The 55,592-nt window shown below is 66.0% G+C and carries 52 protein-coding genes and 2 tRNA genes (1 of these 54 running past the window's edge); 21 read left to right on the top strand and 33 right to left on the bottom strand.

Annotated features, from left to right (window positions below):
- Positions 1-210: 210 nt before the first annotated feature.
- Positions 211-1,299 carry a chorismate synthase gene (gene aroC, locus CJZ86_RS10015; protein ID WP_094585813.1) on the top strand — a complete coding sequence of 363 codons (1,089 nt, stop codon included), beginning with the start codon at positions 211-213 and terminating at the stop codon, positions 1,297-1,299.
- A gap of 9 nt (positions 1,300-1,308) precedes the next feature.
- On the opposite strand, the gene CJZ86_RS10020 is transcribed toward aroC, so the two are convergent.
- From CJZ86_RS10020 to psbO, 4 genes are all read right to left on the bottom strand, one after another.
- A complete protein-coding gene (locus tag CJZ86_RS10020) occupies positions 1,309-1,911 on the bottom strand; it encodes a bifunctional 4-hydroxy-2-oxoglutarate aldolase/2-dehydro-3-deoxy-phosphogluconate aldolase (RefSeq protein WP_198960117.1) in 603 nt (200 codons plus the stop codon).
- Between the two features lie 16 nt (positions 1,912-1,927).
- A complete protein-coding gene (gene ftsH3, locus CJZ86_RS10025; protein ID WP_094585815.1) occupies positions 1,928-3,772 on the bottom strand; it encodes an ATP-dependent zinc metalloprotease FtsH3 in 1,845 nt (614 codons plus the stop codon).
- Between the two features lie 66 nt (positions 3,773-3,838).
- A complete protein-coding gene (gene sat / locus CJZ86_RS10030) occupies positions 3,839-5,008 on the bottom strand; it encodes a sulfate adenylyltransferase (protein ID WP_094585816.1) in 1,170 nt (389 codons plus the stop codon).
- Between the two features lie 151 nt (positions 5,009-5,159).
- Complete coding sequence (psbO, locus tag CJZ86_RS10035) at positions 5,160-5,972, bottom strand: photosystem II manganese-stabilizing polypeptide (RefSeq protein ID WP_094585817.1); 813 nt, start codon at positions 5,970-5,972, stop codon at positions 5,160-5,162.
- Between the two features lie 112 nt (positions 5,973-6,084).
- Between psbO and CJZ86_RS17630 the strand changes: the two genes are divergently transcribed.
- Positions 6,085-6,486, top strand: a complete 402-nt coding sequence (locus tag CJZ86_RS17630; protein ID WP_094585818.1) for a hypothetical protein — start codon at positions 6,085-6,087, stop codon at positions 6,484-6,486.
- Here CJZ86_RS17630 and coaBC read toward each other — a convergent pair.
- Together coaBC and isiD are read right to left on the bottom strand one after the other, a co-directional pair.
- On the bottom strand, positions 6,452-7,723 hold the full coding sequence (gene coaBC, locus CJZ86_RS10045; protein WP_094585819.1) for a bifunctional phosphopantothenoylcysteine decarboxylase/phosphopantothenate--cysteine ligase CoaBC: 1,272 nt from the start codon (positions 7,721-7,723) through the stop codon (positions 6,452-6,454). The genes CJZ86_RS17630 and coaBC overlap by 35 nt on opposite strands.
- Positions 7,713-7,931, bottom strand: coding sequence for a protein IsiD (isiD, locus tag CJZ86_RS10050; protein WP_094585820.1), 219 nt, complete (start codon positions 7,929-7,931; stop codon positions 7,713-7,715). The genes coaBC and isiD overlap by 11 nt, the downstream gene beginning before the upstream one ends.
- A 46-nt stretch (positions 7,932-7,977) precedes the next feature.
- Between isiD and CJZ86_RS10055 the strand changes: the two genes are divergently transcribed.
- The 4 genes from CJZ86_RS10055 to CJZ86_RS10070 all read left to right on the top strand — a co-directional run bounded on the left by CJZ86_RS10055 (position 7,978) and on the right by CJZ86_RS10070 (position 9,202).
- A tRNA-Ala gene (locus CJZ86_RS10055) sits at positions 7,978-8,050 on the top strand.
- A 91-nt stretch (positions 8,051-8,141) separates the two neighbouring features.
- Positions 8,142-8,303: a PCP reductase family protein gene (locus CJZ86_RS10060; RefSeq protein WP_094585821.1), complete on the top strand. Its 162-nt coding sequence runs from the start codon at positions 8,142-8,144 to the stop codon at positions 8,301-8,303.
- A gap of 44 nt (positions 8,304-8,347) precedes the next feature.
- The gene (locus tag CJZ86_RS10065) at positions 8,348-8,545 is read left to right on the top strand and encodes a DUF8635 family protein (RefSeq protein ID WP_015109473.1); all 198 of its coding nucleotides are present in this window, start codon (positions 8,348-8,350) and stop codon (positions 8,543-8,545) included.
- Between the two features lie 318 nt (positions 8,546-8,863).
- Complete coding sequence (locus tag CJZ86_RS10070) at positions 8,864-9,202, top strand: DUF565 domain-containing protein (protein ID WP_233133959.1); 339 nt, start codon at positions 8,864-8,866, stop codon at positions 9,200-9,202.
- A 4-nt stretch (positions 9,203-9,206) separates the two neighbouring features.
- On the opposite strand, the gene CJZ86_RS10075 is transcribed toward CJZ86_RS10070, so the two are convergent.
- The gene (locus tag CJZ86_RS10075) at positions 9,207-10,217 is read right to left on the bottom strand and encodes an aspartate carbamoyltransferase catalytic subunit (RefSeq protein WP_094585823.1); all 1,011 of its coding nucleotides are present in this window, start codon (positions 10,215-10,217) and stop codon (positions 9,207-9,209) included.
- Positions 10,214-10,903 (bottom strand): DNA-3-methyladenine glycosylase, encoded by a 690-nt coding sequence (locus CJZ86_RS10080; RefSeq protein ID WP_094585824.1) that lies wholly within the window; start codon positions 10,901-10,903, stop codon positions 10,214-10,216. Before CJZ86_RS10080 ends, CJZ86_RS10075 begins: the two co-directional genes overlap by 4 nt.
- A 90-nt stretch (positions 10,904-10,993) precedes the next feature.
- Here CJZ86_RS10080 and CJZ86_RS10085 point away from each other — a divergent pair, with 90 nt between their 5' ends.
- Positions 10,994-11,713, top strand: a complete 720-nt coding sequence (locus CJZ86_RS10085) for a hypothetical protein (RefSeq protein ID WP_094585825.1) — start codon at positions 10,994-10,996, stop codon at positions 11,711-11,713.
- 65 nt (positions 11,714-11,778) lie between these two features.
- Positions 11,779-11,916, top strand: a complete 138-nt coding sequence (locus tag CJZ86_RS16980) for a DUF8629 family protein (protein WP_015109478.1) — start codon at positions 11,779-11,781, stop codon at positions 11,914-11,916.
- 43 nt (positions 11,917-11,959) lie between these two features.
- On the opposite strand, the gene CJZ86_RS10090 is transcribed toward CJZ86_RS16980, so the two are convergent.
- Positions 11,960-12,256 (bottom strand): DUF6679 family protein, encoded by a 297-nt coding sequence (locus CJZ86_RS10090; protein WP_015109479.1) that lies wholly within the window; start codon positions 12,254-12,256, stop codon positions 11,960-11,962.
- A gap of 70 nt (positions 12,257-12,326) precedes the next feature.
- On the opposite strand from CJZ86_RS10090, the gene CJZ86_RS10095 reads away from it, so the two are divergent.
- Positions 12,327-13,145 carry a creatininase family protein gene (locus tag CJZ86_RS10095; RefSeq protein ID WP_094585885.1) on the top strand — a complete coding sequence of 273 codons (819 nt, stop codon included), beginning with the start codon at positions 12,327-12,329 and terminating at the stop codon, positions 13,143-13,145.
- A 48-nt stretch (positions 13,146-13,193) separates the two neighbouring features.
- Positions 13,194-13,487, top strand: a complete 294-nt coding sequence (gene gatC, locus CJZ86_RS10100) for an Asp-tRNA(Asn)/Glu-tRNA(Gln) amidotransferase subunit GatC (RefSeq protein ID WP_094585826.1) — start codon at positions 13,194-13,196, stop codon at positions 13,485-13,487.
- Here the strand turns inward: gatC and crtR are convergent.
- From crtR to CJZ86_RS10115, 3 genes are all read right to left on the bottom strand, one after another.
- Positions 13,484-14,503, bottom strand: a complete 1,020-nt coding sequence (crtR, locus tag CJZ86_RS10105) for a beta-carotene hydroxylase (protein WP_094585827.1) — start codon at positions 14,501-14,503, stop codon at positions 13,484-13,486. The two genes, gatC and crtR, sit on opposite strands and share 4 nt — an antisense overlap.
- An 85-nt stretch (positions 14,504-14,588) precedes the next feature.
- Positions 14,589-16,142, bottom strand: a complete 1,554-nt coding sequence (locus CJZ86_RS10110) for an alpha/beta hydrolase family protein (protein WP_094585828.1) — start codon at positions 16,140-16,142, stop codon at positions 14,589-14,591.
- A gap of 70 nt (positions 16,143-16,212) precedes the next feature.
- Positions 16,213-16,294, bottom strand: a tRNA-Leu gene (locus tag CJZ86_RS10115).
- Positions 16,295-16,389: 95 nt separating this feature from the next.
- Here CJZ86_RS10115 and CJZ86_RS10120 point away from each other — a divergent pair.
- Entirely contained in the window at positions 16,390-17,001 is a 612-nt protein-coding gene (locus tag CJZ86_RS10120) for a Ycf66 family protein (RefSeq protein ID WP_094585829.1), read from the top strand.
- A 25-nt stretch (positions 17,002-17,026) separates the two neighbouring features.
- Positions 17,027-19,954, top strand: coding sequence for an isoleucine--tRNA ligase (gene ileS / locus CJZ86_RS10125; RefSeq protein ID WP_094585830.1), 2,928 nt, complete (start codon positions 17,027-17,029; stop codon positions 19,952-19,954).
- Positions 19,955-19,969: 15 nt separating this feature from the next.
- Here the strand turns inward: ileS and CJZ86_RS10130 are convergent, their stop codons facing one another.
- On the bottom strand, positions 19,970-21,757 hold the full coding sequence (locus CJZ86_RS10130) for a glycosyltransferase family 2 protein (RefSeq protein ID WP_158219545.1): 1,788 nt from the start codon (positions 21,755-21,757) through the stop codon (positions 19,970-19,972).
- A 98-nt stretch (positions 21,758-21,855) separates the two neighbouring features.
- On the opposite strand from CJZ86_RS10130, the gene CJZ86_RS10135 reads away from it, so the two are divergent.
- On the top strand, positions 21,856-22,695 hold the full coding sequence (locus CJZ86_RS10135) for a glycosyltransferase family 25 protein (protein ID WP_094585832.1): 840 nt from the start codon (positions 21,856-21,858) through the stop codon (positions 22,693-22,695).
- On the opposite strand, the gene CJZ86_RS10140 is transcribed toward CJZ86_RS10135, so the two are convergent.
- The 3 genes from CJZ86_RS10140 to CJZ86_RS10150 form a co-directional block, all read right to left on the bottom strand.
- Entirely contained in the window at positions 22,665-23,405 is a 741-nt protein-coding gene (locus tag CJZ86_RS10140; protein ID WP_198960113.1) for a hypothetical protein, read from the bottom strand. The two genes, CJZ86_RS10135 and CJZ86_RS10140, sit on opposite strands and share 31 nt — an antisense overlap.
- 87 nt (positions 23,406-23,492) lie before the next feature.
- Entirely contained in the window at positions 23,493-23,987 is a 495-nt protein-coding gene (locus CJZ86_RS10145) for a nuclear transport factor 2 family protein (RefSeq protein ID WP_286145714.1), read from the bottom strand.
- Positions 23,988-24,003: 16 nt separating this feature from the next.
- Positions 24,004-24,372: a hypothetical protein gene (locus CJZ86_RS10150; protein ID WP_094585834.1), complete on the bottom strand. Its 369-nt coding sequence runs from the start codon at positions 24,370-24,372 to the stop codon at positions 24,004-24,006.
- A gap of 307 nt (positions 24,373-24,679) precedes the next feature.
- Here CJZ86_RS10150 and CJZ86_RS10155 point away from each other — a divergent pair, with 307 nt between their 5' ends.
- The 4 genes from CJZ86_RS10155 (at position 24,680) to CJZ86_RS10170 (ending at position 28,750) form a co-directional block, all read left to right on the top strand.
- Positions 24,680-25,855: a glycosyltransferase family 4 protein gene (locus tag CJZ86_RS10155; RefSeq protein WP_094585835.1), complete on the top strand. Its 1,176-nt coding sequence runs from the start codon at positions 24,680-24,682 to the stop codon at positions 25,853-25,855.
- Positions 25,856-25,859: 4 nt separating this feature from the next.
- Positions 25,860-26,639 (top strand): alpha/beta fold hydrolase, encoded by a 780-nt coding sequence (locus tag CJZ86_RS10160; RefSeq protein WP_158219546.1) that lies wholly within the window; start codon positions 25,860-25,862, stop codon positions 26,637-26,639.
- A complete protein-coding gene (locus CJZ86_RS10165) occupies positions 26,636-27,799 on the top strand; it encodes an LLM class flavin-dependent oxidoreductase (protein WP_094585837.1) in 1,164 nt (387 codons plus the stop codon). The genes CJZ86_RS10160 and CJZ86_RS10165 overlap by 4 nt, the downstream gene beginning before the upstream one ends.
- Before the next feature lie 186 nt (positions 27,800-27,985).
- Positions 27,986-28,750: a DUF3598 family protein gene (locus CJZ86_RS10170; RefSeq protein WP_094585838.1), complete on the top strand. Its 765-nt coding sequence runs from the start codon at positions 27,986-27,988 to the stop codon at positions 28,748-28,750.
- Between the two features lie 130 nt (positions 28,751-28,880).
- Here the strand turns inward: CJZ86_RS10170 and CJZ86_RS10175 are convergent, their stop codons facing one another.
- The 9 genes from CJZ86_RS10175 to CJZ86_RS10195 all read right to left on the bottom strand — a co-directional run bounded on the left by CJZ86_RS10175 (position 28,881) and on the right by CJZ86_RS10195 (position 41,141).
- On the bottom strand, positions 28,881-29,966 hold the full coding sequence (locus CJZ86_RS10175; protein WP_094585839.1) for a M14 family metallopeptidase: 1,086 nt from the start codon (positions 29,964-29,966) through the stop codon (positions 28,881-28,883).
- A 768-nt stretch (positions 29,967-30,734) separates the two neighbouring features.
- Positions 30,735-32,324, bottom strand: coding sequence for a hypothetical protein (locus CJZ86_RS16750; RefSeq protein ID WP_143594124.1), 1,590 nt, complete (start codon positions 32,322-32,324; stop codon positions 30,735-30,737).
- Between the two features lie 1,405 nt (positions 32,325-33,729).
- Entirely contained in the window at positions 33,730-34,875 is a 1,146-nt protein-coding gene (locus tag CJZ86_RS16760; protein ID WP_143594126.1) for a hypothetical protein, read from the bottom strand.
- A 163-nt stretch (positions 34,876-35,038) separates the two neighbouring features.
- Positions 35,039-35,551: a superinfection exclusion B family protein gene (locus CJZ86_RS17635; RefSeq protein ID WP_094585840.1), complete on the bottom strand. Its 513-nt coding sequence runs from the start codon at positions 35,549-35,551 to the stop codon at positions 35,039-35,041.
- A gap of 109 nt (positions 35,552-35,660) precedes the next feature.
- Positions 35,661-36,491 carry a hypothetical protein gene (locus CJZ86_RS16765; RefSeq protein ID WP_143594127.1) on the bottom strand — a complete coding sequence of 277 codons (831 nt, stop codon included), beginning with the start codon at positions 36,489-36,491 and terminating at the stop codon, positions 35,661-35,663.
- Positions 36,492-36,590: 99 nt separating this feature from the next.
- On the bottom strand, positions 36,591-37,463 hold the full coding sequence (locus tag CJZ86_RS16770) for a hypothetical protein (RefSeq protein WP_143594128.1): 873 nt from the start codon (positions 37,461-37,463) through the stop codon (positions 36,591-36,593).
- A 109-nt stretch (positions 37,464-37,572) separates the two neighbouring features.
- The gene (locus tag CJZ86_RS10185; RefSeq protein WP_198960114.1) at positions 37,573-38,913 is read right to left on the bottom strand and encodes a GmrSD restriction endonuclease domain-containing protein; all 1,341 of its coding nucleotides are present in this window, start codon (positions 38,911-38,913) and stop codon (positions 37,573-37,575) included.
- Between the two features lie 291 nt (positions 38,914-39,204).
- Positions 39,205-40,395 (bottom strand): MFS transporter, encoded by a 1,191-nt coding sequence (locus tag CJZ86_RS10190; RefSeq protein WP_233133960.1) that lies wholly within the window; start codon positions 40,393-40,395, stop codon positions 39,205-39,207.
- A 26-nt stretch (positions 40,396-40,421) separates the two neighbouring features.
- Positions 40,422-41,141, bottom strand: a complete 720-nt coding sequence (locus CJZ86_RS10195) for a Coq4 family protein (protein WP_094585843.1) — start codon at positions 41,139-41,141, stop codon at positions 40,422-40,424.
- Between the two features lie 117 nt (positions 41,142-41,258).
- Here CJZ86_RS10195 and CJZ86_RS10200 point away from each other — a divergent pair, with 117 nt between their 5' ends.
- On the top strand, positions 41,259-41,942 hold the full coding sequence (locus tag CJZ86_RS10200) for a TetR/AcrR family transcriptional regulator (protein WP_094585844.1): 684 nt from the start codon (positions 41,259-41,261) through the stop codon (positions 41,940-41,942).
- Here the strand turns inward: CJZ86_RS10200 and CJZ86_RS10205 are convergent.
- The 3 genes from CJZ86_RS10205 to CJZ86_RS10215 are packed head-to-tail and all read right to left on the bottom strand — an operon-like array spanning position 41,915 to position 43,923.
- Positions 41,915-42,865 carry an aldo/keto reductase gene (locus CJZ86_RS10205; protein ID WP_094585845.1) on the bottom strand — a complete coding sequence of 317 codons (951 nt, stop codon included), beginning with the start codon at positions 42,863-42,865 and terminating at the stop codon, positions 41,915-41,917. The two genes, CJZ86_RS10200 and CJZ86_RS10205, sit on opposite strands and share 28 nt — an antisense overlap.
- 22 nt (positions 42,866-42,887) lie before the next feature.
- Positions 42,888-43,475, bottom strand: a complete 588-nt coding sequence (locus tag CJZ86_RS10210) for a hypothetical protein (protein ID WP_143594129.1) — start codon at positions 43,473-43,475, stop codon at positions 42,888-42,890.
- Positions 43,423-43,923: a hypothetical protein gene (locus tag CJZ86_RS10215; protein WP_094585847.1), complete on the bottom strand. Its 501-nt coding sequence runs from the start codon at positions 43,921-43,923 to the stop codon at positions 43,423-43,425. The genes CJZ86_RS10210 and CJZ86_RS10215 overlap by 53 nt, the downstream gene beginning before the upstream one ends.
- A 129-nt stretch (positions 43,924-44,052) precedes the next feature.
- On the opposite strand from CJZ86_RS10215, the gene CJZ86_RS10220 reads away from it, so the two are divergent.
- The 3 genes from CJZ86_RS10220 to CJZ86_RS10230 all read left to right on the top strand — a co-directional run bounded on the left by CJZ86_RS10220 (position 44,053) and on the right by CJZ86_RS10230 (position 49,137).
- Positions 44,053-45,177, top strand: coding sequence for a zinc-dependent alcohol dehydrogenase (locus CJZ86_RS10220; protein WP_094585848.1), 1,125 nt, complete (start codon positions 44,053-44,055; stop codon positions 45,175-45,177).
- A gap of 63 nt (positions 45,178-45,240) precedes the next feature.
- Positions 45,241-46,437 (top strand): radical SAM protein, encoded by a 1,197-nt coding sequence (locus CJZ86_RS10225; RefSeq protein WP_094585849.1) that lies wholly within the window; start codon positions 45,241-45,243, stop codon positions 46,435-46,437.
- A gap of 3 nt (positions 46,438-46,440) precedes the next feature.
- Complete coding sequence (locus CJZ86_RS10230) at positions 46,441-49,137, top strand: sugar porter family MFS transporter (RefSeq protein ID WP_094585850.1); 2,697 nt, start codon at positions 46,441-46,443, stop codon at positions 49,135-49,137.
- A gap of 24 nt (positions 49,138-49,161) precedes the next feature.
- On the opposite strand, the gene CJZ86_RS10235 is transcribed toward CJZ86_RS10230, so the two are convergent.
- The 5 genes from CJZ86_RS10235 to CJZ86_RS10255 form a co-directional block, all read right to left on the bottom strand.
- Entirely contained in the window at positions 49,162-52,443 is a 3,282-nt protein-coding gene (locus tag CJZ86_RS10235; RefSeq protein ID WP_158219547.1) for an SDR family oxidoreductase, read from the bottom strand.
- Positions 52,444-52,771: 328 nt separating this feature from the next.
- On the bottom strand, positions 52,772-54,097 hold the full coding sequence (locus CJZ86_RS10240) for a glycosyltransferase (RefSeq protein ID WP_094585852.1): 1,326 nt from the start codon (positions 54,095-54,097) through the stop codon (positions 52,772-52,774).
- A gap of 15 nt (positions 54,098-54,112) precedes the next feature.
- Positions 54,113-54,904 (bottom strand): hypothetical protein, encoded by a 792-nt coding sequence (locus tag CJZ86_RS10245; RefSeq protein WP_353615224.1) that lies wholly within the window; start codon positions 54,902-54,904, stop codon positions 54,113-54,115.
- Positions 54,799-55,344 (bottom strand): VOC family protein, encoded by a 546-nt coding sequence (locus CJZ86_RS17640; protein ID WP_353615223.1) that lies wholly within the window; start codon positions 55,342-55,344, stop codon positions 54,799-54,801. The genes CJZ86_RS10245 and CJZ86_RS17640 overlap by 106 nt, the downstream gene beginning before the upstream one ends.
- 10 nt (positions 55,345-55,354) lie before the next feature.
- Positions 55,355-55,592, bottom strand: the end of a protein-coding gene (locus CJZ86_RS10255; protein ID WP_198960115.1) for a hypothetical protein. The gene runs 650 nt beyond the window's last position; only the last 238 of its 888 coding nucleotides appear in the window; the start codon falls outside the window, past its right edge; the stop codon is at positions 55,355-55,357.

Raw genomic sequence — 55,592 nt, forward strand, 5'->3', positions numbered from 1 at the left:
CGAGCGCAACGCTCACAACTTCCCCCTCGACCTGGCTGCTGCCAGCGCCACCCCCGTGGCCCTGACCGCCCCGGCGATCGGCTGATCCAGCCCCTCCAGATTTCCTGGAACCTGCCAACCCCCTGCGCGAGCAGGGGGTTTTTTCATGGCGACGGGTTCCGGCTGGGTAGGCTCCCTGCTTCGGGAAACCCGGTTGGTCAGGGCGGTGTGATGGGCAGCAGTTTCGGTGATCTCTTCCGGATCAGCACGTTCGGCGAATCCCACGGCGGTGGCGTCGGGGTGATCATCGATGGCTGTCCCCCCAGGCTGCCGCTGGACCTGGAGCAGATCCAGGCCGATCTCGACCGACGCCGGCCCGGCCAGAGCCGCATCACCACCCCCCGCAAGGAGGAGGACCGGGTCGAGATCCTCAGCGGCCTGCTCGATGGGGTCACGCTCGGGACACCGATCGCCATGGTGGTCCGCAACAAGGACCAGCGCCCCGGGGACTACCAGGAGATGCAGGTGGCCTTCCGGCCCTCCCATGCCGACGCCACCTACCAGGCCAAGTACGGCATCCAGGCCCGCAGCGGCGGTGGCCGCGCCTCGGCCCGCGAAACGATCGGCCGGGTGGCCGCCGGAGCGGTGGCCAAACAGCTGCTGGCCCGCACCCACGGCACCGAGGTGATCGCCTGGGTGCGCCGGATTCACACCATCGAGGCCGTGATCGATCCCGCCAGCGTGAGCCTGGAGGCGGTGGAGGCCAACATCGTGCGTTGCCCCGACGCCGCCACCGCTGAGCGGATGATCGAGCGGATCGAGGCGATCGGTCGGGAAGGGGATTCCTGCGGCGGGGTGATCGAATGCCTGGTGCGGCGGCCGCCGGTGGGTCTGGGCATGCCGGTGTTCGACAAACTGGAGGCGGATCTGGCCAAGGCGGTGATGTCGCTGCCGGCCACCAAGGGGTTCGAGATCGGCTCCGGCTTCGGCGGCACCCTGCTGCGCGGCAGTGAGCACAACGACGCCTTCCTGCCCAGCGACGACGGCCGCCTGCGGACCGCCACCAACAACTCGGGCGGCATCCAGGGGGGCATCAGTAACGGGGAGGAGATCCAGCTGCGGGTGGCCTTCAAACCCACGGCCACGATCCGCAAGGAGCAGCAGACCATCGATGCCACCGGCGCCGCCACCACCCTGGCGGCGAAGGGACGCCACGACCCCTGCGTGCTGCCCCGGGCCGTGCCGATGGTGGAGGCGATGGTGGCCCTGGTGCTGGCCGATCACCTGCTTCGTCAGCAGGGCCAGTGCAGCCTCTGGTGATCCGCCCGCTCAGGGCCGCTGCTGCAGTGCCTCCAGCACAAGGCGCAGCGGCTCCGGCCCCTGGGCGACCAGGGACGAGCCCAGGGCGACGGCATCGACCCCGGCCTCGAGCCAGGGACGCACATCGCCGGGCTGGAGACCGCCGGCGGCGATGCAGAAGGGGAGCGGTGGACCGAGGGGATCCCGCAGGCGCCGCCAGTGGCCGATGCCGACGCTGGCGGCGGGGAACAGCTTGACGATCGGACAGCCCAGGGAGCGGGCCCGGTTCACCTCCGTGGGTGTCATCACCCCGGGGACCAGGGCGAAGCGGGCCATCGCCGCCGTCTCCAGCAGCTCCGCGTCCAGGACGGGGGAGACGCCGTAGGAGAAACCCGCCTCCAGGGACGCCGCCAGGGCCGCGGGGGTGCAGATCGAGGCCGACCCCAGACACAGTTCGGGGAACGCCTCGATCAGGCGCCGGCATTCGGGGATCCAGGCCGGCGAGGGCCCCCAGGCGATCTCCACATGGCGCACCCCCAGGTCGGCCAGCTGGCCCAGCTGGGGGGCCAGGAGCGCTGGCTGCTCAGCGCGAAGCACCACCAGCAGGGGCTGGTGGTGCAGGGACTGGATCAGGGACTCGCAGGGAGGCCTAGACGTAGGCGGCCACCGTCACATCGCGGGAGATGAGGAGCTCCTGGAGCTCCTCGGCATCCACGGTCTCCTTCTCGACCAGGAGCTCGGCCAGCTCATCGAGGACGGCCCGGTTGGCGAGCAGCACGTCGGTGGCGCGGCGGTAGGCGTCGGCCACCAGCTGGGAGACCTCCTCGTCGATGGCGGCGGCGGTGTCCTCGGAGAAGTCGCGCTCGGCGGCGATGTCGCGGCCGAGGAACATGCCCCCCTGGGCCCGGCCCAGGGCCACCGGGCCGAGGCGGTCGCTCATGCCGAAGCGGGTGACCATCTGGCGGGCGACCCGGGCCACCTGCTGCAGGTCGTTGGAGGCCCCGGTGGTGACTTCGTCCTCGCCGTAGACGATCTCCTCGGCGACCCGGCCACCGAGGGCGACGGCCATCTGGTTCTGCAGGTAGGAGCGGGAGTAGAGCCCCGACTCCATGCGCTCCTCACTGGGGGTGAAGAAGGTGAGGCCGCCGGCCTGGCCGCGGGGAATGATGCTGATCTTCTGGACGGGGTCGTAGTCGGGCATCAGGGCGCCCACCAGGGCGTGGCCGGACTCGTGGTAGGCCACCAGGCGCTTGCGGCGCTCGCTCATCACCCGGTCCTTCTTCTCGGGGCCGGCCATGACGCGCTCGATGGCGTCGTTGACCTCATCCATCGACACTTCGGTCAGCTGGCGCCGGGCGGCGAGGATGGCCGCCTCGTTGAGCAGGTTGGCCAGGTCGGCACCGGTGAAGCCGGGGGTGCGGCGGGCCACCTTGTCGAGGTCGACGTCCTTGGCGAGGGTCTTGCCGCGGGCGTGGACACCGAGGATCTGGAGACGGCCGGCGTAGTCGGGACGGTCGACCACCACCTGACGGTCGAAGCGACCCGGCCGCATCAGGGCCGAATCGAGCACGTCGGGGCGGTTGGTGGCCGCCACGATGATGATGCCGGTATTGCCCTCGAAGCCGTCCATCTCGGTGAGCAGCTGGTTGAGGGTCTGCTCCCGCTCGTCGTTGCCGCCGCCGAGGCCGGCGCCGCGCTGGCGGCCCACGGCGTCGATCTCATCGATGAAGACGATGCAGGGGGCGTTCTTCTTGGCCTGCTCGAACAGGTCGCGCACCCGGCTGGCGCCGACGCCCACGAACATCTCGACGAACTCCGAACCGGAGATCGAGAAGAACGGCACGCCCGCCTCACCGGCCACGGCCTTGGCCAGCAGCGTCTTGCCGGTGCCCGGAGGGCCCACCAGCAGCACGCCCTTGGGGATCTTGGCGCCGACAGCGGTGAAGCGGTCGGGGTTCTTGAGGAAGTCGACCACTTCGGTGAGCTCGAGCTTGGCGCCCTCGATGCCGGCCACGTCACCGAAGGTGACTTGGGTCTGGGGTTCCATCTGGACCCGGGCCTTGCTCTTGCCGAAATTCATGGCCGGGTTGCCGCCGCCGCCCTGGGCGCGGCGCAACAGGAAGAACAGGCCGCCGAGCAGCAGCAGCGGGAAGATCAGGCTGCCGATCGCCTGCTGCCAGGCCGCCGGCTCCCGGTTGGGCTGCACGGCGATGTCGACGTTGTGGTCGGTGAGCAGCTTGAGCAGGTCCTTGTCGGGGGCGAGGTTCACCACGGCGCGCTGGCCGTCGTTCTCCACCACCTGGGCGGTGCCCCGGTCGGGGGAGATCAGCACCCGGGAGATCTCGTTGGCCTGGACGGCCTCGACGAAATCGCTGTAGCGCAGGGTGCGGGGGGCCCGGGCCGGGTCAGGCCGCTCCAGGAAGGCGGTGCCCACGGCGATCATCACGATCACCAGGAGCACGTAGAGCCCCGCGTTGCGCCAGCGTTTCTTCACGACCCTGTCTCCTGTGTGAGAGTGAAAGTAACAGAATGTTAATCGGCGTCCGCGGTCGGACGGGGCTCAGGCCGCGGCCCTGAGCACCTCCACCACGCTACGGAAGGCGAACCATTCCGGGATCTCCTCACCGCCGCGCAGCATCTGGCGGAACTGGGTGCCGCTCAGCTTGCGGATGTGCAGCCCCCGGGCCTGGGCGTGCTCGGCGGTGACGTAGCCCTCCTCCTCGGTGTAGACGAGGTTGAGGGAGGGCACCGTCTCCATGCCGAGCTCGGTGGCCTGGTCACGGGCGAAGTCCTGGGCCTCGTAGGGGCCGTAGAAGTCCTCGCCGGTGAGGGACGATTTGCAGCCCGCCATGTCGCGGCCGATGATGAAGTGGGTGCAGCCGTAGTTCTTGCGAATGATCATGTGCTGCAGGGCCTCCCGGGGGCCGGCCATGTGCATCGCGTAGGGCAGGTAGGCCCAGCGGATGCGGGGGTTGTCCACCTCGGCGGCCAGCCGTTCGTAGGTGGCGAAGCGCACCTCTCCGGCGATGTCGTCCTCCTGGGTGGGACCGCAGGTGGGGTGCACCAGCACCACCCCGCCCTTGCTCACGTTGGGGGCCTCGAGGGCGCGGGTGAACAGTTCGTAGTGGGCCCGGTGGATGGGGTTGCGGCACTGGAAGGCCACCACGTCCTGGCCCGCCGGCAGGGTGGCGCGCACGTCGGCCGGGGTGCTGCAGGGAAAGACGCGCTGCGGCAGGGCCAGACCCTGGAGGCGCCCGCCCAGGTAGAAGCGGCCCCGTTCGGTGGCGATCATGCGCACCGCCGGATGTTCCAGGGAGGTGGTGCCGTAGCAGCCCTTGGCCTCGAGCACCTTGTCGGGCTCCCAGCGGCTCTCCACGGTGAGCACGGCCAGGTCCTGGCCCTGGTAGGTGAGCAGCAGCCGCTGGCCCACGGCGACGGAGGCGTCGTCGGTGTCGAAGATGATCGGCAGGCCGAACAGCAGACCGCTGGTGGTGCGGTGGCCCGCCACCACAGCCTCGTAGTCCTCCTGGTGCATGAAGCCGCGCAGGGGCGAGAAGCCGCCCACGATCAGCAGCTCCACGTCGCAGGCGTTGCGGTGACTGCACTCCAGCACCTTGTCCACCGAGGCGCGCACACCCTCCTGCTGGTCGGGCGGCACCATCAGATCGACAAGGCTGCCGCCGTGGGGGGCGATCAGATCGGAACGGGCGGCGGTGTTGGCGAGCGTCATGGCGACGGGCCGGGGCTGCACAAGGAATAGGCCCATCCTCCCAGACCAACCTTCGGCCTTGAAAAAGGGCGGCCACGAAAAAAGGGGCCCGTGGGCCCCTGGGATCAACGGGTTGTGGTGAGGGGGCCTGGGGCGAAACCCGGCCCGGGCCTCAGACCTCCTCGAGACGGCCGTAGAGCTCGCCGGTGATCTTGACGTCGACGACGGCCTTGGTGCCCATGTCGGTGTCAGAGGGCTGGATGGCGGTGAACACCCCGGCGAACTCGCCGGTGCTGGGATCGACCTTGGTGATCGAGAGGTCCATGGTGCCGGAGCCATCCACATAGCGCTTGACGGTTTCCCCGGCGAACTCATCACCGGCGGGCACCAGACCCACGGCGCTGCTGTAGCCGGTGGTCAGGCCCCGGCCCTTGGGATCCAGGAAGTTGCTGGTGCGGTAGCTGGGGGCGCGGTACTCGCCCTTGAGGTCGGTGCTGGTGGAGAAGGAGGTGCCGGCGGCAGAGGCCTTGAGCTCCTTGCTGGAGAACATGAAGGGCACTTCCTCACCACCGGGCATCAGCACGGTGATCGGCTGGAAGTCGATGCCACCCAGCTCCTTGAAGCTGAGCTTGTCACCGCTGACCTTGAGGTCGCCGTAGACCTGATCGAGGCTGGAGGTATACCGGGTGAGGATCTTGCCGGCGACGAACTGGGCTTCCTGGCGCTTGTTGGCGGGCTCACCCTTCACGAAGACCTCGGAGGGGTGCATGCAGATCTCCTTGAGCTGATAGGTCGCCGAGGGATCCAGGGTGATCGTGCCGCGTGCGGAATCGGGCAGGGTCGGGCAGTCGTTCGCCAGACCGGTGTTGTGGATGTCTTCGTAGGTGAGATTGGCCCGATCAACGGCCTTGGCCCCGCCGCTGCATGCGGACACCAGGGTCAGGCACAGAGCCAGCACGAGGGCCAGCAGGGGACGGAAACGCATGGGGAGAAGCCGCAGAGACGGAACGGGAACTGGGCTGGCCGGGATCCTACCGGTGCAAAACGCCCATTCCAGGTGGCTTGCGTGGGCTCTCAACAACCTGTATGAGAGGGAGATGTCCCTGAGCCGCACCCACCCGATCGACGACTCCACGCCCTTCGCGCCGCCGTCTCCGGGACCCGCCGCGACGGCTCCGGCCCCTCCGACGTCCGCACCCGCGACCGAGCCAGCCTTCGACCCAGCCGCCGACCCCGAACTCCAGCGGGCCCTCGACACCCTGCTGAGGATCGCTGAGGAGCGCGCCGAGCAGCCCGAGGCCCTGCTCGATCTGCTGCGCCGCATCGAGCACCTGCACCGCAGCATCCAGGACGGCCCCTTCCGCAGCAGCCTGCCCAGCGACCGCAATGGCCTGTTCACCCTGCTCTCCGAGATGGAAGGCAGCGGCGGCTGGCCCTACATCCCCCGGCTGCAGCTGCGCACGTTCATGGATCTGCTGGCGCCCGATCCGGAGACCTGAGGGCCACCGCTTCCGCGAGCGCCGAGAGCAGACGGTGGGCCAGGGCCAGCTTGCCGGTGGGGCCCACCTGGCATTCCCGCTCGCCGGGACCGAGCAGCCAGCCTTCGTTGCCGGCCGACCCGAACCCCGCTCCGTCCCGGTCGATGGGGTTGGCGAACAGCAGATCGCAGCCTTTGCGGGCGAACTTGGCCCGGGCCTCCTGGAGCACCTCACCACTCTGGGCGGCGAAGCCGAGGATCGCCTGGGCCGGCGGGCGGCGCCGCACCAGGGCCGCCAGCAGATCGGGCACGGGCTCCCAGCCCTCGGTGAGGGAGGCCTCCAGCGCCTCCTTGGGGAGCTTGCGGTGCTCGGGGCTGCGGCGGCGGTGGTCGGCGACGGCGGCGGCCATGGCGATGGCATCGGCGCCGTCCTGCAGCCGCAGCAGCGCCGCCTCCATCTCCGCCGCAGTGACGACGGGGTGGCATTGGAGGCCCTCCAGCCAGGCCGGATCGACCGCCAGCGGGCCGTGGACCAGATCGACCGTGGCGCCGCGCAGGCGGGCGGCCTGGGCCAGCAGCACCCCCATGCGTCCGGTGCTGGGGTTGGTGAGGCAGCGGGCCGGATCGAGGGCCTCCCGGGTGGGGCCGGCACTCACCAGCAGACGGCGGCCGGCCCAGTCGCGGCGGCAGCCGGCCACCAGCAGCGACTCCAGCGCCAGCAGCAGCAGCTCCGGGTCGGCCATGCGCCCATCGCCCACCCGGTCGCAGGCCAGCAGGCCGCTGCCGGGATCCAGGGGCAGCACCCGCTCCCAGCCCTGCAGCTCCCGCCAGTTGCGGCGTACCGCCGGAGCGGCCCACATGGCGCTGTTCATGGCCGGGGCGGCCACCACGGGGACCTCGCAGGCGATCAGGGTGCTGGCCAGCAGGGTGTCGGCCATCCCGTGCACCCAGCGGGCCAGGCTGGTAGCGCTGAGGGGGGCCAGCAACACCACCTCGGCCCACTCGGCCAGGGCGATGTGCAGGGGCCTGGATTCCTGATGGCTCCACTGGTCGGCCTCGATGTGGCAAGGAGCGCGGCTGAGGCTCGCCAGGGCCACCGCGCTCACCAGCCGCTCGGCGCCGGGGCTGAGCACACAGCGCACCAGGGCACCGCGCTGCACCAGGGCACTGACGAGCTGGGGCAGCTTGACGGCGGCGATGCTGCCGCTGATCAGCACCAGCACGCGACGTCCCGCAAGGGCGTCCTCCTCACTCCTCATCGAAGGGTTCCTGATCCACCAGATGGACGTAGGGCCGGATCAGGTCGGGGCGGTGGATGGCCAGGGCCCGCAGCAGGTGCCAGTCGGCCAGGCCCGCAAACGGGGTGGGGTAGTCGTCGTCCTCGAGACGCCGGGCGAGCTCGGCAATGGAGGCGTCGTCGAAGGCCGCGAGCTGCTCGGGGGTGATGGACAGGCTGGAATCAACCAAGGGGGCGGCCGGGGAGGGGGACGGGATGGTGATAATGGCGATCGAAGGGGAATTAGCTCAGCTGGTAGAGCGCTGCGATCGCACCGCAGAGGTCAGGGGTTCGAGTCCCCTATTCTCCATCCACCATTCTCCCCGGCCGGGTCTCCCAGCGTCCCTGAGGGCGTCCCGGCGGCTCCCGGCCCAACCCCGACCCGTCCCGATCCCCTGCCGATGAACTGGAGCAGCGACGCGGAAACCAGCCTGAAGGAGATCCCGTTCGTGGTGCGGCCGATCATCCGGCGGCGGATCGAATCCCTGGCCCGCGAGGCCGGCCTCGAGGGTGTGGATCTCGCCTTCTACCAACAGGCCAAGGAGCGTTTCGGAAGGAAGTGAATCGGCGATGGGGTAAAAGAGGGGGTTGATCAGGGGCCCGCTCAATGTCGCAGTCCAAGCGCGAACAGGTTGTCAGTCATCTGCGCTACATCCGCCAGGAGCTGCGGGAGATGCACCAGGGGGTCATGGAGGACGGCCTGCTGCCGGAGGCCGGTGAGGTGCGGGGTGTGATGGCCCAGATGGAGGCCCTGCTGGAACTGCTGGAAGGCAAGGGATCCCGCAAGAAGGACGGGGACGGCTGATTCGGGACGTCTGAGAACGACCACGCCACCCGTCAAGCCCCCGCAGGGACGCTCCGGTCAGCGGCTGCCCCCCCTTGCCCGACCCGCTGGAGATTGGTTTGCTGGTGTCGTCCCCATCACCCCGCCCGGGCCTCGGCCTCGGGCTTTTTTATTGGCATCCCCTATCGGTGGGGGGAAAATGCTGTCAAGACGCCAGAGATGGTGTAGACAAGAGATCGCAGGGATTGGGCCGGGTGATGGGGATCACCGCCAGCGGCTTTCCACCCTTGGGTGTTGAGCCCCCTGCTCCCCTTTCCACCCAGCGGCAGGTTCGCACCGTTGCCTCCCCGCTTCCAGCAGACCCGATTCCAGCAACGGATCACCCAGTCCGGCAACCTGCTTGAGGCGTGGGCCCAGAACCCCTGGCGCCGCCTTTCCCTGTTGCTGATCGTGCTGCTGGGCGGGTTCGTGATCGGCGGCAGCGTCGGCTCGATCACCGGCGCCCTCGCCCTGTTCGATCCCCTCGGCGCCCTGGTGTGCGTGCTGGCCATTGAGGTAGCGGCCCGCCTGCGGCGCAGGCTGCTGGCGCAGCCGCTGAAGCTGCGGCTGCAGGTGCTGGACATGGCCCGCATGGGCCTGCTCTACGGCCTGCTGCTGGATGGCTTCAAGCTGCTCTGAGCCCTCAGACGGCGGCCAGCAGATAGAGCAGGGCCATCCGGATCGGAATGCCGTTGCGGACCTGCTCCTCCACCAGGCTGCGGCCGGGATCGTCGAGCAGTTCGCCGGCAATCTCCACCCCCCGGTTCACCGGGCCGGGGTGCAGCACCGGCACGGCGTCGCCGCAGAGGGCCAGGCGCCGGTGGCTGAGGCCGTACTGGCGGTGGTAGGTGTCCAGGCTGGTGAGCAGGTGCTGCTGCATCCGCTCCTTCTGCAGGCGCAGGGTCATGACGGCGTCGGCCCCGGGCAGGGCCTCCTCCAGGCGCCGCTCGACCCGCACCCGGCCCCGGGCGGCCACCGGATCGGCCCCCTGGCCCGGCGGCGGAGCCAGCACGAAGTCGGCGAAGCAATCGGGCAACAGGGTGGCCGGCCCGCAGAGCACCACGTCGGCGCCGCAGGCGGTGAGGGCCCAGAGGTTGGAGCGGGCCACCCGGGAATGGAGCACGTCGCCGACGATGACAATGCGGCGGCCCCGCAGGCTGGCGGGGGAGGGGGCCTCGGGTTCGAAGTGGCGCGCCAGGGTGAACAGGTCGAGCAGGCCCTGGCTGGGGTGGCTGTGCAGGCCGTCACCGGCGCTGAGCACCGACACCCGCTCGCCGCAGCGGTCGAGGTCGCGGGCCAGGCTGTGGGGCACCCCGGCGCAGCGGTGGCGCACCACCAGGATGTTGGCGCCCATCGCCACGTAGGTGCGGGCGGTGTCCAGCAGGCTCTCCCCCTTGCTGAGGGAGCTCGACGACGGCGAGAAGCTCTGCACCTCCGCCGAGAGCCGTTTGGCGGCCAGTTCGAAACTGCTGCGCGTGCGGGTGCTGGGCTCGAAGAACAGGCTGGTCATCAGCCGGCCCTGGAGGGCGGGCAGGCGGCGGGAGCCGGCCACCGGCAGGGCCCGGAAGCGCTGGGCCAGTTCGAGAACGGTGGCGAAGTCGTCGACCGAGAAGGACGCCAGGTCGAGCACGTGGCGGTGACTCCAGCCGCTCAAGGCGTTCCGCTTCCATCGATCGCCCCAACCGTAGAGGCCAGCAGGGCGGCGAGCCCATCGTGTCGGGGTGTCCGATCGCCGCGGGCCCGCCGACTGACACTGCGGCTGGCACGCAGGTACCAGCGCCAGGGCAGTTCCTGTCCCTGGGAGACGCCGATGCGCTGGGTCTGCAGCAGCGGCGCCTCCTGGGGTGCCGGCCCCTCCAGCAGCGCCGCCAGCACCGGCGGCCGCGGGGCCAGCCACAGCCCCGAGGCCGGCGCGGCGATCAGGCCGTCCTGACGGTGGTCGATGGCGAAGCAGCGGGCCAGCAGGCCGGGGCCGGCCGCATCCCGCTCCGGTGCCCCCGGCAGGGCCGCGGCCCGCAGCAGCACCCCGTTGGCCCAGTCCCTCCGGCCGGTGACCACGTTGACGCAGTGGTGCACGCCGTAGGTCAGGTACACATAGAAACGGCCGGGCTCCCCGAACAGGGTGTCGTTGCTGGCCGAACGGCGGCGGTGGCCGTGGCACGCCGGCTCGCTCTGGCAGTAGGCCTCGGTTTCGACGATCACGCCCCACAGCAGGGCGCCCGTCGGCTGGCGCCGCAGCAGCAGGCAGCCGACCAGCTCCGGCGCCACCAGCTCGGCGGGGCGGGCGAAGAAGGACGGGGGGAGGGCGGGGGCGGGAGGGTCCAGGCGGCTGATCACCATTCTCATTTCTGCAACCGTGTCCGTTGGTACGGCAGGGGCCGGAACAGACGTCTTAACCAGGTCTTAACCGAGGGATAACGTTGGGCGGCCATGGCGAAGCGCTACTCCACTCTCGATCGGCTGCGCTTCACCCGGACGGGCCTGAAGGCACGCCTCAACTACCTGAAGTCCAGGTACATCTTTGTGCACGTCCCCAGGTGCGGCGGCACCTATGCCTCCACCCTGATTCACGGCAGGCCCCTGGGCCATCTCTATGCGGATTTCATCCGGAGGAAGCTTCTTGGTGATGGCCAGTATTCCGCCCGAACGTCCGTCGCCTTCGTTCGCTGTCCCGTCGAGCGGCTGATTTCGGCCTACTGCTTCTCCCTCCGTGGCGGCACCGATCTGGTGTCCCAGTTTCCGCTGCACAGGCCACCCCGCTGGGCGCTGACGGACTTTCGGACCTTCTGCCAGGACTGGCTGTTTCAGCAGAGTCTGCACCGGGTCGACTTCATCTTCAGACCCCAGAGCTGGTGGCTGTTCGACGAATCCGGCCAGCTGATCGTTGACGAGGTCAACCATCTGAGCCGGCTGGATTCATGGCTTCAGGAGAAGGGCTTCGTCACCGAAGCCAGCCCGGTGAACGTCAACGCCTCGGAGCGGGGTCTGGCGGATGAAGCACGCAGGGCCCTGAGTCCGTCCCTGATCGCCTCGATCCGCGATCTCTACGCCCAGGATGTGGCGCTGCTCAGCGGCCACCTCTCCTGCACCCCCGCGGAGCCGGCCACGGTGCGGGGAAGCGGACGACAGCTCTCCCCTGTGCACCGTTGAGGCGTCTGCGGGCCACACTGACAGCAGCGGTGAACAGCCCTTCGCCCGCCGATCCACACCCCTCCATGGAAACCGCCAGCTTCAACCTCGGCACCGTCCTTCTGGCCGTCAGCGGCCTGTTCGTGCTGACCACCCTGTTCTTCGGCACCAAGGGCGGCTACTACGACACCGACGACTACGACGGCAACGGCACCGCCCACTGAGAGCCCGCTCAGGCAGGGAGGCCGGCGGCCGTCGGGCCCATGATCAGGAACTCCCCAGCCGTTCGGCCTCGGGGCAGTCGCCGGTGGTGGGCAGGTCGTCGGCATCGGCGGAGCGGCTCACCGAGGCCAGCCGGGTGCTGACGGCCCCGATCGAGGCCAGCCGGACGCTCTCCTCCCAGCTGTGGCGCTCGTCGCCGTCCTCGTCGTCGTAGCGGAGGGTGACCAGATCGCCCTCGATCTCCACCACCAGGGCCCTCTCGATCCAGCGCTGCTGGTCCAGCAGGTAGACCCAGACCGGTCGCTGCTCCAGGCGAAATCGGTCGAGCTTGCGATGCAGCATCGTGACGCCGCGGATAGGGTCGATCCTAGGCAGCACGGCGCCTGTCGCCATGTTCACCATGACCCGATCGATGCCCAGCACCGCCCCAGGCCCCAGCACGGTTCCGGGCCCCGTCGCCAGCACCGAGGCGATCCGGCTGCAGTTGCGCAGCTGGCCCGAGGTGGAGGACTACCTGACCCGCTGCCGGGGGGTGATCGTGCCGCTGGGCTCCACCGAGCAGCACGGGCCCACCGGCGCCATCGGCACCGACGCCCTCACCGCCGAGGCCGTGGCCCTGGAGGTGGGTCGCCGCACCGGGGTGCTGGTGACGCCGGCCCAGGCCTTCGGCATGGCCGAACACCATCTGGGCTTCGCCGGCACCATCAGCCTGCAGCCCTCCACCCTGCTGGCCGTGCTCCATGACGTGGTGCTCTCACTGGCCCGCCACGGCTTCGAGCGCATCTACGTAATCAACGGCCACGGCGGCAACATCGCCACCGCCCGGGCCGCCTTCGCCCAGGCCTACGGCACGGCCGCGGCCCGGGGGCTGCCGGGCGCCGAGCGGCTGCGCTGCCGTCTGGCCAACTGGTTCACCGCCGGCCCGGTGATGCGCGAGGCCCGCGATCGCTACGGCGACCGGGAGGGGCACCACGCCACCCCCAGCGAGATCGCCCTCACCCTGCACCTGGAGCCCAGCCTCAACGCCAAGCAGCGGCCCCTGCCGGAGGCGGCCCCCGCCGGGCCGATCCACGGCCCCGAGGACTTCCGCCGCCGCCATCCCGATGGCCGCATGGGCTCCGACCCCTTCCTGGCCACGGCCGACCACGGCGCCCGCTTCCTGGAGCTGGCGGCGGCGGCCCTGGCCGACGACCTGGCCGACTTCCTGGGGCCGGAAGGGGAAGCCAGCTGAGGCGGCGACGGCCGCGGCTAGGTTCGGACGACGACGACGAGCGCGACGATGGAGCGGATCACGGCCGAGGATGTGCGCAAGGTGGCCCAGCTGGCCCGCCTGGCCCTGCCCGAGGAGCGGATCGCCACCTACACCGTTCAGCTGGAGCGGATCCTCGACTACGTCGCCCACCTCGAGCAGGTGGACACCGAAGGGGTGCCCCCCACCACCCGGGCCGTTGAGGTGGTCAACGTGACCCGCCCCGACGCGGTGGACCCCACCCCGGTGCGCGAGGAGCTGCTTTCCCTGGCCCCCCAGCGGGAGGGGGATTTCTTCCGCGTGCCCAAGATCCTGGGCGACTAGCGCACCGGCGAGACGGCGGTGCGGTGCAACAGCTCAAGCACCCGCCGGCGGGCATGGCGGGTGGGCATCAGCCTGACGATCGGCCGAAGCCGGCTGCGACGCTTCTTGTGGGAGCGCACTCCCAGGAAGATGTCGTAGAGGAAGTTGAGGCTGTCGGTACGGGTTTCGAACAATCCAAGCCGCTGGGGTGAACCCTTGGCATCAAGAATCGGCTTGGTGGCGTGATACGCCGGCTGGTATTCGAACCAGGGGATCGACGGCCAGAGATGGTGGATCAGGTGATAATTCTGGCCCATGATCAGCCAGTTCATCAGCCTGCTGGGATAGACGCGGGCGTTGTGCCAGCGGTTGCGGGACTGGAAGGGACGGTGGGGCAGGTAGTCGAAGAACAGACCGAGGGTGACGCCCACCATCAGGGCCGGTGCGAACCAGCAGTTGAAGACGAACGGCAGGAAGTTGTGCTGGGCGGCCGCCACCACGATCAGCACGAAGATGGTGCGGGCCAGGACCCACTCGAACAGCTCGTTGTGGCGCCAGAGGCGATGGCGGAAGAAGAAAACTTCGTGATAGAAGAACCGCGGCGCGATCAGCCACAGGGGCCCGAAGGTGCTGACGATGTGGTCGGGATCGAGCTTGGGATCGTTGACGTGGGCGTGGTGCTGCAGATGCACCCGGGTGAACACCGGGAAGCTGAAGCCCAGCAGCAGGGCGGCCCCATGGCCCATCACCGCGTTCCAGATGCGGTTGGGATGGGCGGCGTTGTGGCAGGCGTCGTGGATGACGGTGCCCTCCAGGTGCAGGGCCAGGAAGCCCAGGGCCAGCAGGGGCGGCAGGGGCCAGCCGCCCACGAACCAGCCCCAGATCGTCAGGGCCGCCAGGCCGTAGCCGGCCAGGAACAGGCCCACCGTGGGGTTCCAGGCGGCGGGGGGATCCAGGTACTCCCGGGGGACGCTGAGCCGAGGCACGGGCGTGGTGGAAGCCACGGGGGCGGACGTGGGTGCCAGCGTGTCTGTCATGGCCTGGGCCAGGTCCGGATCCCCGAAGGAGGACCCAGATTACGGAACCCGCCCGGTCGGCGCGACAGGATCCGGGACGGCGCCATCACGGCTGGTTGGCAGCGACCGGCAGGGTGCGCAGGTTGGCGGTGACATCCACCAGGGGGAACTCCGTGGCTCCCCAGCCATCGGGGGGCATGAGCGGGGGCGCGTCCGGACCCGGGGCCGCGGCGGCACCGGCGGCGAAGGCGCCGTCGGTCCAGGCCAGAAGCAGACCCCGCAGGGCGCCGCCGCCCTGCTCATAGGAGGAGCGCAGGTTGAAGTGGTCGCCATCCTTGGCCAGCACCAGCCGGTGGCCGCCGCCGGCATTGCGCGCCTCCAGCGCCATGGGCCTGAGGGCCTCGGGCCCCGAGGGCACCACCCAGTCGCGGCTGCCGCTCACCAGCAGCACCCGGCCGTTCATGGCCTTGGCCGAGCCCTGATCGAACAGCAGCGACATCGGCGGGCTGACCGCCACCACCGCCTTGACCCGGGGGTCGGCCAGGCCGGCCTGGTCGGCGGAGGTGAGGAAACTGCACTGCAGCACCCAGCTGACGTTGCGGGCCGGATTGGTGACGTCCTTGCAGAAGCGGTTGAGCAGGGCGGCGCTGGGCCGGGCCCCGGCCAGCTGCAGCGACGTGGTGGCGCCGTAGGACTGCCCCATCGCCACAACGGCATCGGTGCGCAGACCGGCCGGCAGCCCCAGGCTGCCCGCCGCAGCCGCATCGATGGCGGAGGTCATGTCCATCGGCCGCAGCTTCAGGTCCTCCGGCTTGGGGGGCGGCACCTCGCCGGAGAGCATGGCCTGCTGCTGCGACTTATCGCTGCCGGGGTGGCGGGGCAGCAGCACGGTGTAGCCATGGCTGGCCAGGTGCTTGCCCCAGCCCTCGAAGCTTTCGGGGGAGTCCCAGAGGCCATGGGAGATCAGCACGAGGCGGCCGTTGGCGCCGGTTTCCGGCTGGATCGTGACGACCTGCAGGGGCTTGGGGCGATGGGTGACGGGGATCGCCAGCTCCTGACGCTTCACCGCCAGCGGGCCGGCCTGGCTGAGGGCCGGGCTGATGCCGGCGGCGGGCATCGAGGTCACCAGGTCGTTGCCCTGGCGTTGCTGGTTGGCGAGTCGATCGATGGCGAAGACCACCCGCTGCAGATCCACCGAGGCGCTCTTGCCGGGCAGGGCCTCGAGCACCTCCAGCAGGTTGAGGCTGCCCTTGGCCTGGCTGCTCTCCAGGGAGGTCGCCAGCTGGCTGGAGTCCAGCGGCTGGCGCACCCCCTCGACCAGCACCACTGAAGAGATCAGCAGCAGCACCTGGTTGACCAGGGGCGAACCCACCGACTGCTCGGCGAAGGCCTTGACCGGCAGAGGCAGGGGTGTCTGGAAGGCCTCCACCAGCCGGCGGCCGATGGCGCCGTTGGTGGCCCGATCCAGCTCGGCGAGGTCACTGTCGCCGGAGAGCAGGCTGCGCTGATCCCTCAGTTCCCTGAGCTGGATGGTGAACGCCGTCTCGAGCAGGGGCAGGCTGAGCTGGATTTCCTCGAGGGCCCGGGCCGGAGCCGCCGCCGCCAGGAGGGAGCCTGCACCCAGGAGCAGCGCCGTGAGCTGGCGGAGAGGGCTCTTCATGTCGGCGATTCCGTTGATGGGCAGCGTAGGTGTGTCCGCGAAGACGCCACCTCCTACCGATCAGGGGGGATGCCCACCGGGGGACTTGAACCCCCACGACCTGAGCCACTGGAACCTAAATCCAGCGCGTCTACCAATTCCGCCAGGTGGGCGCCTGCTGGACTCTAGACAGGTCGGCCGGCGCCATCCGGCGGGATCGGCCATCCGGTGGTCACCGCCCAGAATGGCGCCAGACGTCGCCCCGGCCATGCTTGCCACCCTCGGAGGCCTCCTGGCCCTGCTGCTGGGGCTGCTGCTGCTGCTGCTGCCCCTGCTGGCCTCCGAACTGAGCCGGGCGAGGGATTCGGTCTGGGGGGCGGTGGTGCTGCTGCTGGGCCTGGTGCTTGTGACCAGCGCCGAGCGGCTCACGGGCGCGCCGATGCTGGCGGTGCTCTGCGGCGGCCTGCTGATCGGCCGGCTCGGGGTGGAGGTGGGCCAGGCCCGCTGGCGCCTGCTCACCGACGAGGAGCGCCAGCGGCTGTGGTCGTTGGAGCGCTGGCAGACCAGCCTCAGCCAGCTCGGCGCCTCCCTGGCGCGGCTGCTGCAACTGGCCGGCGGCATGGCCAGCGGTCTGGGGACCTGGCTGGCGGAACGGCGCGCCACCCGCCCCGCCAGCACCAAGAAGTGGGTGCGGCCCGAAGCGGAGGCTGTCGCCGCCTCAGGCGCCGAGCCCGCCGTGGTGACGGAGACGGCCGGCGAGGAGCCGGTGGTGGTCAGCGACTTCGAGGCGATCGACGCCCTGCTGGAGCAAGCGGTCCCGGAAGCCCCGCCCGAGCCGGTGACGCCGCAGCCGGAGGAGGGTCTCGGCGAGGCGGGATAATCCAGCCTTCTCGCGCTCCGGCGACGTGACGGCAAGCCCGGCGTCCTACAAGGACACGCTCAACCTGCTGCAGACGCCCTTCGCGATGCGGGCCAACGCCCGGGTGCGGGAGCCGGAACTGCAGGCCTTCTGGAAGGAGCACGATCTCTACGGACGGCTGAGCCGCGGCAACCCGGGCGCCCCCTTCACGCTCCACGACGGCCCGCCGTACGCCAACGGCGCCCTGCACGTGGGCCATGCCCTCAACAAGATCCTCAAGGACATCATCAACAAGCACGCCCTGCTGCAGGGGCGGCGGGCCCGCTTCGTGCCGGGCTGGGACTGCCACGGCCTGCCGATCGAACTGAAGGTGCTGCAGGGCCTGGGCAGCGAGGAGCGGCGGCAGCTCACCCCCATCGACCTGCGGCGCCGGGCCCACGCCTATGCCCTCGAGCAGGTGGAGGCCCAGAAGAGCGGCTTCCGGCGCTGGGGCATCTGGGCCGACTGGGATGAGCCCTACCTGACCCTGCAGAAGTCCTACGAGGCGGCCCAGATCGGCGTCTTCGGAAAGATGGTGCTGGCCGGCCACATCTACCGGGGCCTCAAGCCGGTGCACTGGAGCCCCAGCTCCCGCACCGCCCTGGCCGAGGCCGAGCTGGAGTACCCCGACGGCCACACCTCCCCCAGCGTCTACGTGGCCTTCCCGGTGGTGGAGCTGCCGGAACCGTTGGCCGGGCTGCTGGCGGCCGCCGGCATCGCCGGGCCCACCGATGCGGCCCACCGGGAGCAGCTGTTCGTGGCCATCTGGACCACCACCCCCTGGACCCTGCCGGCCAACCTGGCGGTGTCGGTGAATGGCCAGCTCGATTACGCCATCTGCCGCGACGGCACCACCAACGGCGGCACCCCCCGCTATCTGGTGGTGGCCTCCCAGCTGGTGGAGCAGCTGCGCACCAGCCTGGCGCGCCCGCTCGAACCGCTGCTCACCCTCAAGGGGGCCCAGCTGGAGGGGATCCAGTACCGCCATCCGCTGCTGGATCGCACCAGCCCCGTGGTGATCGGCGGCGACTACATCACCACCGAGACCGGCACCGGCCTGGTGCACACGGCGCCGGGCCACGGGGTCGATGACTTCCACACCGGCAACAAGTACGGCCTGCCGGTGCTCTGCCCGGTGGACGAGGCCGGCACCCTCACCGCCGAGGCGGGCCCCTTCGCCGGGCTCAACGTGCTCAAGGACGCCAACCCGGCGATCATCACCGCCCTGCGGGACGCCGGGCTGCTGCTGGCCGAGCAGCGCTACGAGCACCGCTACCCCTACGACTGGCGCACCAAGAAGCCGACCATCTTCCGGGCCACCGAACAGTGGTTCGCCTCCGTCGACGGCTTCCGGGCCCAGGCCCTGGAGGCGATCGCGGCGGTGGAGTGGCTGCCGGCCAGCGGCCGCAACCGCATCGAGGCGATGGTGCGGGACCGGGGCGACTGGTGCATCTCCCGCCAGCGCTCCTGGGGGGTGCCGATCCCGGTCTTCTATCACCGCGAGACGGGCGAGGTGCTGCTGAACGCCGACACCCTGGCCCACGCCGAGGCGCTGATCGCCGAGCACGGCGCCGATGTCTGGTGGGAGCGGGACGAGGCCGGCCTGCTGCCGCCCGCCTGGGCCGAGGAGGCCGACCAGTGGCGCAAGGGCACCGACACCATGGATGTCTGGTTCGACTCGGGCTCCTCCTGGGCCGCCGTGCTGGAGGGCCGCGGGCTCGGCTGTCCCGCCGATCTTTATCTGGAGGGCTCCGACCAGCATCGCGGCTGGTTCCAGAGCAGCCTGCTCACCTCGGTGGCGGTGAACGGCACGGCCCCCTACCGCCGGGTGCTCACCCACGGCTTCACCCTCGATGAGAAGGGCCGCAAGATGAGCAAGTCCCTCGGCAACGTGGTCGACCCCGTTGTGTTGGTGGAGGGGGGCAAGAACGAGAAGCAGGAGCCGCCCTACGGCGCCGACGTGCTGCGGCTGTGGGTGAGCTCGGTGGATTACTCCGCCGACGTCCCCCTGGGTCCGGGCATCCTCAAGCAGCTGGCGGACGTGTACCGCAAGGTGCGCAACACGGCCCGCTATCTGCTGGGCAACCTGCACGATTTCGTGCCGGCCGAGCATGCCGTGCCGATCACGGATCTCCCCCTGCTGGATCGCTGGATGCTGCAGCGCACCGCCAGCCTGATCGAGGAGGTGAGCGCCGATTTCGAGCGCTTCGAGTTCTACCGCTTCTTCCAGGCCCTGCAGAACTTCTGCGTGGTGGACCTGTCCAACGTCTACCTCGACATCGCCAAGGACCGCCTCTATGTGAGTGCGGCCGCCGACTTCCGGCGCCGCAGCTGCCAGACGGTGCTGCACCTGGTGGTGGAGCGGCTGGCGGGGCTGATCGCGCCGGTGCTCTGCCACATGGCCGAGGACATCTGGCAGAACCTGCCCTACCCGGTGGCCGAGGCCTCGGTGTTCGAGCGGGGCTGGCCCACGGTGCCCGGCAGCTGGGCCGCCCCGGAGCTGGCGGCGCCGATGCAGCGGATCCTGGAGCTGCGCGCCCAGGTGAACCGGGTGCTGGAAGGCTGCCGGGGCCGGGGGGAACTGGGAGCTTCCCTCGAGGCCCAGGTGCAGCTGGAGCTGGTGGAGGCCGGCCCGGAGGCGGCCCCCCTGCAGGAGGCCCTGGCCCTGGTGGAGGCCAGCCCCCATCCGGAGGTGGACAACCTGGCCGACTGGCTGCTGGTCTCGGCCCTGCGGGTCGGCGGGCCTGCGCCGGCGGAGCCCCTTCTGGCGGAGACCGAGGAGGAGGGGGTGCGGGTGCGGATCGCGCGGGCGGCGGGCCACAAGTGCGAGCGCTGCTGGCACCACGAGAGCGACATCGGCCAGCACCCGGACCATCCCACCCTGTGCGGTCGCTGCGTGGGTGTGCTCGGGCGCCAGGGGGCGGGGCCCGCCTGATCCAGCGGGGTCGGGTCAGACCAGCCCGAAGGGGCTGAGGACCTTTCTGGCCGCGATCTTGAGCTGCAGCGGAATGCCCTGCCTGGGGAGCTTGCGCACGATGCGGGCCGCCAGCCGGCGGGAGCGCGTGGCCAGCGAATGGGACTCCAGCAGGGGATAGGGAGAGCGCTCCCGCAGCAGCTTGATCAGCCAGGCCTCCGCCGCCGGATCCTGGGAACCCGGCGCCTGGGCGACCTCGGCCAGGCGGATGCGCTCGGCGAACTCCGCCACCAGGGCCTGATAGCCGCAGGCCTCGGCGACGGGCCCGTGGGAGGCATGAACCCGGGCGAAGTGCTTGAGCGACTTGCGCTCCAGCAGGGCGGCGTGGTCGAGCAGATCCTCGATGTCGTTGGCGATCCGCACGACGCTGGCCTGGGCGCTGACGATCGGCATTTCCTCGATCACCGGCGGGGCCTCGCGGGTGCCCGCGGCGCTGGCGACCGCGTAGGCATGGGCGATCGCCTCGACCTTGCGGCCCACCAGTTCCCGCAGCAGGGCCCGGTTCCGCTCGGTGGGGGCCAGATGGCGGCCGGAGGAGGTGTTGGCCATGTAGGCGGCGTGCAGCAGGGAGGCCTTGACCAGATCGAAGGGGGCGCCGTGCACGACCAGGACACTGGCCACCCGGACGACATGCTCCTGGAAAGTTTTCTTGGAGCCCCGGAAGGAACCGCCGTGAAGCTCGGCGGCGACATCGAACACCCTGTTCAGCTCAGCGATCTCCTTGCGGGAATGGCCCTGCGCCAGGCATTGCCGCACCAGCAGAGGGAACGAGTGGACGTAGGGATAGGCGTGGTTATCCACGGCCTCGGCCGCCGCCGCCGCAGGCCCCTGGGTGCGGGGGTGCACCAGCTCCATGCTGCCGATCTGGCGGTTGAGGAAGGAGGTCATGCTCTGGAGGGAGCGCAACTTCCACTTGCTGGACAGGTAGGCCACGTCCCGGGCCGCCTGCTCATGGCTCCAGCGGCTGCGGAAGGGCTCGATATCGCAGAGCCAGTAGGGGGATTGGGCGTTGGCGTACACATAGCTGACGACGGACTTCGGCTCGAAGATGACCCGGTAGTTCGCCTGCCTGGCCACCATGGCGATGTCGATGTGCTCGTTCACCTGGAGGTAGGACTCATCAAGGGGGCCCACCTCCTGGAGCATCTTCATGCTGAGCAGCATGCAGTGGAACTCGCCGAAATCGGAGTCTCCCCCCTGGAGAGTGCCGACGATGCGGGAGGCTGGGGCGTTGGCGAAGAGGTGTTCTTCGTTGTATTCGATCTGGCCATCGTTCTCCGAGAGATGGTTCTTGCCTCCGGCCATGTGGATGCGATCCTCCGACAACTCACCCATCAGGTAGAGGGGGAACACGATGCCCGCTCCGGTTCGCTCCGCCGTGGCCACCAGGGTCTCGATCCAGCCCCTGGTGACGAGCACATCGTTGTCGATGAAGCACACGTACTTTGTCGTCACCGCCTGCAGCGCCTGGTTGCGCAGCTGGTTGGGGGTGCCGTTTCCTGCCGTGAACAGCGTCAGCTCCCCGCGGGCCTCGGCCGCTTCGAGCTCCCGGCGCACCGAGGGCGGGGACTGGCTGTCGAGGTAGTGCAGGGCGAAGGGGTAATCCCTGTGCTCCAGGAGCGAGCGCAGCGAGCGGGAGGCAAAGCTGTGCCGTTCGCGGAACACCACGACGACCGTGACCAGGGGGAGCACCGGGGAGCCGCCCGGGCTGGCCTGCCCGACGTCGCCGTGCTGTACGTCAGTGCGGCGTACGGGGGCGTTCATCCAATGCCAATCAGATCCGGATGGCGATGATAACATTCTTCTCAATGAGGCATCCCCGCACGCCCCATGGAGGGCCTGCTTCCACGCCGCATTGATTCATGGCCAAACTTTCCTGGCAGGACTTACTCAACGGACCTGCCTTTGTGGTCAATCTCGATCGCCGGCCGGATCGGTGGGAAAACAGTCGCAGGCAACTGGAATGGGCAGGATTCACGGACACACATCGCTGGTCGGCCTTTGATGGTGCGACGGGAAACGTCAGGCAGGAGCTGAAACGGTTCGGCATCGATCAACTGGCGGATCGCGAACACTTTCTCAGCCAGTCTGGCGCCCAGGGCTGCGCCGTTTCGCATCTGACGCTTCTCCAGCACATCATCGATCAGGGGTATCCACGGGCCTGCATCTTCGAGGACGACATCCGCTTCTCCCGGTCGTGGCACCAGCTGGCACCGGCGTTCCTGAGCAGAACACCCCGCCACTGCGACCTGCTCTTCCTGGGCTCCCAGATTCAGTACGACGCCCTGCCCCGCCTGCATCCAGCCCGGCGGTTGAATCGCTCCCGAACACTCACACGCCTGAGCCAGAGCGCCTGGCCCTGGCCCTCCCGTCGGCTGGGCGATGTGGTGCAGGGGCCGCTCTATTGCATGCACGCCTTCAGCATCACCCGGAAGGGCTGCCAGGAGTTGCTGAAGTTCCTGACCACCCAGAGCGACGGTTTCTACATCCCGGATTGCATGATTCACGACGCCATGGCCGGGCGCACCCATGTCTCGGGCTTCCCGCTGCGCTGGTATGCATGGAACGGCCATCGCATCCCCTCCCTTGTGGAGGAACGGGGCACGAATCCCCACTGGATCAGGCGGAACTGCGGCCTGGTGTATCAGGAGGAAAGCTTCGGCACGGACATTCAACCGCGCCCGGCGGACTCCCCGGCCTGAGGCTTTGGCGGCAGAACGCCCCGGGCGGGCGGGGGCGTGTCCTTCATGGGGGGAACCAGGCGCGCGCCGAGGCTGAAGGCCCCCGCCAGCAGACCGGCCAGGGCGATCGCCACGCTCCACAGCTGCACCGGCCGGAGGGCGCCGACCAGGTCGGCGATCGACAGCTCGGCCGGGTTGAGGGCCCGGGGACCAGGCGAAGAGGGGGCGTCGCCCCCCGGCTTGAGGGCCAGCACCTTCTCCTTCCAGTCGGCCAGCACGCCGTTGAATTCGTTGGAGGCCAGCGCCGTTGCCTCCAGGGGCACGGTCTGGACGTACCAGTCGTAACCGGGCTCCAGCAGCCCCTCGGCCTTCAGCCCTGCCTCCACGATCACGAGCAAGGGCAGGTGCTTGGTGTAGGCCATCGCCGCCTCGATGTGGTTCCAGGGGGTGGGCAGTCGGACGTCGGCAAGGCTGCCCTGACGCGGACCGCCGCGCTTATCGAGACCGGAGGGGAAGTAGCTGCGCTCCAAGGCGATCACGACGATGCCGGAGCACTTCTCCATCAGTTCGGTGATGGCCTTCAGCGGTGCATCGGCGCTGAAGGTGTTGCGGCCGACGGTCTTGGGGATCAGGGACTCACTGCGCAGGCGATCCTCGATCGATCGCACGAAGGATTCCTGCTCCGCCGTGGCGGTCGCCCCCACACTCACGAAGACGAGTTTCTCCTCCATCCCGCGCCACGTATCCGTGGGCGGAGCCTACCGATTCCCCCGCCGGCGCGCTCGCAGCGACAGATCGGCAGCGTGGGCCGCGCAGCCTCAGAGGCCGAGATCGGACAGGCCCGGATGATCGTCGGGGCGGCGACCCAGGGGCCAGTGGTACTTCCGCTCGCTCTCCTTGATGGGCAGGTCGTTGATGCTGGCGATGCGGGTGTGCATGTACCCCTGGGCATCGAACTCCCAGTTCTCGTTGCCGTAGGCACGGAACCACTGGCCGGAATCGTCGTGCCATTCGTAAGCGAAACGTACGGCGATGCGATTGCCGTGAAAGGCCCAGAGCTCCTTGATCAGGCGGTAGTCGAGCTCCTTGGCCCATTTACGGGCCAGAAACTGCCGGATGGCCTCCCGGCCGCTGACGAACTCGGCACGGTTGCGCCAGACGCTGTCCGGGCTGTAGGCCAGCGCCACCCGTTCCGGGTCACGGCCGTTCCAGGCATCCTCGGCCATTCGCACTTTCTTCGCCGCCGATTCGGCATCGAAGGGGGGAAAGGGGGGCCTGGGGGATTCCGGAGTCGTCACTGGAAGGTGATTCAAGCGTGATCAGGCTAATTCAGAAGGGAATCGTGTAGGTGTTTCCCCGCTCACTGCGCACCAGGAGGGACGAGGAGGTCTGCCGGTAGGCGGCCAGGGTGGTGCGGCCATTGCTGGGCTCGGTGATCAGCAACTTGCCGCATTCCTCCTGATCGCGCTGGCCGCAGGTCCAGGGCTCGCCCACCTTCTCCATCTCGATCTGCTTGCCGTCGGAGCGGAAGGTGACCGTGAACGAGGTGGATCCGCCCGCGACCAGGCAGGCTTCGGCGCGGCCGTTGAAGCTGCAGCTCTGCCAGGCGGCCTGGGCGTGGGCCTCGGGGATGGCCGGGAGAGCCAGGGCGGCGCCGGCGGCGACAAGGGTGCACAGGGCCGCCAGGGGGGAACGCATGGGCGGGGTGCCGAACTCCAGGACTGTACGAGGATCAACATCCTCATACACGGTGGTCTGGCACTGTTCGCAACCACAGGAATCGAATCTCAAGTCACGGACACCCTGTGCACAACGATCAGGGTTGGATTGAACGCACCGATGGCGAAGTTCATGGCGAGCCCCATGGCATTCGGTTACAGTCTTCCGGAAGCCTGCATCATCGTCTTCAGGCTCTCCTTCGTGCTCCGCCTGGGTTCGATGGCAAACGCCCATCTAACATCCGCTGGGCGACATCCAGATCCAACGGACCGCCTGGCTTGAGAGCATGAATCTCCTCTTCATCCTGTGTGACAACCCCTTCAGGGCCTCCTGCGGCATGGGGAGCTCTGTCAAGGAAATCATTGAAGGCCTGGCTAAAGCAGACCAATCCATCAGGATCCAGGTGTTGGATTTGCGATGGAACTATGGCCATCAGACGATCACCGATCAGATCGAGGTGTTTTCCTGCGGATACAGGGATGTCCTGGGCAGTGACTTTATCGTTCAGACCCTGATGAACGCCCCCATACAGATCATCTATGGGATCAAGAACCTGAGGAGGCCCGATATCATCCACATGCAGGACTGGACGTCCATCCCGGTCGGCAATGCCTTAGCCAGCTACTGGGGAGGCAACATCAGATCGGTGTACACAACCCAATTGAGTTACACCCTGTTGCTGGAGGATCTGGCGAAGGAGTCGATGGCGGCTCCGCCCGTCAACCAGTCGATTGTTGCCGAGATTGAACGACTGGAGCGGGAAAGCATTCAATGCTCAGACATGGCTACTTTCCTGAACCGGAGCGATCAGACACGGCTCGACGGACCGCACGATTCGCAGGTGATCCCCCACGGGATCCATCTGGAGGACGTGCAGTCGATTCCATTCGAAGAGAAAAGACTTCCTGGCACGAACCCCACGAAACTCCTGTATTTCGGGCGCATCGATACGATGAAGAATGTCGGGCGGCTGCTCGATGTCCGATTGCCGAGCGGCGTCGACCTGATCGTGATGGGAGGAGAAGCCGGCTCGAATCCGGACTTGTATCAACGGCTTGAGAACCTGGCACGCGAACGCGATAACTTACACCGGATCCCTTTCACCTCAGGGAATGACAAGTTCAACATCATCCGAGCGGCCGACGCCGTGATCTTCCCCAGCATCCATGAGCCATTCGGCCTGGTTGGACTCGAGGCGTTGGCCTGCGGCACACCCCTGATCGCTTCTTTTGCCGGGGGGATGAATGACTACCTCGATGACACGTGCGCGATCCGGACAGACGGACTAAGCGCCGAGGCCATCGAGAACGCCATCCACAGGTTCATGACGATGTCAGACTTCGCCAAGGAGGCCATGGTCAGGAACGGATTGGACGTCTGCAGGCGCTTCTCATGGAAGGATCCCGTCGAGCGGCATCATCAGCTTTATCGGGACTTGACCCATGACAGCAGGCCCGAATAGCCCCATGGTCACGGAACATCGCATCGACATTCGAGGCTGCCAAGTCGCCTATCAGCGTGGCGGCAAAGGTGAACCCCTCCTGCTCTTGCACGGCATGGATGGGCGAGCGTCATGGGAAAGCGTGCTGTCCAGGCTGACGGAGCACCACGATGTGATCCTGCCCGACCATCCCGGCTTTGGCGCATCGGGGTCAGGGGAATGGATCGACGGCATGGCCGATCTGGCCCTCTTTTACCTCGATGTGCTTGATGCGTTGCAGATCGAGAGCTGCCACCTTTCCGGCCACTGCCTGGGCGGCTGGCTGGCAGCGGAAATTGCCGTGATGCAGCCGCAACGTTTCAAGAGCCTGAGCTTGTGTGCCGCAGCCGGCATCCGGGTTGACGGCTGCCCGATGGGGGATGCCTTCCTGTGGAACCCGGACGACACCATCGGCCAGCTGATCGTTGATCCGCAGGCCAGGGAAACCATGCGGGCGAAGCAATCGAGCGAGCGTGACATCGAACTGATGCTGAAAGCCAGACAGATGTCGGCGCGATTGGCCTGGCATCCTCGCTTTCACAATCCCCATCTACGCAAGTGGTTGCATCGGCTGACGATGCCAACCATGATTCAATGGGGTGAGAACGACAGGCTCTTCCCCGTGGCCTATGCCCACGGCTACCACGCCATGATCCCCAACGCCCAGCTCCATCTCTACAGGGACTGCGGCCATTTCCCGATGCTGGACGCCACCGATCGCTACCTCGAGCATCTGGACGCATTCACTGCCAAGGCATCCGCATGAAGTTCTATTCCTTTCATTTGATGCCCTATGGCGCTCTCGACCTGGATTACGTCGAGAAGCACATCTCGGCAAGCCTGGTGCTCCCCAACAGCTATTACGATCCCCAGATTGGCCATCAGCTCTATAACCGCTATCTCGATGAGCTGGAACTAGCCGATGAACTCGGTTTTGATGGCGTGTGCGTCAACGAGCATCACCAGTCGGCCTATGGCCTGATGCCCACACCGGCCGTGATGGCGGGGGCGCTCTCCAGAAGCGTGAAGCGAGGCAAGATCTGCATCCTGGGGCGTGCGTTGCCCCTGCTGTCCAATCCCCTCAGCGTGGCGGAAGAATACGCCATGCTCGACAACATCACCGGGGGGCGTTTCATTGCCGGATTCGTCCGAGGGATTGGCGTGGAGTATCACGCCACCGGCGTCAATCCCACCTATTCCCTGGAGCGTTTCCATGAAGCGCACGATCTGATCATCCGGGCCTGGACGGAAGAGGGTCCGTTTCCGTTCGAAGGCAAGCATTACAGTTACAACTATGTGAATCTGTGGCCGCGTCCTTTCCAACAACCCCATCCGGACGTCTGGATTCCCTCCGGAGGCAGCCTGGAAACGATTCGCTGGGCGTCCGATCCCAAACGGAAGTATGTCTATCTGAATGTCTATAGCAACGTCGATGTGGCCTGCGGCCTCATGGACACCTACCGGAACTGTGCCGAGGCGTACGGCTATACCGCGAGCTCCGACCAGCTGGGCATGGCCCTGCCCATTTATGTGGCAGAAACCGATGCAATCGCCCGAAGAGAAGCCAAGCCCCACATCGAGGCGTTCTTCAACAAGTTTCTGCGCATGACCAACGAGATGTTGCTGCCACCGGGCTACACATCGGTGTCCTCCCTCAAAACGCTCCTGATCACCAGCCGCGAAACGCTGATGGCTAACCATTCCCTGGAGGCTGTCGACAAGCTCGGCATGTTCCTCGTGGGGTCACCCGAAACCGTCCGTCAGCGTCTGGCGGAGTTTGAGCAACGGCTGGGCATCGGCCATCTCTGCGCCATCATGCAATTCGGCAGCCTGCCGCATGCGCAGACGAAGCGAAATCTGGAGCTGTTTGCCGAAGAGGTGATGCCCCATTTTCGAGCCAAAGTAACGGCAGGCAGCTGCCCCTAGGGGCCGATGGCAGCCAACCCCCGGCAGGCCCGCAGCACCACATCGGAATAGACGCACAGGCCCAGTCTTCGTTGCAGAAGAAGGGCACTGGAAGGCCGGCCGTTTCCCCGCTTGCTCCCCACCCCGGCACCCAGGCTCGCCGGCCACGGCGGGCTGCCTACCATCGCCCCTTTGCCGCCCTTCCCCATGGCCAGCCAATGGCAGAACTTTCTGCGCAACCTGGGGGAGTGGCGGGGCAGCTTCACCACGATCAGCGCCGGCGGCGAGGTGCTGGAGAGCCATCCGTCGGTGCTGACGCTGGCGGCGGGCGATGACGACGACCACCTGGTGCGCTTCAGCCTGCAGCGCTGGCCAGCCGGCACGGCGATCGCCACGGGCGGCGGACCGGCGCCGGGGGCGGGCGAGCCCAGCCGCGCCATGGAGCAGGACTACCGGACCCTCGGGCGCCAGGTGGTGTTCTTCGATTCCGGGGCGTTCAACAAGGGGTCGCTGCAGGTGGCGCCGAACACGGTCTTCGGCGGTGAGTTCGGCTTCATCGCGGCCGACCGGCGCCACCGGATCGTGCAGCTGTACAGCCCCGACGGCCGCTTCGATCAGCTGGTGCTGATCCGCGAGTTCCGTGCCGGCAGCGACGCCGCCGAGGCCGCGCCCGCCAACGCCGAGCAGCTGCTGGGCCACTGGCAGGGCCAGTCAGCCACGATCAGCGCCGACTGGCACGAGTCCGACACCAGCGACGTGCAGCTGGAGCTGGGGCCCGCGGAGCTGGAGGCGCTGCAGCTGCTGCCCGATGGCGGCTTCGTGCATCTGCCGGAGCAGGTGAGCCACCGGGCCGCCTTCGAGCTGGTGGGCGGCTGGCTGCCGGCCCCGGGCCGGATGGAGCGCCTCATCCGCCGCTACGACGCCACCGGCGCCTGGGTCTCCGCCAGCCACGAGGTGCTGGAGCGCGTCTGAGGGGCCGGCACGCCGGCAACGGCCTCACTGCGGCGGCAACCCATCCAACATCTGCCAGAGAAGCGGGCACATTTTTATTGCGCCTGAAAAAGGTACGCAGGGTTGGATGACAGGGCATCAAGGGCTTCGCTCAACCCCCCAATCCCCGACAAGCCCGCAGCACCACATCGGCGCAGCGCCCGTACACAGCGGCCCGCCAGGCGGGGCTGTCGATCAGGAAGGCATCGCGGACCTGGCGGCGGATCGCTTCGCGGTGGGGGGTGGGGCGATCGGGCACGGCGTGCAGCCAGGCATCGGCGCGCAGGGCGGCCAGCACCTGATCGATCGGCCGGGTGCCGAATTCCAGTGCCAGATAGCTGAGCTCCAGCGCAGGGAGCATGCGGCGCAGAAACACCGGCAACGACCCCGACACCACCGATGAGCTGGAGGGGCCCTGGCCGGGCCGGGTGAGCTCCGGGCCATACCAGCGTTGCAGCCGCTCCCAGTCGACGCCTGTGCTGCCGCTGCCGATCAGCTCCCCGTAGCCCCAGGGGCCCAGGCCGGTGTGCAGGTCGATCACCGCCAGGCGGCGGCAGGCCGGGCCCAGGTGCTCGGTGAGGATCGTCTCCAGGGTGGACAGCGACCAGCTGGGGCGGCTGCCGCCGTAGAAGAGGCCGGTGGGATGGGTGTACTGGCCGCGCTGCAGCGCCGCCTGGTAGGCGGCCATCCCGTGCCCAGTGATGAAGGCCTCCAGCAGGGTGTCGGCCCGTTGCCGCTCGGGCCCGTCCCAGTCGCCGGGCAGCAGGGCGTCGTGGAGGGCGTCGTAGGCCGGGTTGTCGGGCAGGGGGCCGCGGAAGTCGAGGCCGTTGCGGTTGAGATCGATGTTGTGTTCGTTGCCGCGGCGCAGCCAAGCGAAGCCATGGGGGTTGAGGGCATGGATCAGCAGCGCCCCGCCGCCGGCCGGCAGGGCGCCGTGGAGTTCATCCAGCAGAACGCTCACCTGGCAACCGGATCCGGCCAGGCCCTCCACGCCGTGGGTACCGGAGATCAGCAGCAGCAGGGACTCGGGCTCGGCAGGACCCAGGGCCGCCGCATCGATGGCGAGCGGCTCACCGGCCGGGCCGTGGTGATCGGGCAGGACATGGCTGCTGAGCCGGGCGCCGGCGCCAACGGCGGCGGCCAGGAACGCCTCACGGGCCGAGCGGTAATCGGGGTGGAAGAAGTCGCTGGTGGCCATGGGGGAGGGGTGCGGGGCCGGGGGCGATCAGAAGGGGTGGTCGTCGTGGCGGGTCACCGCCTGGATGTCGGCGTCGCTGGTGAAGATCTTGTCAAGCGCACTGATGATCGCCATCACATCCTGCGGCTGGTCGTTCGAGCACCGCCGTCCTCTGATATGCCTGGTCCGGCGCCTGGGATGCCCTCCACGCGGGGCGGCATAGGAAGCCCGCTATTCAAGCCGTCTGTAGTCGGCAGCCATCCTGGGTCTGGCTCGCCGCACCAGTCGGCATAGGCGACAGGTAGTACCCCACGTTCGGCCAAACCGAGCATCTGGACGTACCAGCCGGCATACCCCCAGTCTGTACCTTGGCCCAGTTTGGCGATGGCGGGGAAGCGGTCGAGGAACTTTGAAGCGAGCTGCCGCGCCGTGTTCTTCAGCGAGTCCTCCCAGCCGAAAAAAGTTGCTGTCCTGCCCCGTTGTGTAGTGGCCTGCATCATCGATGTCGTTCATCATTGCGCCGTGTATGCGCTGGATGATTCCGACGTGGGTGACTGAGCACCGCCAGTGCATCACAGATAGTGACATGCCTGGCACAACCCCAAGCCGCTGGCAGTAGAGCTTGTGCAGCTCGTGGAGCATCAGCAGCTCCCGATGAGAGCGCCGCACTAGCGGGTCGTAATCACGCTCCACAGTTAATGACATCCGACAACCCGAGTTCATCATCACCCGCAATCAGCACTTCTGCATAGATGATTATCAATAAGGCGGGTCGACTGAATGGTGATGCTAGGCGCGTCTTCTTTGCCTACCTGTCTTCACGCTATGCTTTTTGGGATTTAAAGTAGAGCTACTCGACTCCTTGTATATCAGCCCTGCTCGCCTTATTGAATCTGTGGCATTGTCGCGCCAGAACTCAATAATCTCAAGTTCTCGCTTCTTTCTGGAAGCCGTATATTGACTTACATCAAGCATAAACGCTTCAAACGTTTTTCCAGGTCTGTCGGCGACGGTAACACGACTTCTCACGCGATGGACAAGCCTAAGATCCACTAATTCCTCGATTGGTGCCAACTCACTTTCCGGAAGGCCCTTGTCAACCAGAAAGACATTAGCTCTAGATAAATCGTTGACAAACAGGCCAATCTTCGCGAACTCCTCCTCGAGCTCCTGACGTTCATCGAGAGTATCGCGTGTCAGTTCTTCTCTCTTCGATGAATCGTATTCGCCGGCCGCTGCGTTTATATCCTCTGCTCCAACCTTTTCGCCGCGAGAGGTCACACCACGCTCACGGGCAATTAAGATCGAGCGCCGAAGGAGTCCGATGAAGTCGCGTGCCACTCCCCCGCTAGCAAGCACTAGCCTATCGAGTGCGTACCGAGTGAGAAAGTCACTCTTGCGGATGCCACTTTCATCCAGAAAAGAGAGAAGGATCTTTTCTAGAAAGGCGCTAGTGACCTTATACTTCTCTAACGTTAAGTCAAGGTCAATCTCGCCAATATCGTCCCCAATCTTCATTCCAATCGGCGGATCACCATGAACATACCATTGTGTTCGGTGTCTTATTGTCCCAACCTTGAGCCACAAGCTATTTCCTTTTGAGATGCGATGAAAGTAGTCAAGTACTTGAGCTTGATACCGTCGAGGAATGTGATACAAGTCATCAAGGAAGAGAAACGCATCGCCGTCAGAAAGCGTTGCCATTCTTCGGAATAGAGCCTGATAGTCGGGGATGTGGCGGTGTAAATGCTGTATCTTCTTGTGTGTGAAACGAGCGGTGAGTTGCTCTGTGCGTTCAGCTGAAGTTGTACCACCATCCTCATGACTAAAGGCAACCGGGGATGCCTCAAGGCCAATTTTCAATAAGTCAGACTGGCTTTCTTGAGCCTTTGTTCCAACGCTTGCCTCGATTTCGGCATCGTCCTCAGAAAACAATAGATCTCTAAGCACAACTAGCTGGTCACGGAGATCTTCCGAAAGGCTCTGAGCCTGTTGCCGGTTAAATGGAGATCGCTTGGGTTTACTGCCAAACAATCGTGCCCAAAAAGATGTCTTGCTCGCGGGTGCAATCGCCGCAGTTTCGAGCCAATCAGCAAAACGATTAAAGGTTTCAACCAGAACGCTGATTAACACGTCTGGATATTCGTGGCCCTTAAATGACTCAAGGTCCACGAAAGCTATTGGCCGCCTGTCCACGGTTAGATCTTGCGCAGCTTTGCGAAGCAGGCTCGATTTCCCGGACCCACGCCGACCGAAGACGAGATGATGTGTTCTGGACGTCGCACGAGTAAGAGTGCCTGCGGCTGGTTCAATGAAGCGTTTGATGCTTGCCTGGGAAGAACGTGTCGCCTCCTCAAGCAAAACCTCAAGGTCGGCCACCTCAGGGCTGTCTAGGAATTCACAATCTCGTGCCACACTAGATCACTCTAACTTGCGACATACTACCAAACCATACCCTCTCGCGCAAAGCAACCATCAGTACATTAAACCGCCCACTTAATTCGGCAAATCAGCCTAACAAGGTTGGTGCCGGTCTCAGTGGGGCGCATAACGCTCAAGATCACAAGCCGGCAAGAGCCTCAGCCTAGAAACCAGCCTAAGCTCCCGTCTTCTGTATCCTGATGTTAGGCCTGAGGGCAGGACAGATCTAAATCTAGTTGTATTCTGCCTAGAGCACAATTAGCCTGTCGAGGCCTGGATAATCCCTCGTATTCTCAATTGCTTCAAGCAGTTGATCCATTGTGGGTTGTCTTATAGTCTCAACGGTGCCACACCATTTTACCTCTAATGCATGTCCATTGATTAGGGCGATTGAATGCTGAACTCCCTCGGTAAGATATGTAACTGGATTAGGCGCTAATGCCTGAAGGGCGAGCCATATGAATTCATCATCCCCCTTCTCGACAGCCCGCGCCAATCGCTTTTGGTCGACATGGGAATTACCACGATTGCGCATCGTAAATATGAGTGCTCCATGCCTTAAAGTATCCAGTTCCCATGCGTATTCTTCGTGCAGTGCAGCAGCGAAGCTATCAACAAGGAGAAAGTGCACTCCATGGGACGGATGGAGGAGAAGCTCGGCCAGGGTTTTCCCAGAGAAACAGCAGTCAAGCACAACGGATAGCCGAAGACTTCGTTGTTCTGCTCGCCAAGTATGTTCTGCAATTACATTAGCGATCTTCTCTGCCGATAGACATGCATCGCTTAGCACTACTTCCCCTGCCTTCGTTCCATGTCCAGCAAATACAAGATTGATTTGTCCACCGCCCCACCGAGACGCACTTTTATTGTGATGTAAGCAGCCCACAGACTCAGTGATTGCAGCAACAACTTCGGAGCGAGACGGGTTCTGCAGCAAGGTAAAGCGAGTATCTTGGGATTTGTCGCTATAGAAGTGTTCGGCCCAATACTTCGCATCAGCAATTACATGATCTAGCTTTGCGCCGTTGCGTGACCTTCGAACACCTGCAGGACTATCACGAAGCACCCCTCCTCGGGCCCCTCGCACGCGATCACAATACTTGTCTGGAAATTGGAATCAGGCTGCGGCATTTACGATTTGCCTGGGGCTGATGTGAATCAGGGCTGTTGAATCTGTGTAAAGCACAAGAAGCGCTACAAAGCGCCTAACGCTCAAGATCAATGGTTGGCCGGATTACATGGGAATAATCCAAAAGTTCTATGCCCGACCGCTGGATCTTGATGTTGGACGGCACGATAAGCGTATGGACAGTTATAGGCGGAACGGAAGCTGCTATGAATATCGATCTAAGTCCCAATGCATTCATTGAAGAGTTCCTCTATGATTCGGAGTCGTAGGCAGCTGAATTTCCAAAAGCTGAGGCGTCCGAAGATGTTGAGCCGCATACGGATTAGGCAGCCACTGAATGATTTCTGGGACATGCATGAGCAGGACGCCGCTTAGGTATTGAGCCCATTCTTTTTCGAATAGAGCGCCGAAATCCTGCTTATAGCACCGAGAGTTAGGCCCATAGTCCCAATCATCCATGAGCCGCCTCCAAGGACCTGAAAGTGCAGCAAGCAAGTCTTCCGGGTAGGAAGCACGTTTCTCGGCATAATACTTAGTTTGCATCTCAGGAGGAGCCAAGTAGCAGCAACGAGAACCAGTCAAAGCCGAATGAGCAGTGAGTGGGTCAAGCTCTGGTTCTCTATTGTCATAGGCTACGATAAACGGGATCGCCTGCTTTTCAGGAGGAAGTTTCCGCTGTTTGCTGGCTTTATGCTCCAGCTCACGCAGAAGCTTCAATTTGTGTTTCTCAGTCCGGACGCAGTGAAAAGCTGTTACGCCTCCCGAATGGTAGCCCTGTTGAGTAGGCGAGGGTTCGTACTCAAACCGAGTTCCATCGATTAGGATTGATCCCCTGTCCAACGGACTGAGATCCTTCAAGTGCTCAATGAATTTGCTTGCAATCGTTCTTGCCTGTTCTTCTGCTTTGTTCCGCTCCTCAGCTGTGACCCCTGGAATACTCAGGTCATCTGCAAGATAGACAGTAGTCCGAAAGCATAGATTATTCTCTGTTAGTCCTTCCTGAATTAGGCTCGACATATCGACACCTCCCGGCGACCCGGACGCTACTTCAATGAGAATCTCGCCGAAGTTTGTGGCAGCAAGTAGGTCTGGGGTGTAGGTTCCGTTACGACCGAATTCTTCGTCGGGAAGCATCCTGACTGAACATCCTAGGCGAGAAAAAATGTTTGCAATACGGAGCTCGGAGAGCAATGAAATAAACTTGGATCCGCTTATTGGTTGCGCCAATTTCTCCGTTCCAAGGACACCTAAGGTTTCGGCCGCGGACAGGAGTAACTCTGCAGATTCAAACACAGTCGGATATTTGATCTCGGTATGCAGCTTCTGCAACTGCTGTGGAAAATCTGCAAAGAGCAGGTCAAGGATCGGCGTGTTTGGCATACTTGAGTGTCATATCTAGATAATCTTTGGCTTGCAGATAAAGCCCTACAAGGCCGCCCAACGCTTGCGTTCAGCTGCAGCCGCATCAAACAAGAGAGCGCGAAGCGCGCCCATAATAGCGCGGTGGTCAGACTGCAACGCTTTGTTGGAGTTCACGTGCAGTCTACTTTCGTGGCAAGCCAACATGCTCTGGGTGCTTTCGGAGTTCCTGCCATGCCCACGGCTGCAAATTGCAGTCAAATGCTGTTGTGCCAGGATGGCCGATGTTCGATGCCCAGTACAGGATTTTCTTTGCAACTAGACCCCCAACCACACCGTTGCTGTACGGTTGAGGGAGAGTCGTAGTGTTCGCGTTCAAGTATGCCGCGAGCACCTTCTGCTCTGGCGGGCTCAAAACCTTAAGCTTCTTCCTGTGCTGGCGCACGTTCCATTGATCGAGCAAGACCGGGCTCACCAACTTAGTAGCGCGGGCGCCAACGGCACTCACGAATATTGACATGCTCACGAGAAACGTTCCGCCAACCCACACTCGATGTGTGGAGAGCAAAGAGACGATGCCTAGGGCGCTCTGAAAGGCTGGTGGAGCAAACAAGGCCGTGCCAGATGCGATCGCGAGTCCCAAGAACACGTACGGTGCGGCCTTAAGCACCGATAGCAACTTTTCCACGTCGATCATTGATACTGCCTAGATGGTTGAGTGACGTCTAACGCTTGCCATCGCCAGCCCGCGAGCCTCATCAATGGAGTAAAGATCATCTGCATTGCGGGTCTGGTGTGTGGCAATGTTAGATCGCAGGGCGCGGAAATAGCGTCTGAATCTTCCCAAGGATGTGCTCAATCCGAGTTGCCACAAGAACTGGAGACTCCTCCCCAGCCAACCAAATCATGCCACAGACCCGTGCATACTCAGGTTGCCACTCAACACCATTTGCATAACAAGCTATACGTTTTGTATCCCAGAGTAGACTCCCGCTGAGGCCACGAGGACTGCATACTTCAATCATCTCACCATTTGCCTCACGCTTTGCCTCGCCAGGAAAGTGAATCAGTTCGTGGAATTCGTGATTGTATCTGCTCGGCACCATATCAAGAGATTCAGCTACGGCTTGAGTTAGAAATGGATAACCCGGCACTTCAAGTTCATTTCCCCAAGAGTAAAGGGTTCTATTCTCATTTGCCGGATCCCATCTTGATAGAGTAGTTCCTGGAAATCCCAGGAAGAAGAGAAGCTCATGATTTATCGGATGATATCTGTCGTCGAACATATCTAGGCAGAGACAAACTTTTTCATCTGAAAGAATCTCTAGGTTGATGGGCGCACATGCAAAGTCGATTGGCTCAGGCCACGAATGAAATGGCTTCTCAACAACTACATATTCTTGATTCTGCCTGGGCAAATGACAAATAAGGCGCGCTTCTGAATTGTTAACAACGTGATCATTCGTCAAAAGATATGCACCTAGTGAATCCCCTAGCCACGTGTACGAGCCAGTTCCTCCAGCCCACCCGTAATCAGGGCTATCAGATCGCGATATAGGCGTAACATACTGTGTTACAAAATGCGCCATCCTTTCCTTTGTCTCTTGCGCAATCTGATCAAGTTCTGCTTGGTTCATGAGTCTTTTGGTGTCGATCTAACACTTGCGATCACCTGGCCGCAGAAAGTGAAGATTCCTCCCGCACTCCATGGGTGGCGGCTCAGGTGAATCGCTATGTTAGACCTCACCCAACCCAAGGCGATCAATTACATGAATGCCGAGGGTGGCCTGTAGTGGCCGAAGCTCGCCTGGCATGTCTCCCCCCAATGCCAAGATAACTCTGCAATCCCTTATTGACTGCTCTGCCTTCTCTTCTGCTTCAATGACTGCCAAATACTTTATACATTGAAAGAGTCCTCTGACGACATCGTATTGAGGAGCGTTCACAGGCTTGACCTCGACGGCAATTCGATAGCTTAAGGAAGCGAAGTGAACATCAACTCGATCACCAGAGTAGAGGTCTACTTCGGTATCTCCGAGGCCTAAAGATGGCTCTATTCCAACAAGGGATGGATTTAATGAGATTGCTAGTTTCAAGGCCAAATGCTGTTCACCTTCCCCTTGATCGCGCATTTGAGTGATCTGACTTGGGTCGACAGGAATCAGTTCTGCTGCTGTTACTGGCTTCAATCCATAGCGGGCTAACACATCGTTCCACCTAGCAAACGTAAACACCTCTGCGAGCATTCCATTGACAATCAGCTCCTTATTAATTCGACTGGCCTTCTTGAATTCTGAAGCATCTGGCGCAAACCACGAGATTCCCTCACCTGGGAGGCCGCTCCCTTTGTTGACGACAAGAGCCTGAATTGGAGGGACCTTAATGCCCCATTCCTGTCCTAGCTCTAGCATTGAGTTCCCAATCGCTCCAAGGACGTAATTCAGATTCCGCGGATTGGGCATTCCCAGCTCTCTGGATAACGCGCCATACTCGATTGTCTGACTTGCCTTGGCTTGCCTTACAAGGATTGGCAGAGCTGCTCTAGCACGCTGTTGATATAGCTTGTCCCCAACCAAGCCTTCGATCGATGCTTCGCCTGTTTCTGCCATTGGATGCTCCTGCTTTGTTGTAGGTCTAACGCTGCCCCTGAGTGGCAGGCAAGAAGCCAGGGGTGGCACTGCAGATAGTCGGCGGGGGCCTGTCCACTCAAGGGGCTGGTTAGACCCCTTTGCCACGCTTCCAGTTACACGTACGGTGAGCCAAGCGAGCATTCACAGGAACCGTCTCACCGCCCTTCCAGTATTGAAGATTGTGGTCAAGCGCGGCATCATTTAGCATAACAATCTTTTGGCCGCATATCGAACACGAATTATCGGCTTCAAACATCTCTTCTTTCAAGCTTCGGCTAAAGAGACGAACTGCATCATTTGCCCTTTCGCCAGACACCGCATCTTTGAGTCGGGCTTGCCAAGTTTCAAACGCATACTCTATACGAGAATAGTCACCTGTGGCCGCCGTGACCGACGCGACCCATCTTTCATCGGTTTCGATCAAGTCGATGTAGGCCTCATAAATGCTGTCCGCCGATCTAGTGATTATGCCAATATCGTAGTCGTTAAACGACACTGATATAACTTGGAAGATAGAGGCATTAATGCGAGAAGCCCACTCTCCACCGCCTTTTTCGTAGACGCGCCGAAGGCGAAAGGCCTTATTCCCAAACACCGTCAGACAAGCACGCATCGCATGCTTAAACGCCCCTCTAAACTCCTTCGTCTTTTCTGCTGTGGGATTCCGATAGGTAGTAAAAAACTCGTTGAAAAATGCCTTTAATCCCTTCTTCGCTTTTGTGTAGGTCATCTGATAGAACGCTAAATAGCGGAGAATCAGAGTACGATCTGCCATCCTCTTATCAAGACCGCTCTGCCCCGCTGAGTTCTTAAACTCTTCGAGCTGGCAAAGCTCCTTAATCAAGTCATTAAGACCACCTCGATAGAGACAATTACGAATCTCCATATCGTTGAGCGCCATGCCTCCAGTGTTGAGGCGCTCAAAGATGATAAACATCAAATCTTTTGGAGCTGTCTGGCTGAGCTCAAAAGTTCTGAGGGTCGCATCCTCAAGTTTTGACTGAAGCTCGGTATCAAGCTCTGAAAATTGCTTCCCTACCAGTTCCTTCCTGATCTCCAAGCCAGTTAATGCATATCGATTCTCGAAGTAGTCAAATATGGATGTAAGGCGCTGGAGTCCATCAATCACTTCGTACTTGCCATCGTCGTTGACCGCCAAATAAATGACTGGTACAGGTAGGTCAATTAAAAATGATTCAACAAGCCTTGAGGCTCTCTTGCGATCCCATACATATTTCCGTTGCCACTCAGGGTCTACAATGATTCTGCCTTTGGTATACCAACGATGGAACTCGGATAGGCTCCGATCATTCTTATCAAGCTTGATGGTTGGCTTTGTCCCCTCTAGCGTCAGATCTCCTTCGTCAGAAGAGTCGATGACTTCATCCGTGGTGACTCCATCTGGCTGGATTGTTTCTGAGTCGTCCATCATGCTCATAGTTTTAGGCCAGTCTAGTCAGGTCTGGGGCGTGGGTCTAACCAGTCATTGGACGGTTCCGAGAACCACTCCTCTCATGTTCTCCCTTTCCGAGAACCACCCGACGCGCGGCAGGGAGGATTGCCTGAAATACCGATGCTGCATAGCCTTTCGAGAGCAGCTTCCGCTTTCTAGCAATGGTTGACGGGTCCGATAACCAGCTGTAGCCAGCGATACCCAAGTCTTACCAACCTCCCCACCTTGAGCAGCTCAAGTCCCGCAAAGAGATCCACCCCAAGCCGTTCACCCCCGCGCACTGCGCAAAGCAAACGGCACGGTGAGCAGCAGGCTCCCCCCCGCGATCAGGAACAGCCCCGGCAGTGAGATGTCGATCAGCACCCCCGAGAGGGCCTGGGACAGGGGATCGAAGGCGACGCCGGCCAGCATGGCCAGGGCCATCACCCGGCCCTGCAGCGGTGCCGGGGTCTCCCGCTGCAACCAGGCCGTGGCCAGCACCCCCACCAGGCCGCCGCCGATCCCCATCGCCGCCAGCAGGGCGGCCGCCGTCCACCACTGGCCGGCCACCGCCAGCCCCAGCAGGCCCGCCCCCAGCCCGGCCGACAGCCAGCCCAGTGCGCCCCCCGGATGGGCGATGGCGCCGAACCGGCCGGCCCACCAGACCCCCACCAGGGCGCCCACGCCGTAGGCGGCCTGGAGCCAGCCGTAGCTGGCGGCACCACCGCCGAAGCGCAGCGTCACCAGCTCCACCACGCCGATCACCACCGGGCCCAGCACGGCCAGGTTGATCATGGCGATCAGCGTCAGGCCGGTGCGGATCGCCCCGTGGCCCCAGGCGAAGGCGATCCCCTCCCGCAGGCCCTGCCCCAGGCCCCCCGTCGGGGCCGTGGCCGCCGCGGCCAGGCGAGGCCGCACCTGCACGAAGCAGCCCACGGCGAGCAGCAGCAGCACGGTGTCGAAGGCCAGGGCCGCCGTCGCCCCGGCCACCGCCAGGGCCAGCCCCGCCAGGGCGGGGCCGGCCACGTTGCTGATCTGCTCGCTGCCCTGAAGCCAGGCGTGGGCCCGGCCGAGATGGCGGTCCTCCAGCAGGCGGGGCAGCAGGGCCAGGGCAGCGGGGTAGAGGCAGGCCTCCGCCGCCCCGAACACGGCCGCCAACACCAGCACCGGGCCCAGGTCGAGGGCGTCGCGGCTGGCCAGCAGGGTGAGCACCCCGGTGGCGATCGCCAGGATCCAGCCGGCCCGCACCGCCATCGTCCGGGGTGGATGGCGGTCGCTGAGCACACCGCCCAACAGGAGCAGCAGCCCCCGGGGCAGGGCCGCCGCCATCAGCACCAGGGCCAGGGAGGTGCCCGAGCCCGTGCGCTGCAGCATCAGCCAGGTGACGGCAACGAACCAGAACTGGACGCCGGCGAACAGGAGGGTCTGGCCCAGCCAGAGCCAGCGGAAGCCCGGCCGCCGCAGCAGGGATCCGCTCACTGCCTTGGGGCTCACAGCCTTCCCGCTCACGGCCGCCCCACCCGCTCAGCGAACGGACGCAGCTGCAGCGCCTCGCGCCACTCGTGCAGCGGCCGCTCCCAGCCCTCCTCCCAGCGCTGGGCGAACAGGGGCCTGGCCTCCAGGCCCATCTGCAGCCCGGTGCGGATCGCCTCCACCAGCTCCGGCAGCAGCTCGGGGGCCCCGAGGGTGGCCGACACCAGGGCCTGGGCCGTGAGCACGGCGCCCAGGGGGTAGGGGAACTGGGTGAGATGGAAAGCCTGCAGGCCGATCTCGCCCGTCACCGTGGTGTCGAAGCCGGTGACCACGTGCCAGAGGTCGTGGGTCTGACTGAGGCGCAGCTCCACATAGGCCGCATCACTTCCGGGCACCATGCCGGCGTGCAGGTTGGGGTCGTAGCCCAACCGTGCCAGCGACGCCGCGTAGGCCTGGCCGAGGCTGCCCTCGGGCAGGGCGGCCAGCTGCTCCAGGTCGTGGGCCGGGGGGATCCAGCGCGCCTCGATCAGCGCGGCACAGGCCGGATCGCGGCGCAGCTGCTCGGCCATCAGGGCATAGGAGGGCGTCTCCAGCAGGGCCTCAGCCAGGGCCCCCACCAGCTCAAGGTCGGTGTCGCCGCCGCTCATGGCCACGAAGGTGCCGAGGACGCGGAACAGCTGGGGGGGCAGCTCCGGGGCCTCGAACGACGCCGCGGTGGGGGCGGGAGTGGGGCGGAAAACGGTGGTGGTCATCGGAAGGAACGCGAAAGAACGTGAGCAGTCCTCACGTCCAAGAAATTATGAGCATCCCTCGCCTTTGTCAATGGGATGCGAGGATCGCTCAGGTTTTCCCGGTCTGCCGCTGCGCCCATGGCCGACGCCCCCGCCCCCGCCAGCGAGCCTTCGCCCTTGCGCCGCCAGCCCCGCCAGGCCCGCAGCCAGGAACGGGTGCGGCGGATCCTGGCGGCGGCCGAGGAGCTGTTCGTGGCCGGCGGTGTCGGCAGCACCACCACCAACGCCATCGCCGCCAGAGCCGGGGTGCCGATCGGCTCCCTCTACCAGTTCTTCCCCGACAAGGGGGCGATCCTGCGCAGCCTCGCCCAGCTCTACGCCGAGCAGCTGCACGAGCTGCTCACGGCCTTCTTCGACCAGGGGGACGGCCGCTGCCTCCCCCTGGAGGACTCGATCACCGCCGCCGTGGCCCTCACCGATCGCTTCTTCCGCGACCACCCCGGCTACCCGGCCATCTTCCTGGATGTGCAGAGCGCCACCCCCGAGCTGCTGGCCATCGAGGAGGAGGCCGACGTCCGGCTGATCAACGACTGGAGCGGCCTGATGATCGAAAAGGCCGCCGCCGAGGGCAGCCCCCTCAACGAGGAGGAGGGCCACCTGATCGCCTACGTGCTGGTCAAGACCGTCGGCCACCTGCTCTGGCTCGCCGCCACCCAGGAGCAGGGCCGCCGCGACCGGCTGGTGGCCGAATGCTCCGACCTGGCCATCGCCTATCTGCGCCTACGCCTGACTGATCAGGCCCAGAGCGACTCCAGGGTGTAGGGGCCGCCCTCCTTCACCCAGAAGGTGCCGTCGATGAAGCGATGGCTCCGGTCGAGCCCGTCGATCGCCTTCATGTCTTCGGGAGCCAGCTCGACCTCGGCGGCGGCGAGGTTCTCGGCCAGGCGCGCCGGCGACACCGACTTGGGGATCACGGCGGTGCCGCGCTGCAGGGCCCAGCCCAGCACCACCTGGGCCGGCGTGAGGCCTCGGCGTGAGGCGATCGCTGTGACCGTGGGGTCCTCCAGCAGCACCGGCTGGCCGGGGGGCCGCATCTGGGGCGGCAGGCCCGGGGTGCCCAGGGGCGAGTAGCCCGTGAGGTGCACGCCGTGGGCCTCGCAGAAGGCGAACAGCCCCTTCTGCTGCAGGTAGGGATGCAGCTCCACCTGGTTCATGGCCGGCCGGATGCGCGCCTGCCCCAGCAGGCTGTAGAGGGTGGCCATGCCGAAGTTGCTGACGCCGATGTGGCGGCACAGGCCATCGTCCACGGCCGCTTCCATCGCCGCCCAGGTGGCCGCGATCGGCAGGGTCTCGAGCGACACCAGGTCGCCGGCGCCCTCGGGCATCAGCACCCCAGGCCGGAAGGCCACGGGCCAGTGGATCAGATACAGATCGAGGAAGTCGAGCTGCAGATCGGCCAGGGTGCGCGCCAGGGCCGGGGCCACGTCCTCGGGGGCATGGGCGTTGTTCCAGAGCTTGGAGGTGATCCAGAGCTCGTCGCGGCTCACCAGGCCGGAGCGGATCGCCGCCGCCAGGGCCTCGCCGATCTCCGCCTCGTTGCCGTAGATGGCGGCACAGTCGATGTGGCGGTAGCCCAGCTGCAGGGCCGCCGTCACCGCCGCACCCACCTCGCCGGGAGGGGCGTTCCAGGTGCCCAGGCCGAGCATCGGCATGGCAGCGCCGTCGTCGAAGGGGAGTGTCTTCAAGGCCTGGAACCCCAGAGGGTCCTCACTCCACCCTGGCCTTGGCACGGAAGTCAACCAACGCGAAGCTGCGGGCCTCGGGCTTGGGCGATTCGATCACCAGCTGATGGCGTTCCCCCTGGCGTCCGATTTTTGTCTCGACCACCTTGTCGACCTCCCGGCCCTGGCCGTCGAGCGCAGCGAACGTCGCCTGGATCTCGCCGCAGGGACGCTCCAGGCAGGCGACCTCCATCACGTCGATGATGCCGCCGCCATAGAGGCGGGGCTTGCGGCAGATCCCCTGGCAGCGGCGGGTGAACACCCCCTGATCCGATTCCACCCAGCCGTCGGCGAGCAGGTCCTGGCGGCTCTCGCCCCTGCCGCCGCCGGCCGGCTTCTCGGCCAGGGACGCCCGCAGCCCGGCCGCCATCCAGCCGGCGCCGAAGCCCACCAGCACCAGACCCACAGCCAGCAGCCGCTGCAGGATCGGGAACCGGGAGGGTCCGGAGGCCGGGGGAAGGGCCGGCGGCGACGGGGGCCGGCCCCCGGGGGGCACCGGCTCCATCTCGACGATCAGGTCCTCAACGGTCTTCGGGCTCGCCGCGGTCCTGTCGCTCTTGCCGGTCCTTGCCATCGTCGTAGGCCATCAGTGAACGGAACATCAGCCCGCCGCCGCTGCCGATCAGGGCGAACATCGTCAGCAGGTTCCAGAGCGAGGTGGGCTGGAAGCTCATGATCAGGGTCTGGAGCACGCCCACCGCCAGGGCCGCCACCGAGGCCAGCACCAGGAACCAGCCCCAGCGCTGGTTGCGCAGGGCGAACAGCAGGCACACCCCGATCGTCAGGGGAATCAGCAGCAGGCCGAAGCCGCCGCCCAGGCCCTGGGAGAGCCCGAAGCCGCCGCCCCAGGCCGCTCCGGCCCCACCCCAGCCGCCTGCGGCGCGCCGGCCGAAGCGGAGCCCCAGGCCCATGGGCACGGAGCTGACCATCACCTGGTTGAAGAACAGGAACGCCCCCATGGTGAAGAGCACGCCCCCCAGCAGGAAGCTGAAGAAGTCCCGGATCGGGTCCCTGGCGGCCATGGCCCTCCTGCCGGCCCCGTCATGATGGCCGGCCCCCCTGGGTTTGTCTGCCGAAGCCCACGGTCCTGCGGTTGACAGCGGCCGGTGCTGCCACGAGCATCGGCAGATGGAGGACGCCGGATCGGACGCATGACCCCCGGCGCCACCACCGTCCGCAGCCTGGTGCTCCACGCCACCGAAACCGGCAACGGCGCAGAACCACGGCAGACCAACCAGCGCTACAGGGATCCCCGGGTCGCCCTGGAAGAACGGCATCTCCAGCCCCTCCATCCCGGCGCGTTGCGGTTGCAGATGCTGCGGGTCGGCATCTGCGGCACCGACCTCCACATGACCCAGCGGGATCCGCTGGGGTTCGTGCGCAGTTCCGCCCCCGCCTCGATTCCCCTGCAGGGCCGGGTGCTGGGCCATGAGGGAATCGGCCGGGTGATCGCCACCGGCTCCGACGTCAGCCGCTTCCGGTTGGGCGACATCGTGGCGCCGGAGTCCGTGCTCAGCTGCGGGGCCTGCCGCTCCTGCCGCTCCGGCGCCTTCAACCAGTGCCTGGACGCCCGGCTGCTGGGCATGGAGAAGGACGGGCTGTTCGCCGCGATCGCCGATGTGCCGGCCCGATCGGCCGTGGCCATCGGCCGGCTGGCCGAGAGCGAGCGGGGCCTGCAGATGGCCGCCTGTCTGGAGCCGGCTGGGGTGGCCCTGCTGGCCTGCCGGAAGACCCAGATGGCACCGGGCGAGCGGGTGCTGGTCTTCGGCGCCGGACCGATCGGCCTGCTGGTCGCCATGATGGCGCGCCGGCTCCACGGCGCCGCGTTGGTGGCCGTGGTCGAGCCCTCCACCTACCGCAGGGACTTCGCCGCGGCCTGGGCCGACCAGGTGGCGGAATCGGCGGAGGCGCTGGAGATCCCGGACGGCGGCTGGGACGTGGTGGTGGAAGCCTCCGGCGTGCTCGCCAACGTTGATGCGGTGTTCCGCCAGATCGCCCCGGGCGGCCGGGTGGCCCTGCTGGGCAGGGGCGGCCAGGCCCTGCGGATCGGGGCGGTCGACCACATGATCACCAACGCCATCAGCGTCATGGGGCTGCGCGGCCACCTCGGCGGGGTCTACGAGCGGCTGATCGACCTGTGCCTCTCCGGGGTCCTGCCGCTGGATCGGATCGTCAGCAGCACCATCGAGGGGCTGGAGCGGCTGCGATCCGTGCTCGAGCACCCGGACGACCTCGCCGGCGGCGACTGCAAGATCGTCGTCAAGCTCGCCGATTGAGCAGCTCGCCGATTGACAAGCCCGCCGATTGACCGTCCCCCGAACAGCATTTTCTTCCCCCGCATGGCCAATCCCTTTCCCCTGGACGGCGAAAAGTTCCTCAAGATCCGCATCTCCGTGCGGATGCTGAAGTGCAACTTCAGCTGCAACTACTGCGTGGCGGCGGCGGGCCAGAGCCAGGTGAGCGGCATCGACTACAGCCGGGGCACGAAGCGCAACATGTGGGGCACCGAGCAGGGCCGGGGCATGGCGCGCACGGCCATCGAATGGGCCGCCTCCCTGCCCTATCGCATCGGCGTTCGCTACGACGTGCACGGGGAGCCCTTCCTCAACGCCGACGTGATCGAGGATCTGATCTGGCTCACCGCCCAGCCGAATGTGGCCTTCGTGGAGGTGCAGACCAATGCCTCCCTGTTCAGGAAGCGGCTGCCGGAACTGGCCGGCCTCATCGAGCCCTCCAGGCTCAAACTCTTCTGCACCTTCCATCACACCGAGATCGCCCTCGACGACTTCCTCGGCAACGTCACCCTGGCCGCCGACCTGGGCTTCGACGTGGTGGTGAACACCCTGCTCGCCACCGACAACGTGGCGGTCATCCGCGACGCCCTGACGCGCTGCGCCGAGCGGGCGATCCCCACCTCCGCGGATCTGAAGTTCCCCGGCTTCGATGTGCCCCCCACCGAGGCGATGAGCGACGCCGTCGATGTGGACAAGCGGGCCCGCCATTTCCTCAGTGCGGACCCGATCGAGGAGCTGCTGGCGGCCGGTGAGCCCGGCCTGGAGGTGTTCCGCACCATGGCCGACAGCGGACCGCTGGGCCGGGAGATCCGCTTCCTGGCCGCCCTGCTGGTGGGCCTCTACGGCGGCAAGGGGCGTCTCTGTTCCGCCGGCCATGACTACCTGATCGTCGACAACTGGGGCGATGTCTTCCCCTGCACCAGCTACGCCGACACCCGCACGGGCCGGCTTGGCTCCGTGCTGGACCCCGGCTTCGTTCCGGCCCTGCGGGAGGAGGTCTATGCCCCCTGCCAGTACGCCGAGACCTGCCACCAGAAGGAGGAGTACGGCAACCTGCGCCTGCTGCGCGAGCACCGCGATCTCCAGGCGATGAGCCTCAACTGTGTCTGCGGCGAGGGCAAGCAGGTGGACCCCGAAACCCTCTTCGACAGCCGCATGGCCCTGCTGGAGACCGCCCGCCACAACCCCCAGACCAGCCGCGTCGGACGACCCGCCGCCGCCGCCGCCGTCCCGGCCGGCTGAGCGGTGCTACCCAGGGTCTGGATCTTCGCGCTGCTGGCCTCCCTGGGGGGCCTGCTCTTCGGCTTCAACGCCACGACCCTCGGGCTGGTGGCCGCGACGGCCGCCAGCGACTGGTCGTTGACCCTCGGCTCCCAGGTGCTGCTGAGCGGCGCCTTCTTCCTCGGCGCCATCCTCGGGGCCGTGTTCATGGGCCGCTTCGGGGATGGCCTGAGCCGCCGCGATGTGATCACCACCAGCGCGGCCTGCTACGCCTTCTTCGGCTTTGCCTGCGCCATCTCCGAGCGCTTCGAGGAGCTGGTGGTGGCCCGCTTCTTCCTCGGGATCATCGTCGGGGTCACCTCCCTGGCGATCCCGCTCTACATCGCCGAGATCTCCCCGGCCCGGCACCGGGGCGCCCTGGTGTCCCTCAACCAGCTGAGCATCACCCTGGGGATCGTGCTCGCCTTCGTCATCGAGACGAGGCTGGTGGACGGCCAGGACATTTCCCAGCTGTACACGATCAGCGGCATCCTTGCCGTGGGCGTCAGCGCCGGCGCGATCATCCTGCCGGATTCCCCCGCCTGGCTGATCAAGCAGGGGGATGGGGATGCCGCCCGCGCCGTGCTGAAGCTGATCCACGGCCCCAACGTGGAGCCGGAGGTGGCCGCCATCGAGGAGAGCCTGACGGGCAACCATCCGAATGTGTGGGTGGCGCTGCTGGAGCCCTCGAACCGAAAACTGCTGGGGATCGGCATCCTGCTGTTCGCCATCCAGCAGCTGAGCGGCATCAACTTCGTGCTGCAGCTGGCGGGCGACGGCTCCCTGTTCCAGGGCTTCGATCTGGGCTGGGATCCGGTGATCGTGGTCGGCCTGGTGAATCTGTTCAGCACGCTGCTGTTCGTGCTGCTCGTCGATCGCCTCGGCCGCCGGCCCCTGCTGCTGGCGGGCCTGGCGGGCCTGGCCCTCTGCCTGGCCGGGCTGATTCTCGACGCCACCACCTCCCTGTTTCCGCCGCTGGCGGTGGCCGTCAGCCCCTTCCTGATCCTGGGTTACGTGTTCTTCTTCGCCATCAGCCTGGGGCCCCTGCCCTGGCTGTTCGTGGCCGAGATGTATCCGCTGCCGGTGCGGGGCCTCTCGATGAGCATCCCGATCACCGTCAACTGGCTGATCAATGCCGTCATGGTGGTCGCCGCCCTGTCGGTCGACTCCCCGGCCGACACCCTGGCGGTCTACGGGGTGTCGCTGGCCACGGCCCTGGTGGCGCTGCCGCTGTGCTTCTTCCTCTACCCGGAGACCCGGCGGCTGCGCTTCTCCCAGATCCGCCGCACCTGGCACCGCTCGGGGACCGCCGATGAGCGCAATGAGATCGCCGCCACCCTGGCCACCACCGTGGTGACCATCGGCGGCATCTTCTTCGGCTACAACCTGACGATCATCGCCGGGGCCCTGCTGCAGATCCGCACGGCCTTCGCCCTCACCCCCTTCAGCAGCGGGCTGGTGGTGAGCTCGGTGCTGGTGGGGGCGATCCTGGGGTCCTTCATCAGCGGCCATCTGGCGGGGGCCTTCGGCCGGCGCTACATGCTGATGACGACGACCGTGGTGCTCATCGTCGGCACCGCCGTCTCCGGCCTCGCCGACTCGTTGCCGATCCTGGTGCTGGGTCGCCTCGTCACCGGCCTGGCCACCGGGGTGACCGCCAGCATCGTGCCGCTGTACATCACCGAAATCGCCCCGGCCCCGATCCGGGGCCGGCTGAACAACATTCAGAATCTGGCGGTGGGCATCGGCTCCCTCACCGCCTACGGCACCAGCACCCTGCTGATGGCCGTGCCGGAGGGATGGCGGGCGATGCTCTACCTGGGTTCCGTGCCGGCGCTGTTGCTGGGGATCGGCGCCCTGTTCCTGCCGGAATCGCCGCGCTGGCTGATCACCCAGTCCCGCTTCAGCACGGCGGAGCGGATGCTGCAGAGGCTCTGCGTCGGCAACCCCAGGGAGGAGGTGGCCCAGCTCAGGGCCAGCGTCGAGCACACCTCGGCGGGCCCGGGGGGGATGCCCCTGTTCTCGAAAACCATCCGGCCTCCCCTGCTGATCGGCCTGGCCCTGGTGTTCTTCCAGGAATGCACGGGCATCATCATCGTCACCTACTACAGCCCGACGATCTTTCAGGCCTGCGGCGTGAGCGATCCCACCACCGCCATCCTGCTGACCACCATCGGGGTCGGTGGCTTCGGCCTGGCCATGTCCTCCCTCTCCTTCCTGCTGGTCGATCGGCTGGGGCGCCGCACCCAGTTCCTGATCGGCATCCTCGGCATCCTCACCAGCTCGATCGGCTTCGGGCTGATCTTCGCCGTGCTGCCCCAGGGCACCCCTGCCGTTCAATATCTCGTCCTGATCTGTTTCATCCTCTTCGTTTGCTCCTTTTCCCTGAGCCTGGCCTCCGTCTGCGGCATGGTGGTGTCGGAGATCTTTCCCCAGGCGGTCAGGGATCGGGCCATCGGCTTCGTGATCGCCTTCCAGCTCCTCTGCGGCATGGCGGCGTCCTTCCTGTTCCCCATGCTCGCCGATGCCCTGGGACTGGCGGTGGTGTTCTTCGTCAATGCCGGCATCGCCGCCCTGGCCCTCCCCTTCTGGGCCTTCGTGATGCCGGAGACCCGGGGCCGGAGCCTCGAGGCCATCGAGCAGCACTGGCTGGCGGGACAACCTCCCGCCGCCCTGCGCTGACCCTGGGCCCGGCGGGGCCCTGACTCAGGCGGCACCCACGCCGGCGGCCGCGATGGCGTCGGAGCAGACCTTGCCCAGGTAGGCCACCGGGAAGTCCGCGAACGCCTCGGCCCCAGGCCCCGCAGCCTCCGGGACCGGGGCGGGGCGGTACGCCTCCAGCACATCGAGCAGCGACAGCGATCGCTGGGCCGCGGGCAGCCGGCGCAGGGCCGGCTCGATTCGCTCCAGCCACTCCCCGTAGCTGGCCGTCCGCTCCAGGGGGAAGCCCGCCGCCTCGATCCGCTCCACCAGGGCCTCCAGGGGAAAGGCGCCGTCGGCGGGGCCACCGAGGGTGAGTTGGTGGAAGCCCTCGGGCGCGCCATCCCCGAGGGCCACGATCGCCTGCGCCAGCTGGTCCACCGGCAGGCCGCTGGCCCGGAAGCCCGCCGCCTGGCCGGCTGCATCGGTGACGCAGAAGGCCGGGGGGGCCAGGCCCGTGAGCAGGAGGCTGTGGATCAGCCGCGAGAGAATGTCGTCCGGGTTGCATTCCCCGGCCAGGTGCCGATCGGGCAGCACCAGCCCCGATCGCAGGAGGCGGATCGGCAGACCCGTGGCGGCGTGGGTGGAGCCCAGCAGCTGCTCACAGGCCCACTTGCTGGCGATGTAGCCGTTGGCATAGGAGCCATCGAGACGGATGGGCTCCTTCAGCGGGGCCACGCCGATGGTGGAGACCATGGCGATCGACTTGCGCCGGTGCGTCAGCGCCAGACGCACCACCTCGGCGGTGCCGATGACATTGGGTCGGCGGAGGTGGCGGTAGTCCAGCCGGTGATTGACCAGGGCCGCGCAGTGGACGATGGCCTCGATGCCGTGGGCCAGCCGCTCGTAGGTTGCGGCGTCCAGCCCAAGCCGCGGCTCGCCGATGTCGCCGGCCACCACCTCCAGGTGCTGCTCCGCCAGCGTGCGCCAGCGCGCCGCCATGGCCGGCTCGAGGTGGGCGAAGCGGGCGTCGAGGCGCTCCCGGGCCGACTGGGTGCGGCTGGGCCGGACCAGACACACCAGCCGGCCGCCGCTGGTGGCGAGGCGCTCCAGCCAGGCCAGGGCGACGCGGCCGCCCAGAAACCCATTCGCCCCGGTGAGCAGCACCGAGCGGGTCGGCCCTGAAGACAGTGGCAATTGCGCCGCGGCCCGCAGGGTGGGCCCGTCGATGAACGCCTCCACCCGGAAGTCGGCGGCGACGAGCACGTCGGCGGCCGGCTCCCGGGCCGGGCCGGAGCCGGCGGCCCGGAGAATCCGCGCCCAGGCCGCGATCGTGCCGTCGGGCCCGAGGATCTGGCTGGCCTCGATGGCGACGCCGAACTCCGCTTCGATCCGCACCGACAGCTGAACGGCAGCGAGGGAGTCGCCGCCCAGATCGCGGAAGCAGCGATCCTGCAGGGAGGCCTGGTCGTGGACGCCGAGGGTGCTGCCCAGCAGCAGCCGCAGCCGCTCCTCCAGGCCCAGCGCGGCGCCGGGCCGGCGGAGGGTGGCCAGGGCCGCATCACCGAGACGGTCGTGGCTGTCATAAAGGGCGGCCAGGGCCGCCGCATACCGCTGGCGGATGGCGGGCCGGAGCGGCTTGCCCAGGGAGGACAGCAGGCCATTGGCATGGGAGAAGGGTTCGTCCGCCAGCAGGAGATCCCGGGGAATCTCGAAGCTTTTCAGGCCCTTCTCGCCGGCCAGCCGCACCATCTCCTCACGCACCAGGGCGATCAGCTCGGCGGCGTCGGCGGGGGGCCGGGGCCGCCGCGCCAGGGCCTCAGGGTCCGGCACCACGACCGCCAGCAGGTAGGAACGGCTGCTCTCGCCATGGACATGGATCTGGGTCACCGAGGCGCAACCATCGGCGAACAGCTGCTCCAGCGCACCGACGGCGACGTACTCCCCCTGCGACAGCTTGATGACGTTCCGGCGGCGGTCGATGAGGGCGATCTGGCCGGGGCCGCGCTCCTCGACCACATCCCCGGTGCAGCAGAAACCGTCGGCATCGAACAGGGCCGCCGTCGCCTCCGGGTTCCGGAAGTACTCGCGGATGCCGAAGCGCGTCTTCACGCACAGTTCGCCCCTTGGATAGGGGCGATCGGTGAGGAAGTAGCCCGACTCCGGCACATCCCGCAGCCGGTACGCGATGACGTTGGGCCGGTTGAGCCGGCCGTTCATGGCCAGGCCGCCGCTGGCCGTCTCGGTGCTGCTGTAGCCCTCGTGCACCGGCACCCCGAAGGTCTCCTCCATCAACGCCCGGATGCGGGGCGCGATCGGCGCCGAAGCCACAACGATGGATTGCAGCCGGTCGCCCAAGAAGACACGCAGGTCATCGGATGTAGTCGTTCGCAGGTGCTGGTCGATCCACTCACAGAGGCGCGGAAACAGCACCAGCCCCGTCGGTCGGGCCAGGCGGATGTCCTCGAAGACGGTGGAGAGATCCGGCTTCAGGGTGAAGCAGGCCAGGCCACCGGAATTGAGGGCGGTGACCATCGAATCCCTGCCCATGATGTGGTGGAAGGGAGCGAGCACCACCGCCACCTTCGGGTCCGGACCGGAGACCTGGCGCCAGGTGTTGACCAGGGCCGCGGCCGAGATGCAGGCCCCCTTCGGCTGGCCGGTGCTGCCCGAGGTGTGGATGAGCAGGGCCATCGCCTCCGGGTCGACGGTGGCCGGGGGAGGGAGGTCGGCGGCGGCGTCCTGGCCGCGGACGATGAGATCCGGCAGGAGCACCAGGGGAACCGTCGACCCGGCCGCCCGGAGCGTTCGCTCGGCCTCCTCCACGAGGGTGCGCTCGGCCGTGATCCGGGTGTCGGCGTCGAAGACGATCAGCTGGCGGATGCAGGCGTGGCGCCGCACCAGATCCACCATCGCGGGCAGCTGGGCGATGGACACGGCCAGCGCCGCTGGGGTGGTCCGCTCCAGGATCGCGTCGAACTCGGCGGCCGAATGGTGACCCGACAGGGGCATCGGCACGGCCCCGGTGTAGGCCAGGGCCAGGTCGATGACGGCGTAGTCGATGCTGGCGAAGCCGATGATCGCCACCCGCTCCCCGCGCCGGATGACGCCATCGGGATCGCTGCGCCAGGCCGCGGCCAGGCAGCGGACCCGATCCCGCAGGGTTCGGTAGGTGATGGGGCGGAACTCGGCCAGGATCTGGCGGTGGGTGGTTCCCGTGGCGGGGTCGGCCGCAACGACATAGGCGCGCTCGGCCAGGGCGGGGCGCTCGGGATGGGCCGCCAGAACGGAGTCGATCAGGGCCCCGTAGGGCAGGGACGACGGCAGGGCAACGCTGGAATCACTCACGACAATGCTGGCCTCAGGCCGCTGCCTTGTCGTACGCGAAGGCCGCAACGTTCGCGGGCAGCGTGATGGCGTGGATGCAGGTCTGGCAGAGGTCGTAACCGGGGATGGGACGGGGCCACGAAGTCCTCGGTGACACCTTCATTCTCCAGGTTGCCCGGGCGGGAGTTCATCGTCGGCAGCATCACACTGGAGGGGATCGTCCTGATCTGCTCGACATCCTCCAGTGACAGGCCGACGGCTGTGGTGAAGACACACAGGGGGGGACCCTTGCCGTGGGCATGCAGAATCATATTGAAGTTAGCACGACATAAAGATGCGAAAGAATCATTCAAGGCTCGTCGATGTCGTCGCCGGCCGTGAAGTCGGCCGTGATGCCTTCAATGAAGGCCACCGCCTGCTGCAGTCCACGCTCCCGTTCGATCTGTTCCTTCATGCGCCTGAGGCCCCGCTTCAGTCCCGGATCAGCCATGGCCTCGCCGATCAGCTGGCGCAGTCGGTCGGCCGTGATCGATCGGGCCTCCGCCGTGAGGGCCAGCTGATGGTGGGCCGCCCGGACGGCATTGCCCGGCTGATCCCTGGCGCAGGGAAGGATCACCATGGGAACGTCGTTCTGTACACATTCCATGATCGAATTGAGGCCGCCATGGTGAACCATCACGGCCGCATGGCGCAGCAGCGTGAGCTGGGAAATCCAGGGCACCACCAGCAGGTTGGCGGATGAGGCGAACGCGCCGATGAGGGCTGGATCGCTGATGTGGAGCACGAAGAACCACTCCGGTGCCAGGGCGCTGGCTTCGGCCACGGCCGCAAAGAACCGCCGGGCCTGCGGGTAGGCCCCCGCGCTCGTACCCAGCGAGCAGAGGATGGTCGTCCGGCCGGAGGGATCGAACGGCAGCGGCGGCTCCTGGCGCTGGAAATCAATGAAATCACCGCAATGGCGCCGCTCCTTCGCCCGCGGGCCCGGCAGCTGGAAGGCGGCCGGACACAGCACAAGCTCGGGCAGGACCAGGTGCGGGCCGATCTCATCCTGGAGATAGGTGACGTTGCGCCGCAGGCGGATGCCGGACTGCCGGGCCACCCACAGAAAGGTGTCGGTGAGGTGGTGCATCCGCAGCGGGGCCCGGTAGGCACCGAATAGCCGGGAAGCCAGGCGCTTGGTGGCCAGATACCGCAGATGCATCAGCTTCCAGGCCAGGGAGATCCGCAGGGCCGAGAGCACGCCCCGGCCCGGCCTGAGGGAGGTCACCGCCGGGGGGATGCGGGCGTTGTCGAAGAGGAACAGCGAGGTGGAGATCTGGATGGTCGGGAGGCCCAGCCGCAGGGCCCGCAGGGCCACGTACCAGAGGAACGAATCACACAGCAGCAGGTCCGGCCGGGCCGAGAGCAGGCAGGCATCGAGGCTGCCGTCGACGATGGCGGTGGTGTAGCGGCGAAACAGGGCGTCCGCCGCCGGGGGCTCCTGCCCGTCGCCGGGCGTGGCAAAGAGATCGCCCGCGAATTCGATGAACGCGAAGCCCTGGCCCTCCACCAGTTGCCTCACCCGTGGAAGCCCGAGATAGGTCACCCGGTGGCCCCGGGACACCAGGGCCCTGGCCAGCCGGAACGTCCCCAGGTGATGGCCCGCCTCGCCATGCATGGAGAACAGGATCTTCACGCCGTTGTCACGGCCTCAATCGACCGGCCGGCAGCCTTCGAACCACATGACGTGCCGGGCCGGGTCGTAGTCCTTGTACTGACCCGTCAGCTGGATGCCCTGGCCGGTCCGCAGGGAGAGGGCATAGGCGCCCTGGCCCTTGGCGGCCAGGCAGCTGATCTGGGTCAGGAAGCGGAACTTGCCGAACCTGATGGCCAGATCGTTGGTGGAATTGGGAATGTCGTAGGCGATGCGATAGGCACCGCCGTCCTTGGCCACATGGGCCACCCGACCCTTGATCGTGAAGGTCTTGCCCTGGTAGCGGGAAGGAATCGACGCGGCGTTGGTGTCGGCTTCCTGGGAGATCTGCTGCGACAGCACCAGGGCATCGATCACGACAGGGCCGGCCGTTGACACCGCCCCGGCACTCCGCTCCGCCGCCGCGATGCCTTCAGCGCCACCTTTGACGGCGTTCAACATGGCGCAGAGTTCGGTGCGCGCCCCACCGGCGCCCGCCAGCATGCCGGCCGGGAGCTTCGCTTCCAGCTTCACCCGGGCAGCCGCCTGCTCGGCCTGGGCGGTGGCGATGATCGGGAACGGCCGGGCGGCGCCCGATCGCGGCTGCTCGAGCAGCATGCTGCCGTCGTCCGCCTCCTCGCTGAGGATGTCGTAGCCCCGGGCGGCCGCGATGCCGCGCAGCTGGCGAATCGCCACCGGCACGGTCAACGCATCGACCGTGACTTCGGCGCTGAACCGCGTCCCGGAAAGGGGGTTCCCCTTCTGCGCGAAGCTCTCTTCGCAGCTGCCGGCCCGGGCCGCCGAAGGCAAGGCCAGGGCCAGCGCCAAACCGCCCAGGGGAACCACGAATCGAAGGGCTGGAAGGAACAAACGCGGCGTGGGCTCACTGGCGGCGACTCTACCGAGGCCCGCCAGTGAGCCCTACATCGCCGCCGTTGCCGCCGCTCACCCATCCCAGGGTGCGCCCATCCCGCCGCCTGCATCGCTTCACAGCGCCTCAGCCAGTCCTGCCTGTCCGGAATAAAGAACACCAGCAAGTCTTCCGGTGTGGGTGATGGAGCGACGGGATGGGTACGGCAATACGTGAATTCAAAGTGATACGCCCCGCCCGGCTCTCCCAGCATCACCCCGTCAAAGCCGTCGTGGTTGTCGAAATTGTCGAGACGCGTGAGCCCCAGACCCTCGCCGTACAGGACTTCCGTGCGGCGTAGATCCGTCACTGGACGGGCCAGTCGGACGTGGGGGATCATCAGGACCGCTTCAAGTCCAAGAGGGAGTTGATCCCCAATGCAAGTCAGGCTGCTGCTCAGAGGGTGAACGCCTCTCGCCCATGGCGGCCAGGACGGACTCCTGTGCCAGGCGTCCAAGCCGCGCGCGGGGCTTGCCTGTCAGCCCAAGCCAGTCAGGGATCAAAGAGCCTTGGGAGGCGAAGTGCTCGACATGAACCACCACGACCTTCCCATCCGTATAGCTCACATCATTCAGTTTCCGCCACTCT

It is taken from the genome of Synechococcus sp. BO 8801, from assembly GCF_002252675.1.
In the GTDB taxonomy this organism is placed as follows: domain Bacteria; phylum Cyanobacteriota; class Cyanobacteriia; order PCC-6307; family Cyanobiaceae; genus Cyanobium.

What these genes read in the sequence shown, in the direction of transcription:
- CJZ86_RS16980 (WP_015109478.1), top strand. Translation starts at nt 11,779, where the DNA reads ATGGAAACCGCCAGCTTCAACCTCGGCACCGTCCTTCTGGCCGTCAGC.
- psbO (WP_094585817.1), bottom strand. Translation starts at nt 5,972, where the DNA reads ATGCGTTTCCGTCCCCTGCTGGCCCTCGTGCTGGCTCTGTGCCTGACC.
- CJZ86_RS10170 (WP_094585838.1), top strand. Translation starts at nt 27,986, where the DNA reads ATGGCCAGCCAATGGCAGAACTTTCTGCGCAACCTGGGGGAGTGGCGG.
- gatC (WP_094585826.1), top strand. Translation starts at nt 13,194, where the DNA reads ATGGAGCGGATCACGGCCGAGGATGTGCGCAAGGTGGCCCAGCTGGCC.
- CJZ86_RS17640 (WP_353615223.1), bottom strand. Translation starts at nt 55,344, where the DNA reads ATGATCCCCCACGTCCGACTGGCCCGTCCAGTGACGGATCTACGCCGC.
- CJZ86_RS10060 (WP_094585821.1), top strand. Translation starts at nt 8,142, where the DNA reads ATGAACTGGAGCAGCGACGCGGAAACCAGCCTGAAGGAGATCCCGTTC.
- coaBC (WP_094585819.1), bottom strand. Translation starts at nt 7,723, where the DNA reads ATGAGGAGTGAGGAGGACGCCCTTGCGGGACGTCGCGTGCTGGTGCTG.
- CJZ86_RS10130 (WP_158219545.1), bottom strand. Translation starts at nt 21,757, where the DNA reads ATGAACGCCCCCGTACGCCGCACTGACGTACAGCACGGCGACGTCGGG.
- CJZ86_RS10225 (WP_094585849.1), top strand. Translation starts at nt 45,241, where the DNA reads ATGGCCAATCCCTTTCCCCTGGACGGCGAAAAGTTCCTCAAGATCCGC.
- CJZ86_RS17630 (WP_094585818.1), top strand. Translation starts at nt 6,085, where the DNA reads ATGTCCCTGAGCCGCACCCACCCGATCGACGACTCCACGCCCTTCGCG.
- CJZ86_RS16760 (WP_143594126.1), bottom strand. Translation starts at nt 34,875, where the DNA reads ATGCCAAACACGCCGATCCTTGACCTGCTCTTTGCAGATTTTCCACAG.
- CJZ86_RS10215 (WP_094585847.1), bottom strand. Translation starts at nt 43,923, where the DNA reads ATGGCCGCCAGGGACCCGATCCGGGACTTCTTCAGCTTCCTGCTGGGG.
- aroC (WP_094585813.1), top strand. Translation starts at nt 211, where the DNA reads ATGGGCAGCAGTTTCGGTGATCTCTTCCGGATCAGCACGTTCGGCGAA.
- sat (WP_094585816.1), bottom strand. Translation starts at nt 5,008, where the DNA reads ATGACGCTCGCCAACACCGCCGCCCGTTCCGATCTGATCGCCCCCCAC.
- CJZ86_RS16770 (WP_143594128.1), bottom strand. Translation starts at nt 37,463, where the DNA reads ATGGCAGAAACAGGCGAAGCATCGATCGAAGGCTTGGTTGGGGACAAG.
- CJZ86_RS10175 (WP_094585839.1), bottom strand. Translation starts at nt 29,966, where the DNA reads ATGGCCACCAGCGACTTCTTCCACCCCGATTACCGCTCGGCCCGTGAG.
- CJZ86_RS10150 (WP_094585834.1), bottom strand. Translation starts at nt 24,372, where the DNA reads ATGCGTTCCCCCCTGGCGGCCCTGTGCACCCTTGTCGCCGCCGGCGCC.
- CJZ86_RS10155 (WP_094585835.1), top strand. Translation starts at nt 24,680, where the DNA reads ATGAATCTCCTCTTCATCCTGTGTGACAACCCCTTCAGGGCCTCCTGC.
- CJZ86_RS10185 (WP_198960114.1), bottom strand. Translation starts at nt 38,913, where the DNA reads ATGGACGACTCAGAAACAATCCAGCCAGATGGAGTCACCACGGATGAA.
- CJZ86_RS10095 (WP_094585885.1), top strand. Translation starts at nt 12,327, where the DNA reads ATGCCCAGCACCGCCCCAGGCCCCAGCACGGTTCCGGGCCCCGTCGCC.
- CJZ86_RS10090 (WP_015109479.1), bottom strand. Translation starts at nt 12,256, where the DNA reads ATGCTGCATCGCAAGCTCGACCGATTTCGCCTGGAGCAGCGACCGGTC.
- CJZ86_RS10160 (WP_158219546.1), top strand. Translation starts at nt 25,860, where the DNA reads ATGGTCACGGAACATCGCATCGACATTCGAGGCTGCCAAGTCGCCTAT.
- CJZ86_RS10120 (WP_094585829.1), top strand. Translation starts at nt 16,390, where the DNA reads ATGCTTGCCACCCTCGGAGGCCTCCTGGCCCTGCTGCTGGGGCTGCTG.
- CJZ86_RS10220 (WP_094585848.1), top strand. Translation starts at nt 44,053, where the DNA reads ATGACCCCCGGCGCCACCACCGTCCGCAGCCTGGTGCTCCACGCCACC.
- CJZ86_RS10080 (WP_094585824.1), bottom strand. Translation starts at nt 10,903, where the DNA reads ATGGTGATCAGCCGCCTGGACCCTCCCGCCCCCGCCCTCCCCCCGTCC.
- CJZ86_RS10110 (WP_094585828.1), bottom strand. Translation starts at nt 16,142, where the DNA reads ATGAAGAGCCCTCTCCGCCAGCTCACGGCGCTGCTCCTGGGTGCAGGC.
- CJZ86_RS10210 (WP_143594129.1), bottom strand. Translation starts at nt 43,475, where the DNA reads ATGGCAAGGACCGGCAAGAGCGACAGGACCGCGGCGAGCCCGAAGACC.
- crtR (WP_094585827.1), bottom strand. Translation starts at nt 14,503, where the DNA reads ATGACAGACACGCTGGCACCCACGTCCGCCCCCGTGGCTTCCACCACG.
- CJZ86_RS10165 (WP_094585837.1), top strand. Translation starts at nt 26,636, where the DNA reads ATGAAGTTCTATTCCTTTCATTTGATGCCCTATGGCGCTCTCGACCTG.
- CJZ86_RS10195 (WP_094585843.1), bottom strand. Translation starts at nt 41,141, where the DNA reads ATGACCACCACCGTTTTCCGCCCCACTCCCGCCCCCACCGCGGCGTCG.
- CJZ86_RS10135 (WP_094585832.1), top strand. Translation starts at nt 21,856, where the DNA reads ATGGCCAAACTTTCCTGGCAGGACTTACTCAACGGACCTGCCTTTGTG.
- CJZ86_RS16765 (WP_143594127.1), bottom strand. Translation starts at nt 36,491, where the DNA reads ATGAACCAAGCAGAACTTGATCAGATTGCGCAAGAGACAAAGGAAAGG.
- CJZ86_RS10140 (WP_198960113.1), bottom strand. Translation starts at nt 23,405, where the DNA reads ATGGAGGAGAAACTCGTCTTCGTGAGTGTGGGGGCGACCGCCACGGCG.
- CJZ86_RS17635 (WP_094585840.1), bottom strand. Translation starts at nt 35,551, where the DNA reads ATGATCGACGTGGAAAAGTTGCTATCGGTGCTTAAGGCCGCACCGTAC.
- CJZ86_RS10200 (WP_094585844.1), top strand. Translation starts at nt 41,259, where the DNA reads ATGGCCGACGCCCCCGCCCCCGCCAGCGAGCCTTCGCCCTTGCGCCGC.
- CJZ86_RS10085 (WP_094585825.1), top strand. Translation starts at nt 10,994, where the DNA reads ATGGCGAAGCGCTACTCCACTCTCGATCGGCTGCGCTTCACCCGGACG.
- CJZ86_RS10065 (WP_015109473.1), top strand. Translation starts at nt 8,348, where the DNA reads ATGTCGCAGTCCAAGCGCGAACAGGTTGTCAGTCATCTGCGCTACATC.